Annotated in this window: 55 protein-coding genes and 3 pseudogenes (1 of these 58 only partly in view); 24 read left to right on the forward strand and 34 right to left on the reverse strand. The window is 66.4% G+C overall.

Annotation, left to right across the window (positions count from 1 at the left end):
* Positions 1 to 857: pseudogene (locus CWS39_RS28885) on the forward strand (peptidase); the annotation flags it as partial.
* A gap of 7 nt (positions 858 to 864) precedes the next feature.
* On the opposite strand, the gene CWS39_RS28890 reads toward CWS39_RS28885, so the two are convergent.
* On the reverse strand, positions 865 to 1,569 hold the full coding sequence (locus CWS39_RS28890; protein WP_158240354.1) for a sensor domain-containing protein: 705 nt from the start codon (positions 1,567 to 1,569) through the stop codon (positions 865 to 867).
* Positions 1,570 to 1,782: 213 nt separating this feature from the next.
* Between CWS39_RS28890 and CWS39_RS28895 the strand changes: the two genes are divergently transcribed.
* The 4 genes from CWS39_RS28895 to CWS39_RS18090 are packed head-to-tail and all read left to right on the forward strand — an operon-like array spanning position 1,783 to position 3,500.
* Entirely contained in the window at positions 1,783 to 2,109 is a 327-nt protein-coding gene (locus CWS39_RS28895) for a DUF4352 domain-containing protein (RefSeq protein WP_158240355.1), read from the forward strand.
* Between the two features lies 1 nt (position 2,110).
* A complete protein-coding gene (locus tag CWS39_RS18080; RefSeq protein ID WP_158240356.1) occupies positions 2,111 to 2,398 on the forward strand; it encodes a hypothetical protein in 288 nt (95 codons plus the stop codon).
* Entirely contained in the window at positions 2,395 to 2,988 is a 594-nt protein-coding gene (locus CWS39_RS18085; protein ID WP_233213561.1) for a hypothetical protein, read from the forward strand. Before CWS39_RS18080 ends, CWS39_RS18085 begins: the two co-directional genes overlap by 4 nt.
* Positions 2,985 to 3,500, forward strand: coding sequence for a hypothetical protein (locus CWS39_RS18090; protein ID WP_102144316.1), 516 nt, complete (start codon positions 2,985 to 2,987; stop codon positions 3,498 to 3,500). The genes CWS39_RS18085 and CWS39_RS18090 overlap by 4 nt, the downstream gene beginning before the upstream one ends.
* On the opposite strand, the gene CWS39_RS18095 is transcribed toward CWS39_RS18090, so the two are convergent.
* On the reverse strand, positions 3,457 to 4,773 hold the full coding sequence (locus CWS39_RS18095; protein ID WP_233213562.1) for a hypothetical protein: 1,317 nt from the start codon (positions 4,771 to 4,773) through the stop codon (positions 3,457 to 3,459). The two genes, CWS39_RS18090 and CWS39_RS18095, sit on opposite strands and share 44 nt — an antisense overlap.
* Before the next feature lie 212 nt (positions 4,774 to 4,985).
* On the opposite strand from CWS39_RS18095, the gene CWS39_RS18100 reads away from it, so the two are divergent.
* Positions 4,986 to 5,651 (forward strand): hypothetical protein, encoded by a 666-nt coding sequence (locus CWS39_RS18100; protein WP_102144317.1) that lies wholly within the window; start codon positions 4,986 to 4,988, stop codon positions 5,649 to 5,651.
* Positions 5,652 to 5,708: 57 nt separating this feature from the next.
* Here CWS39_RS18100 and CWS39_RS18105 read toward each other — a convergent pair whose 3' ends face one another.
* The 8 genes and pseudogenes from CWS39_RS18105 to CWS39_RS18140 all read right to left on the reverse strand — a co-directional run bounded on the left by CWS39_RS18105 (position 5,709) and on the right by CWS39_RS18140 (position 11,812).
* Positions 5,709 to 6,098 carry a hypothetical protein gene (locus tag CWS39_RS18105; protein ID WP_142386869.1) on the reverse strand — a complete coding sequence of 130 codons (390 nt, stop codon included), beginning with the start codon at positions 6,096 to 6,098 and terminating at the stop codon, positions 5,709 to 5,711.
* 563 nt (positions 6,099 to 6,661) lie between these two features.
* Positions 6,662 to 6,928: an XRE family transcriptional regulator gene (locus tag CWS39_RS18110; RefSeq protein ID WP_102144319.1), complete on the reverse strand. Its 267-nt coding sequence runs from the start codon at positions 6,926 to 6,928 to the stop codon at positions 6,662 to 6,664.
* Between the two features lie 4 nt (positions 6,929 to 6,932).
* Positions 6,933 to 7,250, reverse strand: coding sequence for a type II toxin-antitoxin system RelE/ParE family toxin (locus CWS39_RS18115; RefSeq protein WP_158240357.1), 318 nt, complete (start codon positions 7,248 to 7,250; stop codon positions 6,933 to 6,935).
* A 115-nt stretch (positions 7,251 to 7,365) separates the two neighbouring features.
* On the reverse strand, positions 7,366 to 8,784 hold the full coding sequence (locus CWS39_RS18120) for a type II toxin-antitoxin system HipA family toxin (protein ID WP_102144321.1): 1,419 nt from the start codon (positions 8,782 to 8,784) through the stop codon (positions 7,366 to 7,368).
* A 97-nt stretch (positions 8,785 to 8,881) separates the two neighbouring features.
* Positions 8,882 to 9,073: pseudogene (locus tag CWS39_RS30335) on the reverse strand (helix-turn-helix domain-containing protein); the annotation flags it as partial.
* A gap of 54 nt (positions 9,074 to 9,127) precedes the next feature.
* Positions 9,128 to 9,574, reverse strand: coding sequence for a hypothetical protein (locus CWS39_RS18130; RefSeq protein ID WP_102144322.1), 447 nt, complete (start codon positions 9,572 to 9,574; stop codon positions 9,128 to 9,130).
* A complete protein-coding gene (locus tag CWS39_RS18135) occupies positions 9,571 to 10,692 on the reverse strand; it encodes a hypothetical protein (RefSeq protein ID WP_102144323.1) in 1,122 nt (373 codons plus the stop codon). The genes CWS39_RS18130 and CWS39_RS18135 overlap by 4 nt, the downstream gene beginning before the upstream one ends.
* A gap of 64 nt (positions 10,693 to 10,756) precedes the next feature.
* Complete coding sequence (locus tag CWS39_RS18140; RefSeq protein WP_142386871.1) at positions 10,757 to 11,812, reverse strand: hypothetical protein; 1,056 nt, start codon at positions 11,810 to 11,812, stop codon at positions 10,757 to 10,759.
* A 554-nt stretch (positions 11,813 to 12,366) separates the two neighbouring features.
* On the opposite strand from CWS39_RS18140, the gene CWS39_RS18145 reads away from it, so the two are divergent.
* The 7 genes from CWS39_RS18145 to CWS39_RS18170 all read left to right on the forward strand — a co-directional run bounded on the left by CWS39_RS18145 (position 12,367) and on the right by CWS39_RS18170 (position 20,250).
* Positions 12,367 to 12,636 (forward strand): hypothetical protein, encoded by a 270-nt coding sequence (locus CWS39_RS18145; protein ID WP_142386872.1) that lies wholly within the window; start codon positions 12,367 to 12,369, stop codon positions 12,634 to 12,636.
* Between the two features lie 130 nt (positions 12,637 to 12,766).
* Positions 12,767 to 14,275 (forward strand): DUF3375 family protein, encoded by a 1,509-nt coding sequence (locus CWS39_RS18150; RefSeq protein WP_102144326.1) that lies wholly within the window; start codon positions 12,767 to 12,769, stop codon positions 14,273 to 14,275.
* Positions 14,272 to 15,003, forward strand: coding sequence for a DUF4194 domain-containing protein (locus tag CWS39_RS18155; RefSeq protein WP_158240359.1), 732 nt, complete (start codon positions 14,272 to 14,274; stop codon positions 15,001 to 15,003). The genes CWS39_RS18150 and CWS39_RS18155 overlap by 4 nt, the downstream gene beginning before the upstream one ends.
* Positions 14,993 to 18,316: an ATP-binding protein gene (locus CWS39_RS18160; RefSeq protein ID WP_102144328.1), complete on the forward strand. Its 3,324-nt coding sequence runs from the start codon at positions 14,993 to 14,995 to the stop codon at positions 18,314 to 18,316. Before CWS39_RS18155 ends, CWS39_RS18160 begins: the two co-directional genes overlap by 11 nt.
* A complete protein-coding gene (locus CWS39_RS18165; protein ID WP_102144329.1) occupies positions 18,313 to 18,780 on the forward strand; it encodes a hypothetical protein in 468 nt (155 codons plus the stop codon). Before CWS39_RS18160 ends, CWS39_RS18165 begins: the two co-directional genes overlap by 4 nt.
* Positions 18,781 to 19,210: 430 nt before the next feature.
* Positions 19,211 to 19,378 (forward strand): hypothetical protein, encoded by a 168-nt coding sequence (locus CWS39_RS28900; RefSeq protein WP_158240360.1) that lies wholly within the window; start codon positions 19,211 to 19,213, stop codon positions 19,376 to 19,378.
* Between the two features lie 56 nt (positions 19,379 to 19,434).
* Positions 19,435 to 20,250 carry a winged helix-turn-helix domain-containing protein gene (locus CWS39_RS18170; protein ID WP_158240361.1) on the forward strand — a complete coding sequence of 272 codons (816 nt, stop codon included), beginning with the start codon at positions 19,435 to 19,437 and terminating at the stop codon, positions 20,248 to 20,250.
* Here the strand turns inward: CWS39_RS18170 and CWS39_RS18175 are convergent.
* Entirely contained in the window at positions 20,216 to 21,205 is a 990-nt protein-coding gene (locus CWS39_RS18175) for a DUF3558 family protein (protein ID WP_158240362.1), read from the reverse strand. The genes CWS39_RS18170 and CWS39_RS18175 overlap by 35 nt on opposite strands.
* A 91-nt stretch (positions 21,206 to 21,296) precedes the next feature.
* Positions 21,297 to 22,481 (reverse strand): hypothetical protein, encoded by a 1,185-nt coding sequence (locus tag CWS39_RS18180; RefSeq protein WP_102144332.1) that lies wholly within the window; start codon positions 22,479 to 22,481, stop codon positions 21,297 to 21,299.
* Positions 22,482 to 22,624: 143 nt separating this feature from the next.
* On the opposite strand from CWS39_RS18180, the gene CWS39_RS18185 reads away from it, so the two are divergent.
* Entirely contained in the window at positions 22,625 to 23,008 is a 384-nt protein-coding gene (locus tag CWS39_RS18185) for a hypothetical protein (protein WP_142386874.1), read from the forward strand.
* 155 nt (positions 23,009 to 23,163) lie between these two features.
* Here CWS39_RS18185 and dnaB read toward each other — a convergent pair whose 3' ends face one another.
* Both dnaB and CWS39_RS28905 read right to left on the reverse strand, forming a co-directional pair.
* Positions 23,164 to 25,245: a replicative DNA helicase gene (dnaB, locus tag CWS39_RS18190; protein WP_102144334.1), complete on the reverse strand. Its 2,082-nt coding sequence runs from the start codon at positions 25,243 to 25,245 to the stop codon at positions 23,164 to 23,166.
* 456 nt (positions 25,246 to 25,701) lie between these two features.
* On the reverse strand, positions 25,702 to 25,998 hold the full coding sequence (locus CWS39_RS28905) for a hypothetical protein (protein ID WP_158240363.1): 297 nt from the start codon (positions 25,996 to 25,998) through the stop codon (positions 25,702 to 25,704).
* Here CWS39_RS28905 and CWS39_RS18195 point away from each other — a divergent pair.
* Positions 25,997 to 26,599, forward strand: coding sequence for a sensor domain-containing protein (locus CWS39_RS18195; RefSeq protein WP_233213564.1), 603 nt, complete (start codon positions 25,997 to 25,999; stop codon positions 26,597 to 26,599). The two genes, CWS39_RS28905 and CWS39_RS18195, sit on opposite strands and share 2 nt — an antisense overlap.
* Before the next feature lie 129 nt (positions 26,600 to 26,728).
* Here CWS39_RS18195 and CWS39_RS18200 read toward each other — a convergent pair whose 3' ends face one another.
* The 13 genes and pseudogenes from CWS39_RS18200 to CWS39_RS18255 all read right to left on the reverse strand — a co-directional run.
* On the reverse strand, positions 26,729 to 27,064 hold the full coding sequence (locus CWS39_RS18200; RefSeq protein WP_102144336.1) for a hypothetical protein: 336 nt from the start codon (positions 27,062 to 27,064) through the stop codon (positions 26,729 to 26,731).
* Positions 27,061 to 28,629 carry an AfsR/SARP family transcriptional regulator gene (locus CWS39_RS18205; protein ID WP_142386875.1) on the reverse strand — a complete coding sequence of 523 codons (1,569 nt, stop codon included), beginning with the start codon at positions 28,627 to 28,629 and terminating at the stop codon, positions 27,061 to 27,063. Before CWS39_RS18205 ends, CWS39_RS18200 begins: the two co-directional genes overlap by 4 nt.
* Before the next feature lie 18 nt (positions 28,630 to 28,647).
* A complete protein-coding gene (locus tag CWS39_RS18210; protein ID WP_102144338.1) occupies positions 28,648 to 29,967 on the reverse strand; it encodes a hypothetical protein in 1,320 nt (439 codons plus the stop codon).
* Positions 29,968 to 29,987: 20 nt separating this feature from the next.
* The gene (locus tag CWS39_RS29215; protein WP_199178183.1) at positions 29,988 to 30,521 is read right to left on the reverse strand and encodes a hypothetical protein; all 534 of its coding nucleotides are present in this window, start codon (positions 30,519 to 30,521) and stop codon (positions 29,988 to 29,990) included.
* Between the two features lie 9 nt (positions 30,522 to 30,530).
* Positions 30,531 to 30,929 carry a hypothetical protein gene (locus CWS39_RS18220; protein WP_102144339.1) on the reverse strand — a complete coding sequence of 133 codons (399 nt, stop codon included), beginning with the start codon at positions 30,927 to 30,929 and terminating at the stop codon, positions 30,531 to 30,533.
* 148 nt (positions 30,930 to 31,077) lie between these two features.
* The gene (locus CWS39_RS18225; RefSeq protein WP_102144340.1) at positions 31,078 to 31,383 is read right to left on the reverse strand and encodes a hypothetical protein; all 306 of its coding nucleotides are present in this window, start codon (positions 31,381 to 31,383) and stop codon (positions 31,078 to 31,080) included.
* Positions 31,384 to 31,404: 21 nt separating this feature from the next.
* Entirely contained in the window at positions 31,405 to 33,603 is a 2,199-nt protein-coding gene (locus CWS39_RS18230; protein ID WP_142386876.1) for an FtsK/SpoIIIE domain-containing protein, read from the reverse strand.
* A 100-nt stretch (positions 33,604 to 33,703) separates the two neighbouring features.
* The gene (locus tag CWS39_RS18235) at positions 33,704 to 34,501 is read right to left on the reverse strand and encodes a hypothetical protein (protein ID WP_102144342.1); all 798 of its coding nucleotides are present in this window, start codon (positions 34,499 to 34,501) and stop codon (positions 33,704 to 33,706) included.
* Positions 34,502 to 34,593: 92 nt separating this feature from the next.
* Positions 34,594 to 34,776, reverse strand: a complete 183-nt coding sequence (locus CWS39_RS28665; RefSeq protein WP_142386877.1) for a hypothetical protein — start codon at positions 34,774 to 34,776, stop codon at positions 34,594 to 34,596.
* A gap of 88 nt (positions 34,777 to 34,864) precedes the next feature.
* Positions 34,865 to 36,073, reverse strand: a complete 1,209-nt coding sequence (locus CWS39_RS18240; protein WP_102144343.1) for a C40 family peptidase — start codon at positions 36,071 to 36,073, stop codon at positions 34,865 to 34,867.
* Between the two features lie 416 nt (positions 36,074 to 36,489).
* Positions 36,490 to 38,190, reverse strand: coding sequence for a hypothetical protein (locus tag CWS39_RS18245; RefSeq protein ID WP_102144344.1), 1,701 nt, complete (start codon positions 38,188 to 38,190; stop codon positions 36,490 to 36,492).
* Positions 38,187 to 40,760, reverse strand: coding sequence for an ATP-binding protein (locus CWS39_RS18250; protein ID WP_102144345.1), 2,574 nt, complete (start codon positions 40,758 to 40,760; stop codon positions 38,187 to 38,189). Before CWS39_RS18250 ends, CWS39_RS18245 begins: the two co-directional genes overlap by 4 nt.
* A gap of 546 nt (positions 40,761 to 41,306) precedes the next feature.
* Positions 41,307 to 42,287 (reverse strand): annotated as a pseudogene (locus CWS39_RS18255) (IS481 family transposase); the annotation flags it as partial.
* Between the two features lie 341 nt (positions 42,288 to 42,628).
* Here CWS39_RS18255 and CWS39_RS18260 point away from each other — a divergent pair.
* Genes CWS39_RS18260 through CWS39_RS18270 form a run of 3 tightly spaced genes read left to right on the forward strand, consistent with a single transcriptional unit; the run spans position 42,629 to position 43,508 of the window.
* Complete coding sequence (locus CWS39_RS18260) at positions 42,629 to 42,976, forward strand: hypothetical protein (RefSeq protein WP_102144346.1); 348 nt, start codon at positions 42,629 to 42,631, stop codon at positions 42,974 to 42,976.
* Entirely contained in the window at positions 42,973 to 43,284 is a 312-nt protein-coding gene (locus tag CWS39_RS18265) for a hypothetical protein (protein WP_102144347.1), read from the forward strand. Before CWS39_RS18260 ends, CWS39_RS18265 begins: the two co-directional genes overlap by 4 nt.
* Positions 43,285 to 43,319: 35 nt before the next feature.
* A complete protein-coding gene (locus tag CWS39_RS18270) occupies positions 43,320 to 43,508 on the forward strand; it encodes a hypothetical protein (protein ID WP_102144348.1) in 189 nt (62 codons plus the stop codon).
* A gap of 22 nt (positions 43,509 to 43,530) precedes the next feature.
* Here the strand turns inward: CWS39_RS18270 and CWS39_RS18275 are convergent, their stop codons facing one another.
* The 4 genes from CWS39_RS18275 to CWS39_RS18290 all read right to left on the reverse strand — a co-directional run bounded on the left by CWS39_RS18275 (position 43,531) and on the right by CWS39_RS18290 (position 45,815).
* Positions 43,531 to 44,139, reverse strand: a complete 609-nt coding sequence (locus CWS39_RS18275; RefSeq protein WP_102144349.1) for a hypothetical protein — start codon at positions 44,137 to 44,139, stop codon at positions 43,531 to 43,533.
* 117 nt (positions 44,140 to 44,256) lie between these two features.
* Positions 44,257 to 44,535 (reverse strand): hypothetical protein, encoded by a 279-nt coding sequence (locus CWS39_RS18280; protein ID WP_102144350.1) that lies wholly within the window; start codon positions 44,533 to 44,535, stop codon positions 44,257 to 44,259.
* A gap of 29 nt (positions 44,536 to 44,564) precedes the next feature.
* Positions 44,565 to 45,569 carry a conjugal transfer protein gene (locus CWS39_RS18285; RefSeq protein ID WP_102144351.1) on the reverse strand — a complete coding sequence of 335 codons (1,005 nt, stop codon included), beginning with the start codon at positions 45,567 to 45,569 and terminating at the stop codon, positions 44,565 to 44,567.
* 18 nt (positions 45,570 to 45,587) lie between these two features.
* Complete coding sequence (locus CWS39_RS18290) at positions 45,588 to 45,815, reverse strand: hypothetical protein (RefSeq protein ID WP_102144352.1); 228 nt, start codon at positions 45,813 to 45,815, stop codon at positions 45,588 to 45,590.
* 1,149 nt (positions 45,816 to 46,964) lie between these two features.
* Here CWS39_RS18290 and CWS39_RS18295 point away from each other — a divergent pair.
* Entirely contained in the window at positions 46,965 to 47,906 is a 942-nt protein-coding gene (locus tag CWS39_RS18295) for a hypothetical protein (RefSeq protein ID WP_102144353.1), read from the forward strand.
* A 65-nt stretch (positions 47,907 to 47,971) separates the two neighbouring features.
* Positions 47,972 to 49,345 carry a cutinase family protein gene (locus CWS39_RS18300; protein WP_158240365.1) on the forward strand — a complete coding sequence of 458 codons (1,374 nt, stop codon included), beginning with the start codon at positions 47,972 to 47,974 and terminating at the stop codon, positions 49,343 to 49,345.
* A 19-nt stretch (positions 49,346 to 49,364) separates the two neighbouring features.
* Here the strand turns inward: CWS39_RS18300 and CWS39_RS18305 are convergent, their stop codons facing one another.
* Entirely contained in the window at positions 49,365 to 50,390 is a 1,026-nt protein-coding gene (locus CWS39_RS18305; RefSeq protein ID WP_158240366.1) for a discoidin domain-containing protein, read from the reverse strand.
* 25 nt (positions 50,391 to 50,415) lie between these two features.
* Positions 50,416 to 50,763, reverse strand: coding sequence for a hypothetical protein (locus CWS39_RS18310; RefSeq protein ID WP_102144356.1), 348 nt, complete (start codon positions 50,761 to 50,763; stop codon positions 50,416 to 50,418).
* A gap of 429 nt (positions 50,764 to 51,192) precedes the next feature.
* Here CWS39_RS18310 and CWS39_RS18315 point away from each other — a divergent pair, with 429 nt between their 5' ends.
* The 4 genes from CWS39_RS18315 to CWS39_RS18330 all read left to right on the forward strand — a co-directional run bounded on the left by CWS39_RS18315 (position 51,193) and on the right by CWS39_RS18330 (position 55,507).
* Positions 51,193 to 51,510 (forward strand): type VII secretion target, encoded by a 318-nt coding sequence (locus CWS39_RS18315; protein ID WP_102144357.1) that lies wholly within the window; start codon positions 51,193 to 51,195, stop codon positions 51,508 to 51,510.
* 2 nt (positions 51,511 to 51,512) lie between these two features.
* Complete coding sequence (locus CWS39_RS18320) at positions 51,513 to 53,165, forward strand: PPE domain-containing protein (RefSeq protein ID WP_142386879.1); 1,653 nt, start codon at positions 51,513 to 51,515, stop codon at positions 53,163 to 53,165.
* Positions 53,166 to 53,249: 84 nt separating this feature from the next.
* Positions 53,250 to 54,386, forward strand: coding sequence for a ParB/RepB/Spo0J family partition protein (locus tag CWS39_RS18325; protein ID WP_199178184.1), 1,137 nt, complete (start codon positions 53,250 to 53,252; stop codon positions 54,384 to 54,386).
* Positions 54,383 to 55,507: a DUF4417 domain-containing protein gene (locus CWS39_RS18330; RefSeq protein WP_199178185.1), complete on the forward strand. Its 1,125-nt coding sequence runs from the start codon at positions 54,383 to 54,385 to the stop codon at positions 55,505 to 55,507. The genes CWS39_RS18325 and CWS39_RS18330 overlap by 4 nt, the downstream gene beginning before the upstream one ends.
* 557 nt (positions 55,508 to 56,064) lie before the next feature.
* Here the strand turns inward: CWS39_RS18330 and CWS39_RS18335 are convergent.
* On the reverse strand, positions 56,065 to 56,424 hold the 3' portion of the coding sequence (locus CWS39_RS18335) for a hypothetical protein (protein ID WP_102144359.1). 24 nt of this gene lie beyond the right edge of the window; only the last 360 of its 384 coding nucleotides appear in the window; its start codon lies beyond the right edge, outside the window; its stop codon occupies positions 56,065 to 56,067.

The raw sequence follows: 56,424 nt of genomic DNA on the forward strand, positions 1-56,424 counted from the left end.
GGTGGGTGGTCGAGGGGAACTCGCCGCGATTCACCCTCGACACCGGTGACGGGCTCAACCATGTCCTGGCCGGAGCCATCGCCATCCGCGACCCAGTCTGGAACGAGGGCTACACCAAGATGCTCGACATGGGCCACGGCACGGCGGTCGACCGAGTCGCGGCATTCCAGATGGGTTTCGTGACCGGGGGGCCGGCCTGTTCGGCGATCACCATCGACGATGTGGACCGGCGGCGCGGTGAACTGCCGATGTTGCTCACCGACGACAACGGTCAACGCCAGACCGGTGAAGCGCCGATCAGCGAACAAACCCTGGCGACAGTGATGGAGGCGATGGGCATGCTGTTCAACCCCGAGCACCCGCCCACCTTGAGTCTCAACCCGCCCGAATGCCCGGATGCGGCGGCGCATCCGCCGGCGTTCTACTGCCCCGCCACCAACACCATCGGCGTGAATCTGCCCGTGCTGAAGAAGATGGGGGCGGCGGCCAACGAAGTCGACGACCAAGTGCTGGTGCAAGGAGACAACACCGCGCTGTCGATCGTGATGTCGCGCTACGTCCAGGCCGTCCAACACCAACGCGGGCTGGCCCTCGACACCGCCGCCGCCGCGCTGCGCACCGCATGCTTGACCGGCTCTGCACAACGCGACATGGTTCACCCGCTGCAACTGAAGTCGGGCAACAACCTTCTGCTGACTGCCGGCGATCTCGACGAGGCCGTGGCCGGGTTGCTCACCAACGGCCTTGTGGCCAGCGATGTCAACGGTGACACCGTGCCCGCCGGATTCAGCCGGATCCTGTCATTCCGGTCAGGCCTGGCCGCCAGCGCTGAACGCTGCTACGACCGTTTCCCGTGACCGGCGATCAGCCGGGCAGTCGGCGAACGATGCGGGTGACGACCTCATCGGCCTGGGCGGTGCTGTCGCCGTCCCCACACACAATCGCCTCCACAGCGACGTTGGACTGGGCTGCGACGACATGCCCGCACGATCGCGGCGGCTGCTCCTGACGTGTGATGGTGGTCGTGGCCCGGCCGTCGACCACGGTGGTCGTCTCGCGCACCCAGTGTTGAGTGGTGCTGCCGCTGGTCGTCGAAAACGGCTGGCCCGCTGGGCATTTGTCCCAGAGGCGCGCAGCGTCGGCGACAACCCGCGCAGACAGTTCCGGGTCGGCGAACACGGAGATCAGCTGCGACACCGACTGGCCGCGCGCACCGCGATTGGCGTCACCCACGGTGGCCTGTGAAGCCCCATAGGGAATCGTGCCCTGAAACAGAATCGTGTAGGCGCACGCTCGTGGCTCGATGCCCTCACCGGATTCGTCAGGCGAGGTATAGGACTTCACCTGGCGCATATCGGTGTCGGAGACGATCGCGCCGAGCTCGGAGCGCTTGAGCCGCCAATCACCGAGTGCGTCGGCGGTCACCAGTGTCGTCGCCGGCGCGGGCATCGGAGGTTCGGAGTGCTGGGGCTGATGGATAGAGACCGCCTGGCCACCGGTCACCGAGGTGCACCCCGCGAGCACCAGCGCAGCGCTCAGCGCGGCGCCGAGCGGAGATAACCGCCGCATCCAGGCCTCCCTCCACGCGGTGCTCCTCGTCAAGTGTCCCCGCCGGCGCGCGCGACCGCCGCACACCCCCGCGTCCGGCGCGCGCAGACCGGCCCGAACGCCCAGGCCCGTGTGGCCGGCGGGGACGGTTCTCGAGGATGGTCGCACCGGGGCGGTTGGGGATGCAGGTGCTGGCGCGTGGAGCTCGGCACAGACCCATGACGATCCTCCGCTATGGCGGGAGCCCCCGGAATTGCCGTCCGGATCAAGCAGCGGATATGGCAATGGTTCACCGGTCTCGGCATCACTCAACTCCGACAAGGCCTGATCCTGGCCATCCTCGCCGTCACCGCACTGTTCGGCGGCCTGGACACCGTCAATACCAAGGTCACCGAGGTCAAACCGGGCAAGGAGTTCAACGACGGAGCCCTCACAGTCACCGTCCATAGAGCCACCCTGGTGACCCAACTGACCGCCGGCGATCGCGTCCTGCTCAAGGCCGATCCCGGCGCGCAGTTCCTGGCGGTGGTGGCCACGGTGAAAAACCCCGGGAACCGTTGATGTGCCGCTCACCGAGGAGCTCGACCTTCGCGGCGAGCCCGACGCCAAATGGATCGGCGCCATGCGCCTGGCCGACGGCACCCGCACCGCACGGCTGGGCCCGGGACTGACCGACGAGCTCGCGTTCGTGTGGCAGCTGCCCGCCGACGCGCTGCGCGCCGGGGATTCGGTCACGCTGCGGGTCTGGAAGCAGCAATACCGCGAACTGATCGTCCCCTACGGCAAGGGCTGGATCGACAGCCTCACCGATTACGGACAAGTCGTCATACCAGTCGGGAGCCGGCAGTGAAACCGTTGCGGCCCATGCTGCGCCGCGCAGTGCGCCCCGCCACCGCCGTCGGCGCCATCGTCGCCGCGGCCGCGGTGTGGCACCATCTGCCCGCCAGCACCGACATCTACGCCCCGTTCGAGGTGCGCGGCGTCATCGGAGTGCCCACCACGGGACGCGGGATATCGGCCACCGTCACCGGGGTGCGGATCTCCAAAACGATCACCGTCGATTCCGTGCTGGCCCGCGTGCCGATACCGGCGGCGGGAATCTGGGTCCTCATCGACACCACCCTCGCCTCGGGCCCTCACGCCGAAATCCCTGACGCCCAGCTCATCGTCGGCCCCAACACCTACAGGCCGACCGACCGGCTGCCGATTGGCAACGCCCTGGGCGATCAGCTTCAGCCCGGGTTCACCAGCCGCGGCGCCTGGGTGTTCGACGTCGACCCGAAGCTTCTCGACGCCGCCGGCACCACCCTGCACCTCCAGATCTGGGTGGGCGACGGGCGACTCGACTCGAGGCTCGACATCAGCATCGATCGCACCGACTCGCGGGTCAGCACGCTCGACACCACGGCGCTGCAACGACCGATCCGGGCGGCGTCATGACCGCGCCGCGTCGCGGGCCGGTGCTGTGGCAGCGCAACATCGTCGGCGCAGTCGCGACATGCGCGGCGCTGGCAGTCCTGGCCGTCGTCGACTTCTGGCCGCACTGGTCGACCTACCGCAGCACCCAAGTGCCGCAGCGGATTGCCGCCCCGCGCGCCGCGATCACCCTCGACGGCCAGACCTGGCAGCTGCAGACGGTGCGCCACCTCAGCGACACCCCTGGCCGTCTCGGGCCGCCGATGGCGGCCGGTGCGGTGTTCACCGTCGTCACGATTGAGCGGTCCGGCACCGACGAGGGACAGCCGTGCGAGGCGGTGCTCACCGATGGGACCCGCCGCTGGACGTCTGTTTCACTGGTGCTCGGCCCAGCCGAGCACAGCGCCGGCATCACCACCCACTGCAGTTTGCCGGGCGCGTTGCGGGTGGCGTTCGAGATTCCCAGCGACGCGGTACCGACCGCGCTCGACATCACCGACTCTGGTGGGGGAATCCTTGTGCGGCTGCAGCTGTAGGTGGCGTGGTGGCCGCACGCACGTGCCACACGCAGTAGGCCAACGTGGTGGCGATCAGACAGATCCGCAGCGGCTCGATCAGCAGATGTGACCCCATGATCAACGGGTCGCGCACACCCAACCAAAACGTCCACGGATGCGGGCCTAGCAGCCACGCGACGCCGCGGAACAAGTACCCGGGGCCGGTCTGGTTGCCGTAGAAACTGCCGGACATGTCCAGCCACGCCAGGACCAGGTAGGCCAACACATACAGCGACAGTCCCAGTAGGCCGCCGTGGGCGATCAGCCGGCCCGAGTCGACGACCGGGCGGAACTTGCCCAGCTGCTCGGTGGCGTGCGCGCGAGTCTTGGTGCGCACCGCAGACGGCACCATCTCCCAGTGGGTTTCGAAACGCTCCCGGGGCTGGGTGGCGCGTTCGATGACCATGTCGGCCCGCCGCCCGACGACCCGACGTGCGGCCGCGCGCCAGTCGGCGGTTTCCATCGACACCCGGTAAACGATTCCGGCCACCGCCAGCCACAGCAGCGGGATCGCGGCGCCGCCGAATGCGGTACTCAGCGCCCACATCACGCCGTCCCACATCTTCTCCAAGAAGTTCACGTGGGAAAACACGTCGGAGCGGACCTGGTTGAACCACACCACGATCCGACGCTCGGAAATCCATGCGGCCGGGTTGATCAGCAGCGTCAAACCTTGGTTGACACTGAAGGTCAACGCCAGAAACACCCACAGTGCATCGACGTAGACCCGCACGCCTTGCATCCACACCGGCAGACGCGCGCTGACCCGGCTCAACACCAGCCGCACCACCAGCGCGGTGGCGATCAGCACCCAGGTGGTGGTGCCCACCGGCAGCGTCTCTGGGTGCAGCTCCAGGTTTTGTCCGGGTGTGAACGACTCTTCGAGGCGGTAGTCCAGCGAGCGTGACTCGAAGGCCAGCCAGTCCTCTTTGAACATCTGCCATGCCAGGTAGATGGCGAAGAACGGCACGATCACCGTGGTGAACAAATCCACCCGGCGTGACGGCCGCGACGGGTCGGGGGCGAGTTCGGGAAACGCTGGCCGCAGCACCAGAAAAATCGCCACGAACGACCCCAGCCGCGCCATGCCAGCCAACGGCATGATCAGTGACGCCCACAAGTCGTTGTCGTGGCCGGCCCAGGCTGCCAGCTCGATCACGCCGCGCCGGGCCAGCAGCCCCAGCAAGTACAGCGCCGCCAGCTGCGGCCAATACTGCAAACACACGGTCATCCGCCGCAGCACGTAGCGCACCGCCACATCGTAGAGGGGCCATCACGGGCCGATCGCCCGAGCCGACGGCGACCCGATCGGGCGGTAGCCAGGCGTGCAGCGGGTGCAGGGTGGGTTGGCACGCGTCGCCGCCGCGGCGCTGAGGAACCCAGAAAATGCTGCTGCGCAAAAGACACGGGCGTGCGGTGTCGACGTCAACAGAAATGTTCGCCCAGTGCCCCACACTGATAGGCATGACCGAGGACTTCCACACCGACGTCGAGTCGCGTGACTGGTATATCGCATCGCTCAACGGCCGCGACGTCGTCAACGTGTCACTGCGCAAGGTTCGCCGGCCCGGACAGGTGATGCGGGCATGGGGGTGGCGCGGGTTTCGCGTGTTCGAGCGCCCGGCGACGATTCGCAACTACAAGTACGGCCTCGACTGCTTGCCGTGGCACGTGTGGCGAGTTAAACCACTGAACCCGATAGCTTTTGAAGTGGCACCCGATAGTCACGGGCGGTCGGTGCTGTGGACCCGCGGATTGTGCGTCGACGCGCTGATGCATGAAGGATACGAGTTCGGCGCCAACGGTCGTGAAGTCAAACGCTTCCTCGATCACCTGGCCGGTCTGGACGCACCGCCCACCGACACCGCCCCTGAGCAGATGACCGAATACCGCGCAGCGGTACGGGATTTGGCCAAGACAGCGCTGACCCCGCAGCTGCACGACTTCCGGTGGATGGCCAACGATTACTTGGAACACCGTGCACGGTGGTGGGATTTGCCGCTGCAGCACACGGAGCGTGGACGAGAAGTGTCCAACATCGTCAACGCCCTCGTCGCCGGCCGCGACCTTCCGGCCGCGGTGGCCGAATGGTGGGCACTGCCGCCACGCCACGTGCTCGGCACGCTGTAGCCGAACGCGCAAGGACAGGCCCGGCCCCGCCAAGTGCCAGGGCTGGATCAGCTTGCTTTAGATGGTGTAGATCTGGCCGGCCGGTATCTGGCTGCCGACTTCAGCGATGTCACCGGCGTGATCGGTGTCGGTGGTCGTCACGCTGGTGACCGCGGCCTCGGATCCGCCGGCATGGGTCGTCGAGCTGGCTGAGGTGGCGGTGGTGGCAGCGGTGTCGTACTGGGGCAGAGCGATCTCGGCAGCCTGCACCGCGGCGTCGAAGGGGCTGGAGGGAAGCGAGCCGGCAGTCGTGCCCGGAAGTGAGGACGCGGCGTTGGTCGGCGCATCGGCGCCGGCCTTGGCGGCCACCTGGGCGCCCTCTGCGATGAGCGTGTGTGCTTGCACGGGCTCGGCGTAGAGCGGTCGGCCGGACGGGCTGGGGCTGGCGGTGTCGGTAACGGCGGGCATCAGAACTTCCTGTCCAGGGTTGAGCGTGCGCACACGGTCACGGGTGTGGCGACGGTCATGGCAACCATGATCGCAGCCGCCATGGGGTGATGGCCAGCCAAGTGGCAAAGATAGCTGGACATGGTGTCGCGTAATACACGCAAGCGGGCCTGTCGGGCGCGGCTAGTTCGGATCATATTGATATTGGTCGTTCGAGGAAGCCCGGCTAAACCGTTGTGGCGAAAGAATAGGGAAATAGTCGGCTCAGTGTGCGCACTATGCGGTGAATTACTGCTGTGCTGCGAATCCGGGGTAAATGCAGTATTCGCGTAACAGGCAACAATGTGAACGATTATCCGAAACCGGCAGTGGTCCAGTGTCGGCGGCTGGGCCGTCAAACCGTTTCCTGCGCAGGCGGGTGGTGGAGTGCGGGTTCACGGGTGGTGGCGTCGGATCAGGACACACAACCGGGCCGAACTTGCCCCAGAAAACAGCTAGACCCCCTGCTCCACGGGAGTGGGGGGTCTGCGCATACAACACGACACCGACGCGCGGGTGGCGGAATCGCCGCGCGGGGCAAGCCCTTAGATGTGGCGCGTGGGTGGCGGAGTGGCTTGCGTGGCGGCGGCCAGGGCGCGCAACTCATCGGCGGTGAACTCGTTGATATCGCCGGCGATCAGCCGGCCGGCGCGCACCGGGTCGAGCTGCAGGTGGTGGGCGGTTTCCTCGGTGCTCCAGCGGCGCCGGGAGATCAGTTGCTGCAGCGCATAGAGCAGTTCCGCGCTGGCCTGGAGCTCGTCGGCCTCGGCGGGGGTGGTGAGCGCGTCCCAGACGCGGCTGTAGGTCACCATGCTTCTAGCCTATCTGGCGGTACCGCTGTTGACCCAGCCGAATGTCGCTGGCCGGGGTGGTGTTCGACTTCTTCTGAAAGCAGTGAAGGACCCAGATGGTGTCGGGGTCGACCGTGGGAGCGACAAGAATGCGAAACCACACGCCGTCGCCGTTGATGACAAGCTCGATGCAGCCCTTGCCGACGCGCGGCATCGGTTTGGAGCCCGCCGGTGTTTCGCCGTTCTGCATAAGAAAAAGCTGGTATCCGGCCAGCTTCATAATCGCTTTGGGAAATGACTTGAGGTCGTCGCGGGAGCGGCCGATAAACCCGATGCGCTTCATGAGGATGAGTTTATGGAGGGGTACCGACAAAAATTCGTCACCAAAGATCGCCATGGGATGTAAGCGGGTAAATGAAATCGCCGTTAGTGAATTGCAGAAGTCTGCGCGGAGTGCTTTAGCTGCTCAGGCTCGGCCGGCGGCGCCGGTGCGGTGAGATCGGGTGGCCGCCGCGGGAGTGGCCAACGACGGGGATGGTGTCGTCGCCGGGTTCGGCATCGGGTTGCCAGTCGGGTTCAGGTTCGGGCTCGGGCAGTGGTGTGCGGCGTCGGCGGACGTTGGCGGGAGGCCGATCCAGGGTGGTGCAGTGTTCGGCGATGCCATCGCGCAGTTGTTCGGCCACGGTGCCCAAGGTGGCGTCGGGGATGTCGGCAGCGGCCGTGCTGATGGCGGCGGGGAGGTCGGCGGCCATCTGGCGGGTCCGCTCGACGAGCCGGTCGGGATCGGTACCGGCGTTGACCGCGAACTTCTCGATGTGGCGCAGATTGACGTCGCGGAACATGCTGTGTCCGGCGATCGGCATGGCGACGCGGGCCAGTCCCGACCTCGGGTCAGGGTTGTAGGGCAAGACGCTGGCCACGTCATAGACGGGGGCCAGGGCCACGTGGTCGCCGGCCAGGATCACGCTGTAGTTCTTGGCGTGGGCGTCGGGTGCTCCGCACAAATACTGCGCCACAACGGCATCGGTGAACCGGTCGACGTCGGTTTGGGTGGCGCGCCGGCCCAGCATCTGGGCGATGGCCACCGCTGACGGGCCCCCGTCGGAGGCGTACTTCTTGTGTGGCCACACGCCCAGCGCCTGGCACATGTCTTCCTGGTGGATGCGCACGACCGTGCCGTCGGGGTTGATGATGCGGTCGTAGCGTTGCACGACGATCGCCGGGGTGCCGTCGAACTCGTGGTAGGCCGTCTTGGCGGCGTGAATGCCGATGAGCCCGAATGCTTTCTGGCACAGGTGCTCGTTGAGGGCCTGCGCTGGAAAGCGGGTGATTCCCGGTTTGACGATGTGGGTGCTGGGGGCGTTGCCGTGGGTGTATGCCCAGCCGTCGTTGGTGGCGGCGAGGGTGAATTTGGACTGTGCACCGGCCAGGCTCCAGCGGTCCTGGTCGCGGGTCCAGTGATCGGACTCGGTGTGCAGCTGGCGCAGACGTGCGCCGATGTCGGCGTCGGTGACAGGTTCGAGGTGCCCGGTTTGGGTGAGCAGCTCCTTGATCGCAGCTGCCGGTGCCAGCTGCACCGCTCCGGCGCAGTCACGGCCGAGGTGTTCGAGCAGCGCTGAGGAGTTCTGCGGTGAGACGTCGAACTCGCGTGCCCACCGTTCGCGCACGCGTGCGTCGTCGGGCAGCAGACCGGCCAGCCATGGGGCGGTGATGCGGTGGCCGTAGACGTGGCCGGCGCGCACGGGTAGCGACAAGGACAGCGGCGTGCGCGATCCGGTGGCGTAGTCGTCGGTGTAGGCGAACTGGGGGCGGCCGAAGTCGTGGGTGACCACACCGGCGACTTCGCCGTTGAGAACGACGGCGAGAGCAGAAGTCATCGGCGGCGGCGGGGTGTGCGCGTAGTCGTCTGATCAGATCCAGTGCGGCTTTCTCGCCGGTGTTGGGCGGCTTCTTCGGGATGACCGACAGTCGGTAGTCCAGGGCGTCGGCGACGGCGACGACGGCGGCGATTTCACCGTGCGGGTGGCCGGATTCGATGCGGCTGAGAAGTTGGCGCGATACGCCGGCCCGGCGGCCGACTTCGTCTTGGGCGAGGCCGGCCTTGAGTCGGGCGTTTCTGAGCTGCGCCCCGATTTGGGCGAGCTGTTCGTGCACGTCAAAAGCCATGACGGAATGGTACCATAACAAGCTCAATGATGGTAGCGAACCGTAACATCACCCTCATCGGCTGCCCCGCCGCTTGCTGCGTCTGCGCTCGGTGAGGCTGGCTGTTTCGGCCAGACCCGTGATGTAGCCGTCGAACTCGTCTCGGTGCGCTTCGATCAGTGCCGCGATGGCGTGCAACTCGGCGGTGAACCGCTGGGCCTCGGGCTTGTGGCTGCGGTCGACGACAAAGTTGCACCCGCAGCGCTGGGCTTCGCGCCCAATCACCCCGATGGGATTGACCTCCCACTGCGCGGCGTGGGCAGCGGTGGTCCAACAGGTGATGCACACGGTGAACGCGGTCCGCCGCTTGCCATGCTGCTCGATGCGGGCCTTCAACTCGTCGAGTGTGATGGTCGAGGCGACGTCGTTGGCGGATCTGCCGCACTCGGTGAGCCGCTCTGCGCGCCACGGCAACCCGGATCGGACGATGTGATCGAGGGGACCGGTTTCGGGCATCGTCATCGCACCAGGGCCAGCACCGACGACGGTTGATGCAGCGCGCCGCGCAGCACCTCCAGCCGTCCGTTGAGGTTGGCGGTCAGCTCGGCCAGCTCGGCTGCGCTGTTGGCGATCGTGTCCCGCTTCAGGTCGCTGCCGACGGCGTCGATGTGCAGTTGGCGCAGCGCGTCATCGGAGACACGTTCGGCGCTGAGCTGCAGTGCGTTGATCTCGGTGACGAGCGCGTCGATGGGAGCCAGTTGTGTGCAGTACTGGTCGAGTTCGACGACCAGGCCGACGAGCCGGTCCCACGCCTCATCGATCGCCGTGGTGATCTCACGGTGCCGGTCGGCTGCGGGCCCGGTGGTGTCGGTGGGAACGGCGGTGTCTGCGCTGATGCGCCAGATGCGGTGGGCGCGCGACCGGATGTCGCGCAGTGTGGCATCCAGGTCGATGCGGACCCGGTGGGTATCGAACAGTTCACTGTTCCATGCGGTGCTGGCGCGAATATCGGCGGCGATCAGGGTGGCGATGCCGCCCAGGTGGGGTTCGCGCCACACCGCCGCGGCAGCACCAGGTTGGCTGGCCCACTTCCAACGCTGATCCCACTGTCCTTGAAGGGTGTCGGCGTTGACGTAGGTCGAGAGCCGGGCCCGGCCCGGCCAGTCGGCGACGGCGCGCGACAGCTCGGCGTGCTCGGCGGCGGTGTAGCCGTCGAGAGCGCGGCGGTGTGAGGGCCGCAGCTGCGGATACCGGCCAAGGATGAGTGCGACGGCCGTGAGGGCGACCGTGAGCGCGATGACGGCGATGACTGCGGGAGTGGGCAGGACGTCGGTGACTACAGCCACCGTCGACAGTCCCCAGGTCACCGGCAGTGAGGCCAGCAGCGCGAGTTCACTTCCCGACATGGGGGGCTTGCGGGCCGGCGGCGCATAGGGAGCGCCAGACTCGCCGCGCGCGCTGCGCTTGGCTGCCAGGGACGTCGACAGCGCGGACTCGTCGATGATGCGTGACGGTGTGGTGGCCGCGAGCGCGTCGACGATCTGGCGGACGGTGTAGCTGTGCTTGATCCCGGTCTGCACTTGCGGCGCCAGCGGGATGTCGCGGTCGGGGTTGGCGTACTCCTCCAGATGCTGCGTCATGACCAGAGGTATATGCCGGCGATCGAGGCGTTCCGGTCATCGACGAGTACGGCCGCCGGCACGGTCACACCGCCGCCGAAGCCTGCACCGACGCAGCCGCGCCGGCGGCGAGTGCGGGTTTGTGCAACGCCTCGATGCTCTGGATCGCCTTGGCGGTCAAGCGTTCAGGGACGACCAGCCCGATCTGATCGAGGAACTCGCGAGCCTTGGCCTGGGCCTGTCTGGCGTTGTCTGACGGGGTCGCCGGGTCCATGGCCTGAGCCATGAGTTTGCGTGCCTGGTCGAGCTTGCGTTTCTCGTCGCCGTTGAGCTGCCGGTTGCCGTGGATCACGCCGATACGGCCTTTGCGGCGCGCGTTCTCGTCGGCGAGCCCGAACGCGTAGGCCGCGGCCGCCGCAGCGCGCGCGAACGCGGTGATCAGCTCGTCGTCGGTGGGTGCGGAGTCTGAGCGCAGCGCCAGGGCGTCGGCATAGGCGGCGTGGAACTTCGCGGTGGCCGGCTCGTTGACGTCGGCCAGCAGCGGGCGGGTGAAGTACACCGATTCGATGTCGCACTCGAACTCCCCCAGGAGGGTGGAGGTGCTGTCGAGGATGGCCAGGCTGTCGGCCCATCGCTGCCGCTGCGCGCGGCGCGCTGCTGTGGCCGCGCGCAGCCGCGACAGGCCCATCCATAGGAGGTAGGCGAGCCCGAGTGCTACTGCGACGATGGCGATCACGGCCGCGGCCTGGATCAGCCAGGTCCAATCGGTGGGCGGCGCCGGTTCGGTGGCGACCGGCGCCGTTGTCGGTGGGGCCACCGTCGACGTCGGCGCGGGCGGCGGTGGTGGTGGTGTCGTGGTGGTCGGATCGTGGGCGTCGCCTGCGTTGACGTGGCCGGTGATGATCCACTGGATAAGGGTCGGCATCAGCCAGAGCCCGAACGCCATCACACCGGCGCTGGCCAGCATGGCGAGCGCAGAGGCTGCCGATATGGAACCGGCGATGAGTCGGATGATGATGGTGGCGCTGTAGAGCATGACGATCCCGGGCAAGGCCAGCTTCATCACGAGAAGAATTGTCTCGATGGCCATGGATTGGATCGTGGTCAAGGATTCGGTGGCGGCCCACACGGTGGTGATCACAGTGGCGTTCCTTTCGAACTCGGCCGGATGCCGCTGACGGCGACGGTGAAGCCGGAGCGCAACCCGCACGGATTCTCGAGTCGACCGTGACAGGCCACACAATACACCGGATTAGGTGTATATGGTAGGTGGTGCGGGTGCGCGTCCGATCGGGGTTGGTGGCGGATCGCGGTGGACGGAAATCCCATGACCACAGGTATATGCCGCGGTTGCGGCGGATCTGGTCACCGCGGCTCGACCTCAATAGGTCAAGACTCGGTGCGATCGCGCAACATAGCCGGCCCCCGCGGCTGGCATGGTTCTGTAACAAGCTCGCGGGGTGTTGTGGTGCCATAACAAGGCGCGGCGCGGCGCGGCTGCTGCTCTCTCATTAATGTCCGCGAGGCAGCCGAGTTGCTCGGCATCCACGCTCGTCAAGTTCGCCTACTGGGTGCCCAACGTCAGCGGCGGCTGGTCGCCGGCGACATCGCCCACCTCACCGACCTGACTCGAGGATGTCGGTGGCCAGGCATACGGTCCAATCATGGAGTCTGGTTTGGATCGCAGCAGCCCTGGTGTTGTACGTCGCTGGCACCGGCCTCATCCGACGTGCAGACCGTCACCGCGACGATCCGCGGTCGGACGGTCGTCTGACCACCGGGATTGCGTTGACGCTGGCCGCCACCCTGTGCAGCGCCATCTGGATGTACATCGCCGGCAATCCCCCCGGGCTTCGCGTCATCTGCCTGGTGGTCCTGGCGGGGGCGATCGCGGTCAACGCCGGGATTCTGTGGATCCGCTTGCTGCCGACGTCCGGCAACCCCACCAATGGGACGGAGCTGTAACAAGCTCAGCGGGTGTTGTGGTGCCGTAACACCCATCGTGCTCTGCCTGGTAACACCGGCCCCGAATCGCCTCGACCTTCCTCCACACCGCACATAGGCTTCCGAGCCATGCGAGCAAACACCGCGCGCCATGAGTGACATCGCCGCAGCCCTCGCACGCGCCCAACGGGCGTTCGCCAAGCCGACACTGAGCCTGTTGGCCCGCAAGAACGCCCCCGTGGTGGTGGCGATCTTCAGCCTGGCATTCAACCAGGAACGCAGCGTCGTGACCGCCGAACGGTTCCACACCCTCATCGACGCCCTCATCAGCGAACTACGCGCCGCCGGCGCCGATTCTTTCGACGAGCCAGCCCGAGTGCTATGCCGACGCTGGGTCAACGAGCAGTGGCTGGTCCTGGCCACCAGCGACACCGGCGAGGAGGAGTACTCGCTGACCTCTCATGCCCGCGAGGCCATCGACTACGTGCACCGGCTCGGCGGGGACCGCTCAGTGTTCGGCGAGTCGCGCATCCGCACCATCGTCGAAGCCGCCCGGCGCTGCGCCATGGATGCCGACCCCGACACCGACGCCCGGGTCGCTCGGCTCGACGAGCAGATCATCGCGCTGCGCGCCGAACGCGATCGCCTGGCCGCCGGCAGCACAGCCGACCCGGTGCCGCAGGCGCGGGTGGTCGAGCAATACCTCAACGTCCGCGACATGACCGCACAGCTGCCGGCGGACTTCCTCCGTCTGTCCGAACACGTCAAGGACATCCACCGCACCCTGGTCGCCGACTTCCAACAAGAAGGCCGCCGCACCGGCGATGTCCTCGACACCTACCTGGCACGCTCATCGGCGCTGATGTCGGAATCGCTGGAGGGCAAGGCCTTCATGGGCGCCGTCGAGCTGCTGCGCGACGAAAAGCTCATGGGCCAGCTGCGCCGCGACCTCGACACCATCGCCGCCCACCCCTTCGCCGCATCGCAGCCAGCCGGTGAGATCGCCGACTTCCGCACCACCGTGGCATCGATCAGACGCGGCGTCACCGCCGTTCTGGAGGCCCGCCGCAAACTGTCCTCGACGCTGCGCGCCTACATCACCAGCCACGATGCGCTACGTGACCGCGACCTCGACGACGCGTTGCGGGAAGCCAAAAAGCAACTGGCCGGATGGATGCGGGTGAGCGGCCCACGGGCCCGGGTGCCACTGCCACTCGGGTTGGCGCCGCTGCAGATTGGCAACACTCGCCAGCGGTTCTTCGACCCCGCCGAACACGCGGCGCCGCCGCCGCTGGCCGACCCCGCCGCCGATGCGCAGCCGGCCCCTTCGCTGCAGGCGCTGCGCCGGCGCGGTGGACCGAGCGTGGCCGCGCTGCGCGCCGCTGTGGCCGCGGCCCTGGACGGAGACGAAACCTCGGCCGCCGAGGTGTTCAACGCGTTGCCCGAAGAACTTCGCCGCCCGGTGGAAGTGCTGGGGCTGATGCAACTGGCGGCCCACATCGGCGCGTTGGATGACGCCGACAGCCTCGGCACTGAGGTCGTCGACACCGTCCGGGTAGACGGCAGCCGGCGCCAATTGCGGCTCCCCACGATCAGTTTGGGGCAGCGGCATCGCGCCGGTCTGGCGCCGGTCGACAGTGGGGAAGGAGCGAGCTCGTGACCGAACTCGACGACGCTGAGGATGTGGTCGGCCCGCAGTGGGCCGCCCCTGACGTCGCGGAGGATTTCGACGGTACGGGCCCACGGTTCGACGGCGACCAGGGACAGCTGGCCGGCGAGGTGCGGCGCACGTTGGTGTCGCTGCTCAAAAAGCGCTACATCTCTGCCGAACGCAACCCCGTGGACTGGCGCGTGGTGATGCAGAACCGGCGGTTGCTGGAGTCGCGGCTCAACGAACTGTTCATCCAACTTGTCATCGACACCGATCGCGGGGTGGCCTACAAGCGCCACGCCCAGCCCGATCACGGCACGCAGCCTTTCCCCACCGTGCTGCACGACCAGAGCTACTCGCGCGAGGAAACCATCCTGCTCGTCCACCTGCGGATGCTGCTGCGGGGCCGCCAACCCGACGACCCCGCGGTCTTCGTCGACCGCGCAGAACTGATGGACGAAGTCGCCAACTACCGGCCAGCCGACGCCACCAACCAGGTGCGCGACGAGAAGGCCGCCCGCGCGGCGATCGAGTCGCTGACGCGGCTGGATCTGCTGATCGACAGCGGCGACGGTGAACGGTTCCGGGTGGCACCGATCGTTGAAGTGCTGATGTCGCTGCAACGGCTCAACGAGCTCGTGACATGGCTGAGGACCCAACAGGACTCCGCCGCCGCGACCGTCGACGGAAACGACGCCATGACCGAGGTGGGGGAGGACCGGGGCGATGGGAGCTGACACGTCGCAGTGGCGACTGCACAGCATGCAGCTGGTCAACTGGGGCGGATTCGAAGGCCACCATCGGGTGGACCTGTCCGCGCCGGCCACCCTGATCAGCGGTGCGACCGGCACAGGAAAGTCCACGCTGCTCGACGCCTACATCGCGCTTCTGATGCCCAGCCGGGTGCCGTTCAACGGAGCCTCCAACGACAACACCACAGGCCGGGCCCGCGGCGGCGATCAACGCAACGTGCTGCGCTACATGCGCGGCAAGATCGACGATGACCGCCAGGCCGGCTCGGACAAACTCACCGACCAGGTGCTGCGCGGCCGCAACGCCCCCACATGGTCGGCGATCGCAGCGACCTGGCACACCGAGGACGGTCAGCAGTTCAGCGCCATCCGGCTCTATTACGCGGCGCCGTCTGCGACCAGATTCGACGACATCACCAAACGGATGGCCACCATCGACGCCCCTTTCGACCTGGCCGCAGTCGCCGATTTCGCCGCCACCCAGTTCGACCCGCCGCAACTTCGAAACCAGTTCGGCGGGCTGGAATTCCACGGCTCCTACCGCAGCTTTTCCACGACGCTGTGCATCCGGCTGGGCATCGGGCTTCCCGGCGAAGGTGAGCGGGCGCTGGGACTGCTGGCGCGCATCCAGGCCGGCCGGGCGGTCACCACCGTCGACGGACTGTTCAAGACGATGGTGCTCGAACGACCCAAGACGCTGGCCGTCGCCGACGAGGCCGTCACCCACTTCGACGATCTCCAAGCCTCCTATGAGGCGATGAAAACCGCTGAGCAGCAAGTCGAAACATTGTCGCCGATCATCGACTGGCACCGCGACTGGTGTGCTGCCCAAACCGACGTGGAAACCCTCGACATGCTCGGCCTCCACGCCGACGGACCAACTGCGCTGCGCGTATGGGCGCTGCGCACCGAGCAGCGACTGGTCGCAGACGCGCTGCACAGCACCGCGTCCGCCAAGGCCGATGCCCACACGCGCGCCCGCGCGGCCCGCCGCGACGAAGACGACGCCGAGGCCGAACTGGCCGCGCTGCACACCGCCCAGTCCGGCGACCTCACCGCACACCTCGACGACCTCGACCGCAGACTCGAGCATCTGTCCTCGGCCCACCGCGACACCGAACAACAGCTCAAGATCTACCGGGAACGCACCACAGCGCTCGCCGAGCCCCCCGCGACAGCCGAAGAGTTCGCCGCTGCCCAAGCCGCGGCCGCGCAGTTCCTTGCCGAATATCCCCGCACCGCAGCCGAGTTGCGCGCCCGGCGAGACACCGCCGTCGGACACCACCACCGCCTGCACGACCACCGCGCCGGCCTGGCCGGCGAACTCGAGTCGCTGTCCGGGCGCTCCGGAGCGATCCCGGCAGAACTGCACGCCGCGCGCTGCGCGGTCGCCGCGGCGATCGGACGCCATCCCGACCACGTGCCGTTCGTCGGGGAACTGATCGACATGCGACCCGGATACGAGGCGTGGCGGCTGGCCGCCGACCGGGCGATGGGCGGGTTTGCCACCACGCTGCTCATCGCTGCAGAGGACCTCGACCACGCCCGCGTGCAGATCAACGAACTCTCACTGGCGCGGCGGCTGACTTTCGAGGGCGCCCAACCCGGCCAACCCATCGCGCCTGTCGGCGACGAACACCGGCTCAGCGGACGGATCATCGTCGACGAATCGTCGCCGTTCGCCGGGTGGGTGCTGGCCCGCATCGCCTCAGGGTTCGACTACGTGTGTGTCGACGACCCCGCCGCGCTGGCGACCGTGCAGCGCGGCCTGACCATCACCGGCCAAACCAAAACCGGCAGCCGCGGTGCGCACGGAGGCAGCCGCGCGCCGGTGATCGGGTTCTCCAACACCCACCGAGGGGAGCAGCTGCGCGCCGACCTCGACGGCGTAGACGCCGAGCTGGTGTCAGCGGCCGCGGCGATCGCCGCCGCCGACCGTGACATCGAAACGCTGCAGACCCGCCGCGACGCCTACCGCTACGTCGCCGACACCACATGGTCGGGCATCGACGTCGCCACAGCACGCGAACGTGTCGAGGCCGCGGCCGCGCGGCGCGACCAGGCCGCCACCGGTGCTGGCGCGCGCGCCGGCGAGACTGCCTCGCGCCGAGACCAACTGCGTACCGCTCGTGAAAACGCCGCTCGGGCACGCCATCTCGCCGAGGCCGACGTCGAGCGGCTCACCGCCCAATATGCGGGGCTGCAGGTGCGGGGGGAGGAGCTCGCCGGCCAGATTCAGCAGCTGCCCGCCGGCGCGGGCGAGGTCCTCACCGAGCAGCTGGCCGTCCGGCTCGACACCGAGCTTGGCGCGGCCGCCGGCGAGCACGTCACCGCCACCACGTTCGGCCAGGCCCTTGCCCGGCTCCATGCCGCGCTGAGCACCCAAGCCGAGACGGCGCGGGCCGCGGCCGCCCGAGCCGCCAAGATGCTCACCGCCACCTTCGAAGCGTTTCAACGGCAATGGCCGCGACCGGATTTGGGCACCGACGTGTCGTCGTATGTCGGCTACCGCGACATCCTCGACGATCTCAACGCCGAGGGACTGCATCAGCGACGCGCCACGTTCGTGCGCGACGTCAACGACTGGACCGGCATCGATCTGCTGCGGCTGCACGGTGCCTATGAAGAAGCCGTTGAAGAGATCGCAGCCCGCCTGGATCCGATCAACAACATCCTGGCCGAGCTGCCGTTCGGCGCCGGAGCCGACCGGCTACACATCACGTTGCGCCGCACCGCCACCGCCGACATCACCGCATTCCGCAAGGAACTCAAGACCCTGGCCGGCTTCGAGGCTGCCCCCGGCGATGACGAGGACCTCGTCCAGAAACGGTTCTTGACGCTGGCCCGCTTCATCAACCGAATCCGCAAGTCCGACAGCACCTCTGAGCGCGACTATTACCTCGATGTGCGCCGCCACATCTACATCGAAGCCGAACGTCGAGACACCCACGGTGCGACCCTCAACGTCTACGCCAGCCTGGCCGGCAAATCCGGCGGCGAATCCCAAGAGCTCATCGCCTTCATCGTCGGCGCGGCGTTGCGCTATCAACTCGGCGACGCCCAGTGGCCCCGCTACGCCCCGGTCATCCTCGACGAAGGGTTCATCAAGTCCGACGCCGCGTTCGCCGGCCGCGCCGTGGCGGCCTGGAAAGGGCTCGGCTTCCAACTCGTCATCGGCGCGCCCGACGACAAAGTCAACAGCATCGAACCCCACGTGGACCGCATCCTGTGCATCACCAAGAACAGCCAGCACCGATCCCACATCACGGCCCTGACCGACACCACGAGGCCATCGTGAACGCAGACGAAACATGGCTTGAGACGGTGGCCGAGAAGACCACCGATCACATCGCGCGCGCTGACGCGCTCATCGAACAAACGGCGACGGCGGCCAACTCGATGCGATCGCACTGCCGCGACCAGGCCGCGCGTCTGCGCGAACTAGCGGCCCGCGAGCCCACCCTGGCGGCCCTCGTCGAGCTGGCCGAGTCGATGGACCGGTTCGCCGACTCGGTGGCCTCAACCCCCTACATCATCGAAGGCCTGCGCGACTGGTTGGTGCAGAGATCCGAAGCGATCGAGGTGACCGGCGCCGCGGTCGCGGCCGCCGAGGCCGCTGCCCACCGGCGCATCGCCGACATCTGCGCCACCGGCGGGGAGGATCACGATGCCGCGGTCGCAGAAATCGTCAGCGAGACCCGGACCGCCAACTCCGCGCGCATCGCTGGGCTGCGGGACTGGATCTGGGTGACCGGGCGGTGAAAGGGCACCGCGAAGCGCTGTGACGCTCCGGCTCACCACCCAACCCGATCGACCGTGAGCGGATTCGAACACTTGTACGATTGATGGTGTGGAGTTGCGTCGCACGCCCCGAGGCTGGGAGGAGCCGAGCCCCGACGTGTGCCCGCACTGCGATAGCGTGCTGGGCGGCGGATCGGTGTTGGTGGGAATTTCCCAATGTGATTGCGGCACAATGCATCGCACGCACTTCTGCCGATCGTGTCAGGCGACGATGTTCACTCCGCCGTTAGGGCCTCGGTGTGCGCGTCGGGCCGTGGATGGCCGATCGGCCGGCCCGTCGAACCCGCGGTGATGTCGGCTGCTTGCCTTCCGATGGCGACGTCGCCCGGGCGCACTCGAAGGCCTCAGGATTCGAGGCGATGCCTTGACGGGTCTGAGATAGTTTCGCTGCATGAGCGTGGGCTTCTGGGTGATCAGTGTCGACCGGGAATCGGGTCGAGCCACCACATCCCCGTTGATCGCTGACCGTGACGAGGCCTGGCAGTACAGCCTCGACATCCAGGACGAAGACACCTACACCACTGTCGTTCCTCGACGATTCAAACGGCCGAAATCCTGACCCGGCTGTCCGTCACCTCCACGACACTACGCACTCTTCGCTGTAGAGTTGTGTGGGTGGAGATCGAGAACCCCACCGATGACGATGGTCTGCCGGTATTCACTCTCGTGGGCCAGATCGAACGCTGGTTACGCGACCAAATCGCCAGCGGCGCATTCAAACCCGGCGATCGCTTACCGTCGATGACGGACATCCAGAGCCGGTTCGGCGCGAAATCCCTCAGCACCGTCAGGGCCGCGCAACTGCGCCTGGCTCGCGACGGTCTCGTCACGGCCCACCACGGCCGCGGCGTATTCGTGCGCGGGCTCACCAGCGCCGACCCTCCGAGCCGCGACGCCATCGTCACTCGTAACGAGCCACCCACATTGATATCTGCCGACCCCGCCACGCGCACCATCACCATCGAGCTGCGCACCAGCGCCCAACCGGAACAATGGGCCACCAGCACATTCATCGATCGCCTCCGCGAGCGCTGGCCTACCCACGGCCGCACCATGGTGCCGGGCGGCCGCTCCGGCTACACCATCACCATCGCCGACCGTGAACTCGAGGACACTGTCGCCGAATTCGACACCCTCCTCGCGGAGGCAAACGCCTATCACTTGACGGTGACACGTCCCAAGCTGCGAGCAGCCCAGCGGATATGGCAAAACACACACGACGAACTCACCGTATGCCCGGGCGGCGGCCTCGATCTCGACCACCTCCAAGCCCGCCTCGATCGGCTCCACCCAGACGACCCTGAGGGCGCCCAACGGCTCACCCGCGCCGTTGACGCCGTCACCAAAGCGCACGTCATGCGCACCATGCTGGAAAACAGCCGGCACGATCCACACGTCACGCCGGTAGCAGATCCAGCGCCGACGTCATGACCGCAGACACCAGGGTTGCGTCGTCGCCGGTCACCTCGACCACAGGGACGAGCTGGCTTGCGCGGCCGCTCCAAACGCCCCCGAACTCCCCTCCGACAATGGCTTGAGCGAAAGCCGTTCCCTGGTGGATGTGGCTGTAGCCATCATGATCACCGAACTTCGTCGGCTCTGAGTTGATCGTGACGATTCCGCGTTCGCGGTAGTCGAAGCTCACGAGCAGTTCGATCCCGTCGACGGTGAAGAAACAGCTCGTGAGGCTTTGGTCGGCCCAGTCGAAAGCTACCGAACGCGAGGCGCGCAACCGCGCGACGACCGCACAGGGCGCCTCGTTGGTGAGCACGGTGACGGTCGTCGCCGGAGAGGTCCCTTGCCGGGGTTGGTCTGGCCAGTTCGCCAGCACGTTGCGAACCAACGGCTCGCCGACCGCACACGCATTGCGGTCTCGCTCCATTGACACCGACATCCGCACCGCAATCGAATTCTCAAACGGCACAGTGAATTCGCAGCCGCTCTCCACGAGCTGGTCACGTGTTCCAGGCGGCAGCGCGTCGGCGACATCGGTCGTGTACACCGCGACGCCGTCGATCTGTATGCGCTTGGTCGCGTCGAGGAACGTGGTGGGGGTGAAGGCAATTGACCATCCGACCGAGATGGGACGCTGAGCGCGCTCGTCGACCACCGCTTCGCACGACGTGGAATTGCTTGATGTGCCGAGTGCTGTGACAGCGCCCAGGGACTCGAACTCGCTGCGATCGATCAACGCGCATGGATCCAGGTCACGCGCCCACGTGATGGTCTGCTCTCGGGGCAGATCCGTCGGCACCGGCCGGAGCTCGGTGGTCGACGTGGCGGCGGGGGGAAGGTCTGTGGGCGTGGACGGCTGTTCGGAGGTTGTGGTCGAGCAGCCGATGGTCAGCAGCACCGCTGCTGATGCAGCGTGGATGGTTCGGAGCAATTTGGTCCACTTCGTTTGACGACTTGGAATCCTGAGCAGCCGACGGCAGCGGTATGCGCTCACATTCGTAGTTGATGGCGTCCAACTGGCGTTACTGCCCCACGTGAATCGGGCCGTTCCATCGGAGGGTGTTGTCCCGCCAGAAGTGGTGGAAGCCGGGTTGACCGCGCCATCGAGCGACGACTTCTAACACACCGCTGTCGCCAATTTTGAAGGTGCTCTGGATAATTGACACGATGTCATAGGCGTCCTCGCCTACCCCGAATGTGATGGGCCCATGCCAATGAGTGTTCCACCGATTGGCGTCAAGCAGTTCACCACAGTCATGCCAGAAGTGGTCGATTCCGCCGAAACGACCCGCGGCCACCAACTCGATGTTGCCGTAGTGAGCATCCCGGGACCATGGCCACGGGTCGCGCTCGGTATAGCCGTAGGCGCCCTGGATCATGCCGGGAATTCCGCGCCAGCGTCGAGTGGTCTTCAGGATTGCATCGTCGCGTGATGAGAAGTGCCCGTAATAGGTGAGTTCACGTCGGTACATGGCCGAATCGGCCCATTCTCTCACCACGATGTGGATGTGGGAGTTCTCGCCGTTGGCGATCCCTGCGAACACCGTATCGCCGTCACCGGCCCACTTGTATCCGGTGTTGTTGATGCGAGAGTTCACCGTTGTGATGCCCTGGGCGATGCCGGCGAAGGTGGGTAGCGGCTGCTTCATCGTGTCGAGCTGGCGCCAGTGGATGGGATCTGAGGTGTTGACCCGTTCATTGAGCCATAAGCCGGGTTGGTCGATCGGGTGGATCGGCGTCGCCATTTGAAAATTGCCGACGCGGCCCCGTCGCTGCCAGAACAGGAAGGTCTCGATGGAGCTGCCGAAGTAGGCCATCGTGGGTGGCCCTCCGGTCTGGACGTGCTGCGGTCCATGCCAGGTGAACGGGGCGGCGTTCTCGCGCCAGAAATGGTCGATTATTCCGTCGAGGCCAGGCCGTGACGCCAGGACTTCCAAGTTGCCAAGGCTCTGATCACCATGGGTGCGGAAGTCTGACTCGACGATCGTGGCGTGGTTGTAGAGCGTCGAGCCGCCGAAGTGGATGGGCCCGAACCACTTGAACCGGTTTGGACCGTCATTGTTGTCGCGCCAGAAGTGAGCCAACCCCCCGCCGGGCCACGGTATGACGACTTCGAAATTGCCGGGTGTGCCAGCTCGGCTTTGGACCAGCCAGCCCGAGGGCGGCGACACCATCGGATCCTCGCGCCAATCGCGTTCCCACCCCATGGATCGCCCCCTACCAAATGTGTCTGCTCATCAGTCAAACGCTCAGTCAACGCGTAAACAAGACCCGAACCGAACCGGTCAAATGCGGACGTGGCGCGGTCGCAGCCGACTGATCTACGCAGTTGGGGATGGCTGTTACCAAAATGGCTGCGGGAGTCCACGCCCTCGGCCCACTGTTCGATCGCGGGGAGACCATCACAGCCGGCGGGGCTGACGCCCACAGGGTGAAGGGGGAAAGAGATGTCGATGGGAGACTGGCAATCGCCGCCGCGATGGCAGCGGTGGTGGTTGTGATCATTGTGCAGCTCGTCCGGCTCCGCGGCGGTGACGATAACCGACAACGTCACGCCCACAGAGTCATCACTGCCGCCGGTATGTCCGCACTCGTCGTCATCTTCACCGTCTCCGCCGCCGACTACCACGGCCTCTGGCGGCTCGTCTACGTGGTGTTGGCAGCCCTGTCGGCGTACTCCGCGGTCATCATCTTTCGCCGCAACCGCGCCGACAACCGTCGGGGACAGCGATGAAACATTGGGTGCGCGCGGTTTTCGTGGGCGCTGGTGGCGGCGGCGTGCTGTGGGCTGGCATCGTTGCCGGCCTGGCCACTGCCGACCAGCCCGGCGCCCGGTTTGTCTACGCCGAAACTTGAGAAACTACAACTCACTACTAATAATTAGTCTATCTAATAATCGAGGCGCGCCATGTTAGCGAAGCGGCTTATATGAAGCTGGTGGGCCACTGAAATCGTCCGAGTCGGTCCATTTCTATGCTTGCCGATAATAATGTCGGCTTCGCCCATCCGGGGATCGTCAGGTTCGGATGCGTCCGGCCGGTGTAGAAGTAAAACTATATCGCAGTCCTGTTCCAAACTCCCGCTCTCGCGAAGATCGGAAACTGCCGGCCTTTTGTCTTGACGCTGTTCAGGGCCGCGATTGAGCTGGCTGATCGCGACAACCGGAATGTCGAGTTCTTTGGCCATGAGTTTGATGCTGCGAGAGAAATCGGAGACCTCTTGCTGGCGCGACTCATACTTTTTTCCTGACGACATCAGCTGCAAATAGTCGATGACGGCGAGGCGCAGATCATGCTTTTGTGCTAGACGGCGAGCTTTGGCGCGGATCTCCATCATTGTCAGATTCGGAGAGTCGTCGATAAACAGTGGGGCGTCGCTGAGATCGCCCATGCGGCGGGCCAGTTGTGTCCAATCGGTATCGCTCATCCGGCCGGCGCGCATATCGCTGAGCTTGATGCCGGTCTCTGCGGACAGAAGACGCATCACGATTTCGGACTTGCTCATCTCCAAGGAGAAGATGACGCTGGCGAGGCCTTGTTTGACCGAGCACGACCGCATGAAGTCCAGACCGAGCGTGGAGGTGTGGGTGGGCACCATGGAGTGTCCGGCGAGGTAGGTGTGGTCGGGGTTGTCGACTTCGACGCAGCGCACTGCCACGCTGTCGATCGGCCGGACAGTGCTCACGGTGCGAACGGGCGGCTGGTCGCTGCGGCGGGGGTCTGTGAACCGGGCCGTATAGCTGCTCGAGTCGGGTTCGAGGAGATATCCCAGCGAGGCCAGCAGCTCCTGGACGAAGGCCTTATAGAGCGGGCGGTTGGGGCGCAGCCGGATCGTCACGGTGTCGTCGTCACGTTGGCCGGCTCCATAGAGGAGTCCACGCAGCAGCGATCGGCGCTGGCTTTCGCTGCCGCGGAGGTAGGGGCGTAGGTCGCGTAGGGCGATCGCCGGCGCGCGGCGGGTCGACTGTTCGCCGAGGAGACGGCCGGCGGCATAGGGCGTCATCGCCAGCATGGACGGCTTGATGGGCGGCAACGTCAGGGCAGCGGGCGCGGCGATGGTGTCGTGGCCGGGACGCAGCTGTGTGGTGGTGTGTGTTCCCCGTTGGGTCGGCCACTGGTGTTCGGCGTCTGCGATCAGTGATGTGCCGTCGTCGAATTCGACTGTGTAACAGGGGCGATCGTGCATGACCGGGGTGGCTGCCACGACTGTGGTGGGATTGCCGTCGGCTCCGATGAGTGTATCGCCCACGGCTACCTCACCCATGGTTGTCCATCCCGTGGGGGTGGGCAGCGGGGTGTCGAGGGCCAGTGCCTTTCCGACGCCGGGGCGGGCAGCGATGATGATCATCTGGCCGGGGTGCAGCCCGTTGGTGACTGCGTCCAGGTCGGTGAAACCGGTGAGCACACCGCGCGCCGAGCCGCCGTTGTTCTGGATGGCATCGAGTTCATCCATGGTGGGCTGCAGCAGTGCTTCGAGCTGCACGTAGTCTTCGGTGCGCCGGCGCTCGGTGACGGCGTAGATCTCAGCCTGCGCCCGGTCCACCACCTCGGTGACGTCGGCGCCGTCGGCACCGGCGTAGCCGTACTGGACGACGCGGGGTCCGGCCTCGACGAGCCGGCGTAGCAGTGACTTCTCGGCGATGATACCGGCGTAGAAGCCGGCGTTGGCGGCGGTGGGCGCGGTGGAGATCAGGGTGTGTAGATAGGGCGCGCCGCCGATGCGGCGCAGCTGGCCGCGGCGGTCGAGCTCCGCGGCCACGGTGACGGCATCCGCGGGCTCACCGTTGGCGTACATGTCGAGGATTGCGGCGTAGATGTTCTGGTGCGCGGGGCGGTAGAAGTCGTTGACGCGCAGCCGTTCTACAACGTCGGCGATGGCGTCCTTGCTCAGCATCATGCCGCCCAGCACAGCTTGCTCGGCGGCCTCGTCTTGCGGAGGCTGACGTTTGTCGACACCGGCGGGGTCGGCCATGGGCCGGACAATACGCCCGCGCCGATGTATTACCCAGGCGATTTGGGGCTGCAACGGGCCGCGGGCGACTCGGATTCGCCTTGCCAACCGGTGGCCGAGTGCCGTAGGAGGATCGCATGCCTGAGTTTGCGTTGCGTAGCCTTCGCCGCGACACGAGTGTCTGCGGCGACAAGAGGGAGGCGGCAGTGCCAAGTTCGTTCAACGACGGGATCGCCGCGGGTATCGGGGTTGGGCAGTGACCGGCCCGGGCTTGGGTGAGGGCTGGGCCGCTAATACACCTGATGATGATCAGCGGACCGTGCAGCTCGGGCGAACGCCCCACCGCGGCCAAGGAGTGCCGCCGGCGCCCGGGCACGTTGGTCCGCCGGCGCCGCCAGGGCACGGTGGGCCGTCGGCCGGCGGCCCAGGCTGGCCGCCTTCGCAGGTCCAGATTCCGGGCCACGGCTGGGTTCCGCCTCAACCGCCCCAGCGGGGCCGTGTCGGTACCTGGGTGATGGCCGGCATCGCGGTGACCGCGGCACTGGCAGCCGTCGTGGTGGTGGCTCTGCGCTTCACCGGGAACGACTCCGGTTCAAGTGAGGCCGCCTCCCCGGCCGAACCCGCCACGTCGGCAACAGCGTCGAGCACGACACCTTCATCTGTGCCGCGACGGTCACCGCAGAGATCGGCACCGCCACCGGCGCCGGCGGAGAAAACGGTCGGCGGTGAAGCCGCACGCGCGATGCTGCTCAGTGTCGGGGACGTGAATTCCATGCTGGGTGTCGGAGATTTGCAGAGCACGTGGGACTACCCCGCGCTCGGCGACGCGTCGAGTGAACCACGCAACTGCGGGGGGATCGCCGCACCGGCGCTGCGCCAGGCCTACATCGGATCGGGGTACTTGAGTACCCGCATCCAATATTTCCAGAATGACCTGAACCAAGAGGTTTCCTACACCGTGGCCCAACAGGTGTCGAATTTCCAAAGCTCTCCCGCGGCATCAGGATTCGTCGTCGCGCAGAACAACCTGTGGCGCAGCTGCGCGAACCAGAAGGTGACGTTGCATACGGTGAGTGAGACCACCTACTGGCGGGCTGGCATGCCTTTTATGGCCGGTGGAGAGCTCACCGGTGGAGTGCTCACGGTCACGATGGTTCAGGAAGCTGATTTCGCGTGGAGTTGCCAGCGTGCTCTGTCGGCACGCCGCAATGTGGTTATCGACGTCGTGATCTGCGGCCGCCACGGCAGCACGAAGGCACCCGAGCTGGTCCAAAAGATCGCTGACCGCATGCCGCCAGCGTGCACCGCACGGGCGGAACCGAACGATTCTCGCTGCACCCCAGCGGTTTTCGCGTGGCGCTGGGCGAAACGGTGAGAACGTGTGAGCGCCCAGATATGCGCGAAGCCCGAGCGCCGCGGTCGTCCGGCCGGGTCTCGGGCTCACTTTCTGAAGCTAGTGCTTGCAGACACCGAAAGCGTACAGCGTGACTCGCAGTACCGGAACTCAGATGTCGGGGTCTTCGTCGATCCGCTGCTGCAACGCGTCGACCTGTTCGGCGGTGGGCAGGTCGCGGCGGTCGAGGATCCGCCGTGACGTGCCCAAGCTGAGCTGCACTTCGCGCAGATGGGCCATGGCGCGCTGGTGGGCGAGCTTGGCGACTTCGACGATTGCGCGGCCGAGCGCGGTTTCGGTGAGCCGGTATGCGCGGTCGGTGAGCTCCAGGCCGACGAAGCCGTAGTGGCTGTAGGTGACGATGATGGATCGGTCACGGTTGTAGCCGACGAAGAGTTCAGTGCGGTCCTGTTCATCGGTATCGGTGTGAAAAGCGTTGGGGCTCATGGCAGTAGCTTTCGTGTGGGCGGTTCGATCTCGTCACTGGGGATCGATCGGCGCAGCTGGTCGGCAAGTGCGGCCAGCTCAACCTTGTCGGTGGTGGCTTTCAACGCCAGCCGCCACAGGTCCTGGCGTTGCGGGTTGGCTTTGACGCCGGCGAGCGCGGCGGTCACCGTGCCCGGCTGGTCACCTTGTTTGGCGCGGCGGGTGGCCAGTTCGAGCGCGGCATCGGGCACCGCGTCGGTGATGTCGTCTTTGAGGAACTTCGCCCACTCGTAGCGGGCGGCAACGGTCGGCGGGACGTCGAAGGCAGGACCACGAACCAGGGCCAACGCCTCGGCCAACGCGTCGTCGCTGGCGGTGGTCGGTGAGTCGCCGACGAGCTGCTGCCAACGTTCCCAATCGCTGAGCACCATCGGGTCCAGCCGGTGTGCTTGCGGTGGTTCGAAATCCCCGCGCCGGCCACCGCGGCCCAACTCGGGCAGCAACGACCGGCCATCCGGGCCCTCACCGAGAAACCCGCGGATACGGGAGACCGTCTGACGGATGCTCTGGTCGCCAACGGAATTGTGCCCCCAGCACTCACGGAGGTCTTCTCGGGTGGCGCCGCCGCGGCCGACGGTGGCCAGATAGGCGATCACCGACGTCCAGACCCGGCTACGGCCCGGGTCGTCGATCGTGCGGCCGTCAGGCGGGGTGACGGCCGGCGCGCCCAGTAGCCGCACCCAGATGTCCGGGGAGATCTGGGCGTCGGCGTCGGCGACAGTGTCATCACGTTCCGGTGCCGGCGGCGGGGCGACTGGCGGTGCGGCAGCGGCGGCGTGCGCCTCAGAATGCAGCGCGGCCAACAAATCGCCCCAGCCGGCGCCGTCGATAGCGGTGATGGAGTCCAGTGACAGGGCGAGATTGCGGTGATCGTTGGCCAGGGTTGCGCGCCGTCCGTTGACCCGCAACTGCCAGGCGCCGTCGGTCACCGCGGTAGTGACGACGCAGGCGGTGGGGAACATGGTGGCGCGCCCCGGGTCGGCGTCGTCGAGAACAACGACGTCGGGCTGGACTGCCAGTGAATCGAGTCGTTGGCGCAGCGCGTCGGCATCGTCGGCGGCGATGAAGCGCCCGCTGCCCACCGTGGCGAGCTGCGCGGTCGCTGCGGCGGTAGCGGCCACGATCCGGTGCGGGACGAGCAGCAGATTCATCACCCACGCCCTCAGCACCGCTGCGACCTCGTCGGGGTCGCCGGTGACCGTCAGCGGGCTGACCGCCTCCAGGTTCACCAGCAGCACACCCCCGCGCGCCACACCCAGCGGCAGCAGCACGGGCCGGCGGGCCGGCTGAACCGATGCGCGCAGATCACGAGGATCACAGGTCCACGAGTCGATGTCGGGGACGTGCGACCACGGCGGTGGCGGCGGCGGGAACTCCCGATCGAGGTGCGGCAGAACCGAGATGGCCTCGGGCTCAGCCAGAACCGCCATCAGTGGAGGCGTGGGCCGGCCCAGCGCGGCGACCGCCGAACCGACCAACATGTCACCGTCGTCCTGGAAGTACCAATCGGCGGCCGAGCGCGTCATCAACATCGACACCGTCGCTTACTGCTGCTGGCTCTGGCTGGCCGTCACGGTGGCGTCGGGCTGAGATTCTGCACCGCCGCCGCCCTCGCCCTCGGGGTGATACCAGCCCTCGAAGCCGGCTCCCTCGCCGGTCACCGTGGTGACGTCGACGACTTGGCCGTTGTTGACTACCCGGCCCGGGCCGGCGGCCGGCGAGATCCTGCCGTCCTCCCATCGGGCGTAGTCGCCGGCCTGCACCTCGTTGGGGTCGACCGGGGTGGCGTTGTTGATGTCGATGCCGGCTTGCTCGTAGGCGGCGACGGCGTTGTCGTTTTCGATGGATGCGCGCAGCGCCTGGGCCGCCTCGACGGTGGGGGCTTCGGTGGTGCTGCCGTCGGGCCACGTCACGGTCTTGCTGTTCGGGTCGTCTCCTGTCTCGCCGCCGCCTTCACCCTCAGCTTGCTTTTCGGCTTCGGTCTTCAACGCGTCGAACGGTGAGCCCGGTGTGGCGGGGATGGAGGACCCGCCGCCGCCAGCCGGGGAGCCACCGCCGGAGGAGCTGGCCCCGGGAACAGAACTGAACGGGTTGGCCGCCGGGGTGACGCCGCTCGATCCGGTGCTGTTGGGCCCGAACGGCGAGTTCTGGCCGAAGGGGCTCTGCTGCTGGCCGAATGGGCTCTGCTGGCCGAACGGGCTCTGCTGGCCGAACGGGCTCTGTTGGCCGAACGGGTTGAGACTTTGCAGTGCCGGGCCCAACGACGACAGCAGTTCCTTGAGATCGCCGGGCTCGAACGACTCCTTGCTACTGCTGCTGCCCTCTTCTTCGTCGTCGTCCTTGCTGTCGCTGCTGTCCTTGGAGCTCGACTTCTTGCTGTCCCCGGAGAGCTGATCGAGCAGTCCTTGGAGGTCGCCGGCCTGTTGTTGGGCCGCCCCATCGGTCGCCTGCAGCTGCCCGCCGCCGGCGTTGAGGTAGCGCTGCAACGCATCCATGAGCTGCTGCTGTCCCTCGGGGGTGTCGAGGATCGGTCCGAGACGCTCGATTTCCGAGCGCAGCTGATCGAGATTGGCTTGGGAGTTGGCGAAGCCGGCCTGAGAGTTCGCCGCGGAGGCGTCGACCGCCGCGCCGGCGTTCTGATCGCTCTGGGCCGCGGTACTGGCACCACTGCCGGAGCCTCCGCTTCCACCGGAGCCGCCGCCATTGCCGCCGCCGGCCGGAGGTGCCGGTGGTGCTGGCGGGGGAGCAGCCGGCGGCTTGGGCAGACTGTTCAGGAAGTCGTCGAAGACGGGGTTGCTTGCGGGCGGTGCGGGTGCGCCGCCCGGGGGCAGTATCAGGTCAGAAAGATCCTGGCCATCGCTCATGGTGAGACTCCCGTTCGGGCTCAGGCGAGCCGCTGGTTGATGGTGCGGTACATATCGCCCGACTCGCCGATCCAATGGCTGTCGGCGGCACGGCCGACGCTTTGGATGTCGCACTGAATGTTGCGGGCCTTTGTGGCGGCGTCGGTGTAGAAGGGGCCGCTGGCCGGTGTTTGGCCGGTGCCGAGGGCATCGCGGATCTCGACGAGGTTGGTAAAGGTCTGTCGGATCGCCTCGTCGACGGCCGGATCCCCGGTCGTGGGGTAGGTATCGGTGCTCGCGGGCAGGACCGACCCCGGGGGATGGGGTCGTTTATCGGGAACCCACACGCCAGATCCGGGCGGGGATTCCACGTAATTGCCGTAGGTGGGCGGTGGGCCGAGTTCGCCGGGTTTCTTGATGATGACGCCGCCGTCGTCGTGAATGCCGTCGAGAGTTGAGCGCGGCATACCCGAATCCAGGTCCATCTGGGACTCCGGAATGTAGGGCGGGTACTGCGGCAGCGGAGTAGGCGGCGGTGTCGGGTACGGGTAGGGGGGCAGCGGTTCGTCGGTCATCGGAACTCCTTACTGGTTGGCCGGTTCGGGGCTTCGCTCGGGTGGCGGGGAGGGCTCGTGAGCGTCGCTGTTGGTAGCGGTGCTGGCCGCATCCGAGTTGAGAGTCGACGATTTCGGTGTCGAATTCTTCGACGACTTCGACGGTTTCGCGTCGGGGCGAGTGATGCCGAGCTCTTTGAGTTCGGTAGCCGTCCAGCCGCCCTCAAGGGCGTTGTTGTAGGCGTCGGCGACCTCGGCGGCCCGCTCTTCAAGGATCCGCTGCTCCTCGGCAACTTTGTCGCGCTGCTGCTCGTATTTCTCCTCGGCAGCCCCGATCGCCCCCACCAGGGCCGTACGGTTGGCCAGGGCTTCGTCTGCGCGAGCCTGATATTCAGCGGCTTTCTTGCTGATGCGTTTCGCTCTGGCCATGCAGCGCGACCCCTTCGTAGTGAGGGGACGGGAGGGAAGGCTGGCGTCTGCCTCTGACCATCCAGCTGACCGCTTCGCCCCTCCCGGCCCGGCTTTGTATGGAGACTTATCGTACCGAGACGTAGACATCTATTCCCAGGCGAATTGATTAGTTGCGGCGGCGCGGTGCGGTGGCGTTGCGCCAGATCGCGACCCCGATGATGACCGAGCAGACCAGCGCTGCCACGGCGGGAAGCAGCAGAAACACGATGCGTTGAAGGTCGATTCCGTAGCCGGCGTAGAACGCGATGAGAGGCTGCTGCTCGGGGCCGATCACGATGTTGTGGGTGACCAACCAGCCGATAATGGCGGCCCGTTTGGTGTAGACCGCGGCGCCGATGAGGGCGATGACGATCAGCGGTAGCAGCGTTTCGACCCAGTCCGGTTCGCCGGAATGGGTGGACGGTTGGGTCATGGTCAGGCACCTCCGGTGTGCTCATGCAGCTTCCTGTTGGTCATCGTCGAGCAGTGCCCGCGACACGATCGGGTCGTCGGCCGGCACGGTCAACAGGTCGTATTCGTCGTCGGCGCCGCGCCAGCTCAACAGCATCGCGGTGGGGTCGACCACGTCGGGCTCGGGCGGTTTCTCGAGAATGCCCCACACGCCCAGGCCGGCATCGACACAGATGAGGTCGCCGACCTGCAGATCATCGACGGCGCGCGGCGCGGGAGCCCCGTAGCCCGGCCAGCGGTCAGATGAGGTGTCGCGCTGCCGGCGAGACGATGCGGTGATCGGCGGCGCCACCGTCGCGGTCGAGCCGGAGCGGTCTGGTCCCAGCGCCGCGGCCGCCGCGAATGCCTCCCCTTGGCCCACGTGCGGTTTGAAGCGGTATTGGTCGCTGAGCGGATCCAGATCCGGGCGTTCCTCGGCCAAGAAAACCGGCGCTTCGAGGTAGTCGGTGTAGTGAAACTCTTCGTCCTGGTGGGGATCGAACGGCGTGGCGAAGACGATGCGGGGGTGGCTGAACGATGCCGGTCGCAACGCTTTGAGGACGCGTTTTGCGGTCGGATCGGTGAGGTCGTCGGGCTTGTAGGGGTCAGGGGTGAAGAAGTTTTGCACCTCGACGGGGTCGCCATGGTCGTTGTAGGCCACGCCGCGGCCCAGCAGGCCGGGCGGGATGGTGGTGCCGGTGTAGTAGTCGCCCCACAGCATGTCGGCGCCGTTGCGGCCGAGCCGCCCCACCGATTGGCGGCCGGTGAGGTTGTCGCGGTTCTCACCCTCGACGTACTTCACGTCGGGACGCTGCATGCCGATGATGACGTGGATACGGGCGGTGCGGCCAAGACGAAGGATCGACCCGACCATCTCTTCGATAGGCAGTTCCCGCGGCCACTTCTTGGTGTCCAACCCGGGTGTTGCGCGCAGTTTGACGTACCAGGCGGCGATGTCTTTGACCAGTTCGGTGAACTCGTCGAGCACCAGCAGCACCGGCGCGAAGTCTTCGGTGCGCGCCGCCCCGGATTCGCCGGCCTCATAACGCTGCTTCATCAACATCCACATGCGGTAGATGAGTGCGATCTGGTCCTCGATGCGGGTCGCGACGCATTGCACGTTGGGCCAGTCGCGAAATCCGCGGTACTCGATGTTTTTTCGGTCGACGATGTTGACCGCCCAGTGGGCGCGGGCCGCTTGGGTGACGAACGTGTGGATCGTCGAGGTCTTCCCCGAGCCGGTCGGCCCGATGATCAACCGGTGCGGCACGGTCTTGGGGTGCCATGAGATCGGGTTGCGGTCCTCGTCGAAGGCGTAGATGAAGCGGGTGTGCTTGTAATTGGCGATCGCGGCGGCTACGCCGTCGTTCTCGGGATAGATGCGTGGCCACACCAGCCGCGGCAGGCTGGGCCGCAGCTCGAACTCGGCGATGTCGTCGACGAGGTTGAACTCGGCGCGCCACCGGCCGGCCAGGATCTTGGACATGATGCGTTCGATCTGGTGGGTGCGCGCCGATGACCGGGCGAGTTTTTCTGAAATGTTGTGCGTGACAGTGAACTTGGTGATGCGGCCTTTTTCCGACATCGTGTAGTCGGTCACGACAGCGCCGGCTTCAAACATCGCCGGGCTGGCCACCTTGGCGCGCAGCCGCTTGATCGCGGCCGGTTCGTCGTCCTCCCCGGCCTGCGGATCCGGGGTGGCGGTGAGGCGGCGTGCGCGGCGGTCGACGCTGAGTTTGTAGGCCACGCCAAGGTTTTCAGTCAGCAGCGAGTTGATGAGGCGCAGCCACTCCGGGTTCGCCTCGGCGGTCGGGGCCGATTCGTCCTCGGTGCTACTGCGATACATCCGCGCGAGTGAGGACTGCTGCTTGACCGCTGCGGCGGGGATGTAGTGCATGCGGATCTTGTTGGGGTAGATGCGATGGGCTCGGCGGACTGCGCGGGGGGCGGGTTTCCACCGGCTCGCGGTGATCAGGCCGTGCGTGGGTTCGGGCCAGCCCAGCGGACTGTGAAGGGCTTCAACGAGTTCGGCGAGGACGGCGGCCCGTTCGGCGGCGTGGCGGGCGACGATCGCGACGATGGCCGCGGCGGCCAGGGCGGAGAGGATGAGAAACGCTGTGACCCAGGTGGGGAACCGCTGCGGATCGCTCAGGTGCAGCCACTCGGCGGCGGCGGTGCCGACCGATGCGACCCAGATCGTCATGGTGATCCACGGGACTTGGGTACCGTGCCAGTTGAGGGTGAGTTGACGTTGCGCCAACGGGAATCTGCCTTTCGATCCGGTGCCGGGTCCTGTGCCGGGGTCAGGGTTGGGTTGTGGCGATATCGGGCGGGAGATAGGGCGTCGTCACGGGGGCCGAGCTGCCTGGTGGGGAAAGGTCAGTGAGCGGCTCGGTGTCGAGGGCGGCGATCACTTGCCAGCGGTCGCCGATGAAGGCGACGCGGATTTCCAGGGTCATCGTGTCGTAGAAGGCGTTGTAGACGATGGTGGCCGAGTCGTTGTTCAACGGTGCCGACAGACGCTGAAACTGTGCGGAGGGCAACCGGTTGGGGTCGGTGAGCCGATAGCCGTCTGCCAGTAGCGGCGCGGTCCACCGGCTGACTCGGTTGAGCCAGTCGTCTTTGCCGGTGCCGGGATTGCCGTAGTCGGCGGCGAAGCCGGCAGCGACGTCGGCGGCCGGCCCGGTGGCCGGCTGGCCGGTGGGCACCGGTGCGTCGATGGTCGGGACGGGCACCTCAGAGGTCAGTTCCGGGCCGGGCTGCGGCTGCGTCGGCGCCGGATCGCTTGGTGTCGCCGGCGTGATCGTCACCGTCGGACCTGCAGCTGTCCGCCCGCCGAGAAGCCACCACAGTGCCGCGGCGATCGCGGCGCCGGCCAGCGCTCCAACGACGATCACCCACCGTCGGCGCCGAGAGGTCGGTGAGGGGCCAGGCTCCTCGTCTGAATTGGGCCACCGCGAGGGAATCACCTCTACCTCTCGACGGGGCCGGGCCGGGGTCGGGGCAGTGTGCCAGTCGTCGGCGTCCCAGTCGGCATCGGTGTCATCGCGTGGCCAGTCAGCGATCGCATCGCCGCCAGGGTCGGGCCCGAAGGTGCTCATGACCCGAGGTATATGCCGAGGCGTCGACGAATCCGGTCACCCCATCCGATCGAATGGGTGGTGGTTGTAGGTCGTTTCTGGCTGCTGGCCGGTCACGCGGAGATCGCCCACTGGGTGTGACGCCCGCGGGTGGGGACGCGGAGGACCTGGCCGCGATCGGCCAGGAGCGACAGGCCTCGATACACCGTCTCGATGACCACCGGACGGGCGAGGTCGGCACTGAGCTGCTCACGCAACGCGGCGGTCGTCATCGGGCCGGGCGCTGAGGTCAGCACCGCCAACAACCGGGCGCGTAACTCGTCGGCGTGATGGCGTCGCGTCGTCCGTGAAGCGCTCGTGCGGCAGTGAACGTGATCGTCACAGTCACAGGACACGGCGGCCAACGACCTTTCCCTGAGGGAACTGGCTCAGTTTCACCGGGACGCCGAAGGTGCTGGCCTCCACCGTTTGCCCGCCGCCGGCGTAGAGCTGTACGTGTTCGGGGCCGCGCTCGCTGAAGTTGGTGAACACCAGATCGCCGGGCAGCATCTGGCTGAGATCCGGGACGGGCACGCCGGTGTTGATCTGGTCATAGGTGGTGCGCGGCAACGTTTTTCCGGTGGCTTGATAGATGGCGTAGCGGGTGAGTCCCGAGCAGTCGAACCGGCCTCCGGTGGGCCCGTCCAGACCGCCGCCGCCCCACACGTCGGGCAGACCGATCTGGGACTGGGCGGCGCGCACCGCCCGGACGCCGGCCTCGCTGGACTGAATGACCGGATTACGTTCGGCGACCTTCTGCTGCTGGACGCCGACACGCAAGATGTTGCACAGGTCGGTGGAGTTGGACGACGAGTCGGTGTCGGCAGACGGGGGTGCCCGAGGGTCGGCCGGCGCGCTCCCCGCCAGTCCGACGAGGGCTGCTTCGTCGTCGTCGGTGGCGCCGCCGGCGCCGCGGTATGCGGCGTAGAGAGCGCGAGCTCGTGGTTCGTGGGCGGCATAGGCGTCGGGTTTCGCACTGCCCTGCACCGCCTGGGCGGCCACGGTGACCGGGAGGTTTTGCCAGTTGTTGACCTTGAGCAGTGCTTCATAGAACGTGCGCGCGGCGATCGCCGGCGTCATCAGCTCTTGCATGGTGCCCCACCACGGCCACTGCTGCTGCATGATGCCCAGCGAGCCGTGGTCGGTGCCGACCGCGTCGTGCGGCAGCCGCAGTGAGGCTTCGATACCGACCTGGTCGGGTTTGAGATCGCCGCCCTGGCCGTCGTTGGCGTAGTTCTTGAGGCCGGATTCGGTCAGTCCGGTGGCCAGCGCGATGACGATGCCCTGGGGCGGGATGCGCATCTTTTCGCCGACGGCCACGATGACGTGGGCGTTGTTGCCGGCGTTGGGGGTGGTGACCTGGGTGGTGGAGGCGTTGCGCGCCAGAATTCCCACCGCCCGCATCTGGGCGTCGCACTCGTTGAGCTGAGCTTCCGGGTTGTTGGCTTCGCTCGTGGGCGTGACGATCAGCCCGATGATCAGGATCGGGATCGTCAGAACCGCAGTGATCATCCCGATCACCGCAGCCAGCAGCGGCTTGATACTGAGCGTCATCGCGGTGGCTGGCTGGGACGGTTGTTGAGCACATCAGCGACCTGGGACCGGCGGGGAGCTCGCGGCGCGGGAGCCGGCGCTGGGGCGGCCGGTTGCGGTGACGACGGCGGGGCCGAGGACGCTGGTGCTGGTCGGGGTTGCCGCGGCCGTTGCACCGGGGCGGGGCGGGCGGCGCGCGAACTCAGGTTGACCGGGGGCAGCGAGGCGGCCGGCTGGATCTGTTGCGGCATCGCGGAGCCGGCGACGGCGACGTAGGGGGGCAGCGGCGGGGTTTCGCGCAGGCATTCGGTGACCCGGGGCGCCGACGGGGTCGGTTCAGCCTCTGGCGCCGGCGGCGCGGGCGGCGCTGCAGTCGGAATCTCCTCGCCGGGATCGCCGCTCGGCGCCAACTGCTGATAGCCGCCACCTCGGTGGTACTACTGCTCAACCCACTGTGTGGCGGAGTGGTACCACCACTGGTTGGCGTCCTGTTGATACTGCGCGTTCTGCCGGTCTTGCTGTTGTTTGTGGCTGCGCTCGGCGGCCAGGTGAGCGCCGCGGCCGCCGCCGCTGAGGCTTCGTCGCGCGGCCCGCCCGGCCCCGACAGCCAGCCCGGTCACGGTGGGCGGGACACCGAGTGCAGCTCCACCAGCCTGCAACGCCAAGGAGGTACCGCGGCCGGCCAGTTTGGCCAGCGTCGAGGGAGGGGGTTTGGGGAGTTCGGAGGAGCCGCCGCGGTTGAGGAAGCTGAGCACGTTGCCGTGCTTGTTGTTCAGGCCGGCCTCGATGCGGCGGAACGCGAAGATCGACACGATCAGCAGCACCGTCGACAGCAGTAAGACCTGGATGGGATTGCCGTCGACGTCGAGCATGCTGCCCAACAGCGCGGCGTAGGCGCCGGCGTAGATCACGGTGGGCGGGATCTTGATCAACGCGAGGGCGATATTGCACAGGCATTTGAACGCCATACCTTGAAGGCCGCCCGCGACGACGCCGAGGGTGCCCACGATCGGCAGCATGATGGCGTTGGACAGCGCGATGACGACGGCCAAGAGGATCTTGCCGATCAGGTAGCAGCCGAACGTCAGCAGGATCGTCGACAGCAGCAGCATGAACGCGGCACTGGCCAGGCGGTCGCCGGTGAGGTGGTCGGCGGCGTACTTCATCTTCTTGCCGGCCGTGCCACACTTGGCGATCGTGTCCTTGAGCTTGTTGCGGTCACCGGAGCGGATCCCGGCGTCCCACACACCTTTACAACCGTTGCTGTCGGCGAGCGCGTTGAAGTTGAGGATCTGGGTGGGGCGCCGGACAAACCCGTCGGCGAGCGCGGTCTGCAGCTCGTTGATGCTGGGCTTGTCGCCGGCCGGTGAGGTCGCGGTGCCCCGCGTGATCCCGGAGGAGATGCTGATCCCGACGTCGCGAGCTTTGGCCAAGTAGCCGTCGGAGCCGACCAGCGCGGCCACCGGCTGGGCGAAGATGCTGGCCATCAGCGCGGTGATCACGATGGCCGAGCCGACCTGATAAGCGGCTTTGGACATTCGACCGCGTACGAGAGCGAACGCGGCCACACCGCCAGCCAGTGCCAGGGCCAGCGCCAGGACACCGATGTTGTGCGTGAGGTTTTCGGTGGCCTCGCCGAGCAGAGCGAACGGTCTGGCGATGAAGTCCATCCAGCCGAACGACAAGCCGTAGCCGATGACCCACAGCGCCAACTGGCACGTGATCTTGAACAGGCCATATTCGAGCTCGAGGATCGGTGCGAGCGCGATGTTGGCTTTCTTGTCGCTGTTGACACCGGGGATGACCGAGAACGCGTTGCCCTGGTCGACGGCGATGAAGTAGTCGCTGACCCGGATCCCGCTCGAGTCCTTGACGTCGATCCAGCCGAACATCGAGGTATCTGCGGGGCTGGGCTTGGGAGCATCGGTGTCGGCGTTGGGGTCGGCGAACGCCGGGCCGGCAACGACCAGGAAGAAGAACCCGACCAGGTGCCAGATCAGCAGCGCATAGAAGATGCGCGCCCGCCAGCGGCTGCCGGAATGCACCCAGCGCAGCGCCATCCCGGTCAACGCCAGGTGCGGTGGGCAGTGGGTGTCCCACAGCAGTGGCCGCGGCCGCAGCCGCGTCGTGATCGTCATCGCCGCGCCGCCTCGGGGGCGTTGGTGTTCATCCGGTCCGCGCGCCGTGCCAGCGCCGGACCGAGCGTCTTCATCCGGGCGATGTTGAGCGCAGAGTCGCGGATGTAGCACTCACCGCGGCGGTGCTCGGGTGGGCGCTGCCCGTCCTTGCCGGCCGGGGAGGTGTTGTAGCGCAGATCTTTGACCAGCTGCGAGTTGGCGTCTGGGTTGGGCCCCAGCCAGGCCACCGACTTGCGGGCCTGGTTTTCCTTGGTCTGCTTGAACACCACCAGCGTGGTGAAGAAGTCGGTGAGTGCGCCGTAGTCGTCGGGGTCCTGAGAACCCATGAAGATCGCGGCGTTGTGCTTGCGGCCGTCGCGGGCGAACTCCTTGACCACCTGCGGCCCCCCGTGGGTGGTGGTCAGATGGTGTGCCTCGTCGAGGACGTAGGCGCCGAAGCGTGAGTTGTCGGCGAAGAAGGCGCGCCGGGCGATGGTGGCGGTCAGCCCGTACAGCGCGCGGCCCATGTGTTTGGTGGGGGTGAGCTGCTTGAACAGGTGCGGAGAGTGGATGTCTTCGGGTGTGGGCAGCTCAAGGCGATGGGTCCGGATGATCGTCGCCGACGAGGTCAGTTGCAGTGGCGGCAGATTCGGGTTGAACAGCACCCCAGCGTTTTGGTTGTTCATCCAAAACGACAGCAGCGTGGCCAGTTTGTCGATCTCGCTGCGCTGAAACTCTTCGGGAAGCTCGGGGCTGGTCATGAACCGGGCGAGGTCGGCGAGGCTGTGAATGTCGTTGTCGTCGCGGACGTCGGGATGCAGCATGTTCTGCAGCACGCCGGCGGCGGGGGACGTGGCTTCGAGGTTGATCAGCGGCAGCAGCAGGTCAAGGACGCGGTCGGCGGCCTCTTCTCGGGTGAACACCCGCAAGGGGTCCATGCTGAAGCGCGGAGCGGTGAGGTCGAGGACGGTCGGGTCGGTCAAGCCGCGTGCCCATTCGGCGTACTCCCCTCGTTCGGTGCGGTCGACGGCCAGAATCTGGCCACCTCGGTCAACGCAGTGGCCGCTGATGGTCTGGAGGAAATAGGTCTTTCCGCCGCCGGGCTGACCAACGGTGGCGACGCTGGCGGCTTCTTGGCGGGCGGTCTTGCCCATGATGTCGAGATGGACCGGTTCGAAGCACCCGCTGGACAGGTTGACCCCGATGATGGGGCCCTCGGCATCGCCAACCTTGGCTGACACGCACGGCACGAACGCGGCCACTTCTTCGCTTGTGGTGATGTGCACACACGCGTCGACTGCCTTGATGTGGTGGGCACCCGGCACCATCGACATCCACAGCTCGCGCTGAGCTCCCAGGGGCGCCTCAAGAGTGATGCGCTTGGATTTGCAGGCGCGGGTGAGCTCGGTGACCGCGGCGGTGGCGTCGGCCTGGGTGGCCGCGCCGACGGCGAAGATCGGGGTGAAGCGGATCTCGACCTCGTCGTCGGCGCCTTCGATACGGCGGTTGTAATCGGCGAGGATGAAGGCCTTTTCGGTGAGCATGGAGTGGCCGAAGCTGGTCTCGCCGTCGCGCTGATCCATCTGCTCGTCGATCTGTCGCAGCGTCTTGACGTTGCGGGCCAGCACCTCGTTGCGGGGCACCTTGCGGATCCGGACGACCCAGTCGATGACGGCTTTATCGCCGCGGCTGGTGAGGGTGTCAGCGAGCTGGAAGAACTCGGTGCCGCCGGGGAAGATCATTTCGTCGGCGGGGAACGACTTGACCGTGAGCATGCACTGGTAGGTGGTGCGGGGATCGTCGTCGTCGGGCCGGCTGATCTTGACGATGCGTCCGAACGATGGGGCGTTGCGGCGCCACCATCCGGTGTGTTCGCTGCGGTCAGCGTTGGCGCCTTCGTCGAAGAGGGCTTCGGTGAACGTGCGCACTCCGGCGCGGATGCGTCCCTCACTGGCCGGCGGGCATGGACCGGCGTCGAGACCACGGCTGATGTGGTGGTCCCACAGCCAGCGCATTTGGCGACCGGTCACCGGGGTCAGCGTGACGATGTCGGCCAGGCGCTCGGCGAGCTTGTCGGCTTTGGCGGCGGCGGCGTCGACATCCTCGGCGGTGGGTTGGTTGTCGCCGCCGAGGAAGTCCATGTTCAGCAGCCGTGACCCGGCCGGGCCGTGTCGGAAGCGCTGGTCGAGCGGCATGCTCAGCCAGTAGAGGCGGGTGCGGGGCCGCAGCGATTGCAGTCGCGCTGCTTGGGCGTTGCACTCGTCGATGTAGTCGGGCCGGTCGAGGTCTTCGTGGCGGACCATGCGCCGCATCGCGGTGGGGAGATCCATCGGGGCGGAGAAACCGCCGAGCAATGTGTAGTCGGGGACTTCCTGAAACAGCAGCTGGTGCAGCTGGCGGACTTGGTCCTTGTCATCGATGTCGCGCAGGCCGTAGTCCATGCCCTCGACGAGATAATCGGCCCACCACGTTCCCGAGCGGGTGAGGCGGAGGTTGCCGGCGATGGCAACGGTGGGCTGCAGCGTGTTGGTGCGCAGATGCTGGCGCAGCGATCGCGACGGTGCGGCGGGGGCAGGGGCACTGGGGCTCATGTCCCGAGGTATATGCCGCGGAAAAACGGGTTCCGGTCACCCGTGACGCCTGAAAATCGGTGCTTGACCGCCGGGTGCCTAGCGATTCGTTCGGTGCTTGGTTGTAGTCAGATCTCGTGGGGGTGTACGGGTTCGAGTTGGTCGATCTCATCTGACGTGGCACCGCTGAGTTCGACACAACGTGCGCACATGGGGGCTCCGATCTCCATGGGATCGGGACGGTCAGGGTCTCCCTCGAGACTTTCTCCGCACAGGGCCCGTGGCACCTTCAGTCGTAGAACCCTGTCGAGAAAAGACTGCCACCGGCCGACGATGTGGACGACTTCTCCGCTGCGGTGTTCGCGACAGGGGGCTGGCTCACTAATGGGCGTGGTCGTCACGGGCGTGTTCATGAACGAGACCACTCTTAGGGGACAGTGGGCGTCTAGGTGTGCTATTCCATGACATTGGTTACGCGGTGAGGTCATCGAACGACAGCTGCAACGGGCGCTCTGGGATGTCCGGCACGATGATCCCTTCGGCGGTCAGTCGGTAGGTGCTGAGCGGCACACGGCTGGCCGGCGGCCGGTGTCCCAGTGCACTGTGGGGCCGTTCGTAGTTGTAGAAGTTCAGGAAGCCCGGCAATGCCGCCCGACGTTCAGCTTCTGAGTCGTACTCGCGGACGTAGGCCCACTCCCTGGCCAGCGTGCCCTGATATCGCTCCACCTTGCCGTTGGTCCGAGGCGTGTAAGGCTTCGTTCTCTTGTGCACGGTTCCGGTGTCCTGTAACGCCTTGGCCCACGCCTTCGAGCGGTAGCACGAGCCGTTGTCGGTGAGCGCCCGTCGAATCGAGGTGATGCCGTGTTCGGCGAAGAACACAACCGACCGCAGCCAGAAATCCGCTGCGGTGACACCCTTCTCGTTCTCCAAAGGCTCGGTGTAGGCCAGCCGCGAATGGTCATCGAGGGCGCTGTGCAGATAGGTGTAGCCGATCCGGCCGGTGCCTTCGCCCTGGCGCTTGGAGGCCCGGTGCCCGTCTGAGCCGCGGCCGTGCGCCCACCAGCCGCCACCTGTGGGGATGCGGCCGATTTTCTTGACGTCGACGTGGATCATCGACCCGGCTTCGTCATGCTCGAACCGCAGCACTGTGCGCAGCTGCTCACCGGTCGGCGGGTCCAGATCGCTGACCCGGCTGATGCCCTTGCGGACCAAGATGCGGTGCACGGTCACCGGCGCGATCACTATCCGGTGTTCGTCACGCAGGACCGCTGAGAGCCGCGCGGCCCCGTACTTGGTCTGCCGGCGCAACGACTCCACGAGCTGCTCGATCTCCGGGTCCGTCTGTCCGGGCGACGAGTTCGGCGCGGACGAATGGTCAAGCAAGCCAGCAGGACCGGCCTCAACCCAGCGGGCATGCCACTTGGCCAAGCAGCGCCGCGAGATGCCGGCCTCTGATGCCACGTGCGCGATCGGCCGCCTCTGGTCGACCCGCTCACACAGCCGCCGACGCCCAGCAGCCGTCAACGGTGCGTTCGGGTGACTCGGCATGGGCGTTTCTCCTGGGCGAATGCATCGCCCAGGAGTTTGTCCTGGCGGTCTGACAAGCCGGGTCGACCAGGCAAACTCCCCCTGGCATTAGTGCCATGGCAGTAGTAGACTATTGCCATGGCAACAAGTGTGACGTCGAACGCGACCGTGAGCGTGACCGCAACAGCAGTGCGTAGCTGTGGACGGAGCAAGCGTGTTCACTTGTCCGTGGAGAAGCTTCAGAGGCCCAGCCAGTTCCTTCCTCTATGCGGCGGGGTGTCCTCGCACCTCCTCTTGGTTGAGGAGGAGGGGACGATTAACTGCCCCTCGTGCCTCCGACTAATGAAGGAAAGAGGACTCTGATGACTCGCCGGACGCGATGCAAAACCGATCCTGAACTGGTTCTCCTCGACTACGGCAACGGTTTCGTTGAGGCCGCGCTTGAGGTTCCCGGCGACATTCCGATCACCATCGCCAAGGCGTCAATCCCGGAAGGCCGGCGCCGCGGCTATTGGATCGTGGTGGTTGACAAGGACTATTCCGACCCGATCGGAACGAAGGCTGCCGCGATGGAGCTGTTGGACGTTCTCGCGGCTGAAGCCCGTCCACGCATGGAGCAATCCGAAAGGGACTTCCGAGAGCGTTGGCCGGTGGCACACGAGGGATTCGCGGTCTTCAAGCGTGAGGCGATGGGGCTCAAAGCCTCGTGACGGCAGAACCTGAGGGTGACACTCCCAACCGAACTGTTCGTATCCCCACCATCGAGTGGAACGCCGGATTACGCGCTGCAGCCAAGAATGGCGAGAAGCTACCCGCGGTCATCCGGCGCGGAATCGCGTCGTACGTGGCCCAGACCGACGACGACTACCGCACCGAATACCGGGCCACATCGGTAGCCGACTCCCAGCTCGTTGTCATGGGCATCTCCGGCGAACTGGCCGAGGTTCGGCGCCAGTTCCCCGCCAAACACTGGCATCTGGAGTCATGCCGCCGATCGACCTACCAGCCCGTCAAATAACCCCAATCCGACACGCACAACGGCAGGAGTTCCCAATGAGCGCGACACCGATCACCATCACCGCCGAGATCCTCCCGGGGAAGCAGGATCCATCTGCAGAGGCCCATTTCGCCAACGGTCAGCGGGCGGGCCAGTACGCCCGGCTTCTGGTCGATAGCGGCGACTACACAGGGGTCTATCTCGATGACGGCGAAACCAAGTGGCCCGTCAAGCCTTCCGTGTAACCAACGTGGTGGAACACCACATCTAGGAGGCCATGGAGTCTGCGCCGGTTGCTCCGGTCAATGCGCCGAACACGGCGGCAGCCGCAGCCGGGCGCGGCGGGACCGGTGACGGTGCGCTGGCCGAACCGCGTTCAGATGGGGTGGGTGGCGGCGCACTGACCGGCTCGACGCCCCTGGGCTGAGCGGGTCGGCGGCGGGTCGGCGGCGTGTGCCGGCGCGGAAAGTCGACGACGATGACATCGCCGCCGACGACTGCCACCGGGCTTGCTGCCGGCATCAGTTCTGAGGTGGATGGGGCGGTCGACACCAGCAGCCCGAGCATCCAGCCGAGACGCGTGGTGATCTTGATGCCGTCAAGGGGGATGTTGGCCAGCGCCCCTCCGATGACGATCGTCAGGCCCGCGCCGATGAGGAGATTGACCAACGGGTTGATGATCGGCAGAAAGTACGCGGAGATGCCCGACAACCCGAAGGTCATGCCGCCGCCGACGAACTGCGGAACCGTGTACGGGCCGCCGGGTAGCCGCTCGCCGTTGAATCCTTTACCGACCATGCGGGGGAACCGCATCGCCAGGGTGTAGACCCGCACGGACCGGTAGCCCATATCGATCAGTTCAGCACCCAGCGCCATCACTGCCCCTTGCCGTCGTCGTGGTTGGTCCGGGCGAGCCATTCCGCGTCGGCGCCGGGTCGCCGGCGAGGACGCGGACCGTCGGATCGAGGTGCGCGTCGGGTGCGCGCGAGCGCATCAGCGCACACCCGAGCTGCCGCCGGTAACGCTTTCGGTGACGCCGGTGAACGATTCGGCCAGCGTCGGCAGCAGAAGAAACAGGGCGACTGCCAGGCAGCAGATGACGGTGGTGCGGGTGAGCGCGCCGATGGTGAACTGCCGGCTCATCACCGTCTTGGCGATCAGGTGTCCCGAGCCCATCAGGATGATGAGGCTGACACCGACGTTGCGTACCAACGTCAGGGCGTTGTTGATCATCTGGCCGGGGTCAGTGGCGGCCAGGACTGTGGTGATCATCGGTGTGTTCCTTTCGAGAGGGCGGGTTGTTACGGCTTGCCGAACACGCTGTCGGTGGGTGTTGCGGCCGAGGTGGGAGCGGAGCTGTTGCCGGCGGCGTCGTTGGTGGGTGCCGGCGGGTCGGTGGCCTTGGTTCCGAGTGCGGGGAACAGTTCGATGCCGGCGACTTCCCAGCGGCCATCGGTCACGACCAGGCGCAGTGGGTACTGCATCGGCACGGTGGAAAAAGCGCGCGTGCCTTGGATGGCGGCCAGCATCCGCACCTGCGTGCTGCCGGCTGCCGGGGCGGGCGCCTGGGAGTGCACGCTGGTGACGGTGATGGACTGAAACGGCGGTGGGGTCAGTGGCTGAGCTTTGTAGCTTTGGGTGATGTAGCGGCTCATGTCGGGCCCGCCGGCGAGCAGTGCACGAAGGAATCCGGTGATGGCCACCACCGCGGGGTCGTCTTTGGCGACTACGGTCTGGTAGTCGAGGCTGACGTCGACGCCTGTTTCCCAGACCGGAGGGACCACGGCGGGCAGCGTGGTGGCGCGCAGTCGGGTGCCGTCGACGACGACGATCGTGACTTGGTAATAGACGCGTCGTCGTTGAAGGCTGTCGGCCGAGTCGCGTTGCGCGACGCTGACGACCACCGACCACTGTTGAAGACCGCCCACCGGTCCGGGGTGCGGGTCGGGCAGGGAGGCCAGCTGCGCGTCGGTTGCCTCGATCGGGGTGTCGGAGAGACTGCCCTCGCCGGTGTAGAAGGCGGCGATCTTGTTGGCGGAGTCCTTGGTGGCGCTGAGGTATGTCTTGACCCAGTCGATGGCGAAGTCACCGACGCGGGCGGTGTCATCAGCTGAGGCGGCGCTGACGTTGTGTTCCGACTGGCGGCCAACCATGCCGACGGCTGCAGAGGCCAACGACCACAGCTGGCCGACGCCACCGATCGCGGCCAGCGCGACGGTCGCGACGATGGCGTACTTCATGGCGTGCTGGCGTCGCGTGGCGGCACGTAACAGTCGACGGTCGGTGGTGTCGGTGACGGTGGGCATCGGTTTGGTCCTCCCCACTCAGTGGTTGACGGCGGCGTTGTGTAGTCGGATGACGGCTTGGTCGGCGGCGGGCGCGTCGTTGAGCAGAAGTTCGATCACGCGTTTTTGCGCCGAGATGTCGAGGGGTAGGTCGACGAGATCGATGCACGCCGCGGTGATGTCGTCGGTGAACTTTCGGACGATCTCGGCGTCGTGCTTGGGGGCACGCCGACCGGTACTGCCGGAGCGGCGGCGGGATGGCTGCATCGGTCGAGTTCCTTCGCGGCGGGAGTCGGGACAGGGCGCCAGAAGGTATATGCCGGGCCGAACACAGTTCCGGTCGCCGGCGGGGACAGGAATTTTTCGGCGCGCCCGCAGCGCCCCGGAAGGCAGCCGCTTGACGGGTGTTCGACCGGCCTGCTCCGGCCGTGGACGCTTCCGGGGCCGCGGCGAGGGGCTGCGATCAAGGGGTCCGCGGCCGAGGCGCGCGGCTGTTATGCAGCCATGACATCGATTGACACGGGGTAGTACGCTCGATCCGCGCAGCGCTCGTCAGAGCTAGCGGAGCGGATCGCGTCCCTCCCCCGGTAGATAGCCCACCCGCCCGTCAACGTAGCTGAACAGCTCAAAAAAGTCCTCTGACCAGGTTAAATGGCGACTAACTCGCATAGCGGCGGTCTGTTGAGTGGTCACACGTGTGACGAGGACTGTTACCAACGCCGTGAACTCACCCGACCACGGCGCTTTGGGCGCATCCGGTAGCACGCCCGTGAGCACGACCGACCATCGCTGAGTCGTCACGACCGACCACCGCTGAGTCGTCACGACCGACCACCGCTGAGTCGTCGGGTGATCTCACGAGCGTGGTAGCGCGCACGAGCACTACCGCGCGCACTACCGAAACTGTTAGCAGCCCCGTGGTCAGGAGAGGTCACGCGCACGGTGGCGCATCCGATCACACACGCGCCGGCTCGCCTGGTAACCGGCATGTGGGCGGGCGCGATCACTGGCGCGTGCTCGGACCCGCTCACGGTTCCGTCGAACAGCGGGGTGTCTGGCTCGGTGGCGCACACCCGTGCCGTCCCGTTGTCGCCTCCACGCACACCCACGCCCACCTTCAGGCTGGCGGCGCATCAGCCCGTCTGTTTCGCGGGTGGTAACACGCGCCGGCGCATGGACACGAAGCCTGGTGAGAACGCGATCCAGCAATTCTTTGGAGCATCAATCCGGCCCGATGCAACATCGCTGGTCGACCTCATGCACATACCGTCAAGTGTGACACAGATCACAGGCGTGGGGAGGCGGTTTTAGGTGCCGTAACGCGTTACGGGCAACCGTAAAAGCCCTGGTCACGAAACTATTGAACCGGTTAATGGAACGCGGAATCACACAACACCGCTTCCAGGGAGTTCCCCAATGACCACCATCTACGCCGAGGCGGACCAGGGCGCCGGCCACCCATACGCCAACACTGATTTCGGCTCTCTTCCGCAAACCCCGGTAGGCGCCCCTGGCCAGTCCGTGTGGACCCAACTCGCCAGAGAGTTCACCCGCCAGTGCCGGGCTGACAGTGCCCGCGCCGAATACGCCGAGTGGCGCGAACGCCACGGGTGGCGCGCCGACACGCCAACCGCATTGGTGGATGTACTGCGCGATGATCCGCATGGCTTGGGGGCGATCGTTTCCTACTACCAAGCCGGCTCCAAGCTCGCCGCCGCCATCCTCGTAGAGGCCTTCCGGCCGGCGCTGATCACCTTCACCCGCTACGCCAGACTCGACCACACCGAGCAGATTGACCGACCGGAGGTGCGCGCCCAAGTCGTCCTCGTCACCTTCTACGAGGTCGCCTCCACCACCGATCCGCAGAGCCTGTCCATCGCCGGACGGCTCTACGGCGAGACACTTAAACGAGTTACACGGGAACGTCCCCACGCCCCGGAGTATGCCGCCACGGGACTGTTCCTCTACGAACACTCCACCCAGACCGACAAGCGGGTAGCGGGCTCTAGCACCTATCGCGAGGACTACCGCGGTCGCCAGAGCGCGGGATCTCGGCCCGCGTCGGTCGATGTGGCCCCGGTGGCGACTCGCGCCCAGACCGACTGGGCAGCGATCGAACGCAAGGGCCTTGTTCGTGACGTGGTACTCCTCGCGCGCGACGAGGGCGTCATCAGCCAGCTTGAGTGCGATCTCGTATGCGGCCGTTTTCTCGGTGACTCGCTTGTGCCGGTACCCACGCTGGCGCGCTCGCTGGGCCAATCTGTGAGCTATTGCGAAAGCAAGCTGCGGCGTGCGCTCGCGAAACTGAGCGATCGCTACACCCGTGACTCCCGCGCCGCTGCGGTGTCAGTCGCCTGACTTTGCGTCTCGATTCACCCCATCGTTCGGAGCCAACTATGCGTCGTATTGCACCTGTTGTGTTGGTGACCATCACCACCGTTATCGCGTTCCTAATCGGACCGAATGGGTTATCGATTGCAGCGGCGGCCGCAGCGTCGTGCCCCGACGCGACGGTGGTGGCCGTCCCCGGAACGACTGAAACCAACCCCGCGGCCAACCCTCGTGTGCCCGCAGGTCTTCTCAAGAAGGTCGTCGAGCCAGTCAAGAAGGCGACCCGACCGGTGCGCGTCACGGGCATGTACGTGCCCTACCCCGCCGACATTATCGGCAGCACCGCCAACGCATTGGGCTACAGCTTTAGCCGCCGACAAGGCGTCGACAACGCCACCAAGATGATCGAGGAGCAGTCCGCGAAGTGTCCCGACACGCGCTACCTTCTCACCGGCTATTCGCAAGGAGCACACGTCGCCGGCGACCTCGCCGCTCGCATCGGTGCGCAACAAAGCCCGATTTCGGCTGACAAAATCCTCGGAGTCGCACTGCTCGCGGACCCAGCCCAAGCGCCTCAGGGAGTACCGACGCTCGGCGTGACCGGTCCCGTCGTCGGATTCGCCGGTGCGCGCCAGGGGGGATTCGGTGCACTCACCGATCGTGTGATCTCCATCTGCGCGCCGGGCGACTTCTACTGCAACGCGCCCGCCTCGCCCACCATCCGGCTGATCGGTCTCCTCGGCTCGCAGATCGATTCAGCCGATCCGACCAATAGCGCTCGGCAAGTCCTGGCCATCGCGGGCGGTACCTTCCTCGCGCCGGTGACCGCGGCAATCGCGGGCGTGACGACACTGCTCACCCAACCGAACTTCGGCGCCAACCTGATCTCGGGAGGGCAACGATTCGTGGCAGCGCTGGTCCAGCAAGCCGGCGTCGCCGGTCCAATACTGCAAGGCGTGGGGACGGTGATCAACGCGGTGCAAGGCATCATCACCGCAGTCACCTCGGGCGCATTCGGCCAGATTCCCGGGCTCGTGGCCACCGCAGTGAAGACGTGTGCCGATATGACGGCCCGCATCACAGCGACCACACCCGCCATCGCCGACCACGCGTCGGGGCGGAACTGGGCTGCCGTCGGGAACGCGATCGGCTCGCTGCAGCAAGCCGGCGTCGAGCATCCGAACGCGATCGCCGACCGAACGAAGAATGTGTTCGACGTCGTGAGCGTCGGCTTGAACGCATTGATGGCTGCAGTGCCGGTGCAACAGTTTCCCGCTCTGGGCCCGTTCTACGCCCAGTTCACCCCTCAACAGGTGATCAACGAACTGATGGCATTCGCCCGGTTCTTGCAGGGCGGTGCGCACACCTCTTATGACAGCGCCCCGCTCGACGAGGCCGGCCACACCGGGGTGCAACTGATGTCGCGGTGGATGATGAATCAGATCGGCCAGCTGTCGAAGAGGTAAGCCGAAGCGACCAAGCGTGTCACTCGGCGGGATGGCCCCAGATCTGAATCTCGGAGGTGGCGAAGCTGTCGGCGCCGCCATTGGGGTCGGGCAGGAGGCCGCTCTGCGACGGTGGTGGCGTGGTCTGCAGCACGACCAGTTTGACGGTCGAGGACTTCTTGTTCGGTATCACCGCGGTCGGGACGACCTCACGGGTGTTGTTGGTGTTCTGCTCTAGGCAGTTGTTGTCGAGGGTGCACGGTTTGGCCGGGCTGTAATCACCGAACAACCAGCGCACCCGCGTGATGGTCTGGTACTTATCCCACTCATCGCCCGACGAGCTGACCTTGTGGAAGCCAGGAATGATCGTCACCTTGGAAATGACGTACACATCGCCGAGGTCGATCGTCAGGATCTGTCCCGGCCCGTAGGTCATCTTGCATGTCCAGGCGGTTGCGTTTTGACCGTCGAACGCATTGGTCTCCTCCGCGCTGCCGGCCGGGCACTTGGAGGTGGCCGACTCGATCTTGATCGGCTGATCCACCGGTACCGGCGGTGGCGGCGCTGACGTCGGTGGGGGAGCTGAGTTGATGGTCAACGTGGGCGGGGCCGGCTCCGGCTTCAACACGATGACCAAGACGGCGAAGAGTACGACAGCAGACAGTGCGCCGATGATGACCTTGGGTGAGCGCCATTCGATGTCGCGCGCCCGCTGTTTGAGTGAGCGGTCCCGCGTCGGCAGGGGTGCGGGTTGGAGCTCATCGTCGTCCTCGTCGTCGTCGAGCGGATCGTCGTTGAGGTCGTCGGCGGACGGGAATTGAAGGAAGCCGGCCGGATTGGCTGCATAGTCGTCGTCGAAGTCGTCGACCTCAGCGGAGTCGGGCGCGGCGTCTTCAAAGGCGGTGTCCGGTTCGACCGGGGCGTGCGGAGGCTCGGGCGGGCCGTCGGCCGCCGCGGCCGGGCCAGGCGCGACGGCCGCCAAGATGCGCCTGCGGCACGCGAGGAAGACGTCGGTGTCGGGCAGCTCCCCGGCGGCGGTCACGGGATCACTCACCTCGGTACTCATCACCATTCAATGTCCCCACGTGGCGCTAGTCGGCTTTCGGGATCTGATAGATGGAGTCGGGAAGGATCACTTGCCCGACCCGCTCGGAGTGCACTCGCATCGGCTGCTGGGGGTAACCGTCGGGGCGGTACATGCCCGTGTAGACCGGTTGCGTGGTGTAGATGTGTTGGATGATCGTCGGCCCCGGCGCGGCAGCGCCCGCCGCAGCGGAAGTCGAGGAGTTCGCGCGTTTGCGCCGACGTCGCGTCACCACGTGGATGACCGCCGCGGCAGCGGCTGCGGCCACGGTCAGATAGGTAGCCAGTCCCGCCGGCAATCCCGGCGCACTGTTGATCGCCATGATCGCCAAGAAGGCGCCTACCAGAGCTTTCATGTTCGTGAGATTACCGCGTGCAGCCGAGGCAACCCAGCCAAGTTGATAGGGGGCAAGCAGCCGAGAATTCGGCACCACAATCACGCCACAGCACATACGGCTGTCGTTTTCCCGACCACAGGTCGCGGGCTGAACGGCGACGTCATGAGATCACCGGAACGCGACCCTACGTGCTGATCACAACGGTTTCCGCGGCAGCGAGCACACAAATACCGAGCCCCGAAAAAGGGGCGGCGCGGAAAAGGCCGCGAATGTCAAAGCAGTGAAATTCATATTGCCCGGCCCCAGCCGATTTAGGACTGGTCAAACAAATTCTCGGACCACGATCTGGCGTGTCGAGGCGACGTCAAACATGGCTCGCTCTGGTGTTGCTGGATCGGTAGGATTTTCGGCACAGATCGACACGACCAGTTCGGGAGGATCACCGAGATGTCCGATCAGCTAGACGTCGACCTGGGGCGGCTTCCCCAGCACGCCACCGACCATCAGGCCATCGCCGCGAAGTGGCTTGAATGGCCGGCAGGAGGAGAGAGCTTCCTCGCTGCGTTTCGACGCACCCACGGTGTGGTTGCCGAGCCGGTCGCCCGAGTTCTCGAGCAGTACCAGCAGCGCCGTGTGCAGTTCGGCGGGGCCCAGGCCGACATGAACAAGACGGTGAGTGATGCGATCACCACCAGCCTGGGCACCTTCCGCACGATGGAGGCCGACAGCAGCCGCCGCCTCACGGCTCCGGTCCAGGATCTCTAAACGTGGCGAGCACTGCCGGGTCGAGCGGGCCCAGCGCTGGCGGTGGATCACGCGTTGAAGCGCACATCCCCGTACTGCTGACTGCCGCGAAGTCGATGCAGGCGGCCGCGGCGCAGATGCTTTCGGCAGCCATACCTACGGTCGTGCCGCCCGCGGGCTTGGACGAAGTGTCACTGAAGGCTGCGGCACGCCTCAACACCCGCGCAATCAACCTCGTCAAATCGATCGACTCTGGCAGTTGGGCGCTTGCCGGGGGCGCTACAGAGGTCGAGAACGCCGCCTACTCCTTTATGGCCAAGGAAGCCGAGAACGCCGGCAGCTTCTCGGGTACCGGTGTCGCCGGCGGAGTGCCCACCGCACAAATGCCAGCGTTTCCGCCCCCGCCGAGCGTTCCCGACGTCGTGCTCCCTGACATTCCCGCTCCGCCCGGCGTGGTCGATGCCGAGTACACCTCCATGCTGGTCAACGGCGGTAGCGGTGAAGCCCCGCACGTGGCTGCCGCCGAATTCTGGAACACCACAGGACAGAGTTTGACCCAAATCTCCGATGTACTGGGAGTGGCCAGGGAAGCGTTGCGCACCGGCTGGCAATCGCCCGACGCGGAGAACGTCCACGCGGCATTGCAGAAGTTCAACGCCTGGGTCGACGACACCGGCAAGTCCTCCACCCAGCTCGGGCAGGACTGGGACAGCCACATCAACGGGTGGCGTCGCGTGCGCAACAACATTGCCAGCCCCGAAGAGGCCTCGACGACCAAAAACAACCTCGTCCAGGCGATGAACGACAACGCCGCCAACGGCGGGATGAGCACGGGCGAAGTCGTGCGGTGGACCAACGAATACTCCACGCAGAACACCACCGCCCAGACCGAGATGGCCTCATACAACGCCGACGAGACCTCGGCGCCACCGTTCGCCGAACCCGGGGCTCCGCCGCCGATCTCGTCGTCCGGTCCGCCGCGCGTGGAAGGAACACCCCGTCCGGCGCCCGGCACGCTGAAGGATCGATTGACCGACGACCCGGCGCTCAAGGGTCTTCAAGACCCCAAAGCGATCATGGCCGCCATGATGGCCGCGGCCGCGGGCGCGGCCGGGGGACTCGGCGCGATCAGCCAGGCCGGCAAAGGCCTCTTCCAGCCGATCCAACAGATCCCCCAGCAGCTGGCCCAGCTCAGCCAAATGGCTCAAACCGCCGGCGCCGCGAACGCGGCGAAAAGCGCAGCGAGCGTTCCCCGCAAGGCCAGCCCTTCAGCAGCGAAGAACGCTGGAGGGGGCGCGGGAGGCGGAAAAGGCGGTGGAGGCACCAAGCCCGCCGGTCTCGGCGGCGGCGCCAAGCTCAGCACACCTCCGCCGGCAGCGGTACCGGCCACGCCGGCCGCGCCGGCCGTCCGCGGCGTCGCGCCGGCTGCGGGGGTGGGTGGGCCCAGTCCAGCTGGGATGGGCATGATGCGCCCGATGGGAGCCATGGCCGGTGCCGCCGGCCGCGGGGACCAAAAGGACAAGACGCGCAACAAAGAGCTGTTCCCCGACGAACCGTTCGATGAAGACAACCAGGAATACGCACCCGCGGTCCTGGGCGCCAAACCCGACCCTACTGCCCCGAAACCCACCTACGACCGCAAACTCGGCTCAGCGCCCCTCAAGAAAGCCGGGTAACGCCCAAGAGCCCGGCCTCGGCGATCCAGAACCCTCCAAGGGCTCTGACCGGATCCACCTGCGGCCGGGCATATACCTCTGGGCATGACCGCCACACTCGACCAGCCGCCCACCGAAGAGGCAACCGGCAGCCTCGCCGCCGCACTCGAACGGATGGCATCCTCCGAACGCCTCCGTAAGCGCCACTTCACCATGGTGGCCGTCGAAGGACCGTCGGCCTCGGTCTCCCGGGTCCAGGGACCTGCCCCTGGCGACTCCACCACACCGGCCGACCTTGAAGGACTGATCTCCTCGATCGCCGTCGTCGGCCTGTTGCAGCCGCTGCTGGTCGAACAGATCGACTCCCGCCACATCCTGGTCGCCGGTGAACGTCGACTGCGCGCATTGCGATGGGGACATGTCAACCAGCCGGACAACCCGCACTTCCAACAAGCACCCGCCGTCGTGTGCCCCGGCCCGCTGACCGAAGACGAACGACGCTGCTGGCAGCTCGTGGAAAACCTCGCCCGCGAAGACCTCGGTTTCGGCGAATTGGGCGCAGCACTGCTATTTGAGCGTGCCGCGGTCTTGGCCAGTGCGCTGCAGGCTCGGGGGGTGGAAGTGCCGGCCGAGCTGATGGACATCGAAGACCCCGTCACGCGCTGGCCCCTCCTCGACAAGCACCGAGTTGCTTGCGGGGCGCACACGGGCGGCGCGCCCTGGGACGAAGTCCTCAAACGAATCGGGGGGCAACTCAACGCCGAGAAGGCCAAACAGATTGTGCGGGCGTTCAAATCGCTTCCCGCCGAGGTCAGTTCCGATATGGACGCCGAAGGCGTAGCACTGGCCACCCGACTGGACTACTTGAAGCTGGAGAAGGGCCGCAAGAACGCCGCCGCCGACATCTGGGCAGCAGTGCGCGACCGGGGCACACCCAAGCTGCTCGGCGGTGCAGTGCGCGCCGCGATGTCCGACCCGTCACTGCGCCCAGACGACGCGATCGAGGTCGCCCAGAAGCTGCATGACTCCGCCAACGCATCCCGCTCGGCCGCACTGCGCGGCGAAACCGATGACACCCCAGTCGAAGACGCCGACCCCGAGATCGTGGGAGCCGCCGTCACTGCCGTCACCCGGCTGCTCGCCGAGCTGCGCGCCGGCAAAAAGCTCGGCGGATATGCCGGCGGGACACTGCTGCTGCACACCCGCGAACTGCTCACCCTGGCAGGAGGACAGCAGTCGTGACCATCCAGCTGCCCTTGACCGTGCTCACCCCAGCCCGGGCATGCGACTGCCGGGTGTGCCCATTCTTCATCGACAACCCCGATGCGGCAGAACCGATCTGCAGCGGATCGAACTCGGACTGCTCGTATTGCGGCTCCGCGCGCACCGCCGACCAACTCACCCCCTCATGCGGCCAGTGCTCAATCCGCTGCGGATCGCGCACCGACATCAGGGCCTGGATGCGTGACGCCGGCGGCACCCTCGATTTCGACGACATCACCCTCCAAGACATGCACTGGCCCGACGGGATGCCGCGGTTCGTGCCCCAGATCGACACCACCAACCCCGCCGAGCTCGACGGTGATCTGCAGTGGCCGGCCTACGCGGTAGGGCTGCGTCGTGTGTTCTCCCCGAAGGTGTGGGATGTGTTGCCGGGGTTTCGCGACATCACCGCGCGCGAGGCCTTGGGGCTGGGTGATGGGCAGCTGTCAGTGCTCGTGGGTTATGGCGAAGACCCGCTGGTGGAAGCCTTTTGGACGCGGCGTCGTCGGATCTATCCGCTGATGGCCCAACATCAGTGGGATCTGGTGCTGTCTCCGAATTTCAGTATGTATGGAAATCAGCCCCGCACAGAACACCTCATCAACTTCCGCCGCAACCTCGTCATCGCCGAAGAGCTCCTGGCCGCCGGCGTCAACGCAGTCCCCAACATCTACTGGTACCGCCTCGAAGACCTGCAGCGCTATTCCCGCTGGCTCCACGACATCACGCCGCCGGCGATCGCGATCAATCTGCAGACATTCCGCACTGACGCCGACTGGGAAGAGATGGCGCTGCCCGGCCTGTCATGGCTGGGCGGGGAACTGCCCACCGCGACCCGACTCGTGGTGGTCGGATCCTCACGCAAGTCACGCATAGACGAGCTGCTGGCACTCTACGGAGACCGGTTGACCGTTATCTCCCAGAACCCCATTCAGTACGCCCGACACGGCGCGATCATGGGCCCCACCGGCCGCGAAGACGTCCACGCCGACGTCGCGGTGGCGTTCGCGGCCACGGTCCGCTACTACTCCTCGCTGCTGACGCAGTGGACACCTGAGGATCAAACAGCGACTCGAACGTGTGGGGGAAGCAATGGGTGAGATTGACCGCGTCCAGCGCGCAACCGCATCGAAGCGTGTCCCCGACGTCCACCGAGACGTCTTCGGATCATTGCGCGCAACCCCGCCGGCCCCACCGGACAACAGCGACTCAAATCGCTCAGTCTCCGAGGCCGCCGCGCTGGAGACGCGGAGGAACGACCTACGGCGAATGCTGAGGATATGGGACCACGAGCCCTCGCCAGATCAGCGCTACTGGGACAAGCGTGAGGCGGGACTGGACGCAGATTCGAAGATTGGCACCACTGATCCGAATTCGCCGTTCTGGAAGGCCGCGCACGATGCCGAAATGCGCAAGGCTGCGTCGGCACTGTCGGGACCCGATCATCCTCCGAGGGCTACTCGAATTGCCTGGTACCGACGGCTTTTCACCACCGCGCGCCGACAGGCCGACTCGCCACAACCTTCCACAACCCCGGGGCGGCAAGTTCGCCGATACGGCGGGCTTTGCGGTGCCCCGACAAGTCGCGGCGACTTGTGCCGCAACCCAGCCGGCTCATGTCCGCACCACTGATTTTGACGCCAATCTGGGCGAGTTGTCACGACGACCAGCGGCCGGCCTCCTCTGCGCGGTCAGCGCAGTTGCCGCACAAGCCGTCGAAGCCGTCGGCGGCATCGGTATCGACCGGCTCGTCGTTGCGGTGGGTCACCCGCCCGCAGTCGCCGCACCGCTCGATGTCCTCGTATTCGTCGCGGACCGCCCGCAGTGCGGCGCGCTGCGTGGGACCCGTGCCCGCCGCAGCGAACAAGCCTTCCTCCCAGTAGCCGGTGTCCTCACGCTGGTCTTGGACATCTCCGGGCAACACGTACTCGACGACGATGCGGCCGTTCTCCCAGTGCCCGACGAAGGTCCACGTGCCGTCACCGGCTGCCGGGTCGTGTTGATCCGGCCGCTGGGT

This window comes from Mycobacterium hubeiense, assembly GCF_002838065.1.
Lineage (GTDB): Bacteria > Actinomycetota > Actinomycetes > Mycobacteriales > Mycobacteriaceae > Mycobacterium > Mycobacterium hubeiense.

Bases quoted from the DNA above. Each gene is read 5' to 3' on its own strand.
- CWS39_RS28890 (WP_158240354.1), bottom strand. From the start codon at position 1,569: ATGCGGCGGTTATCTCCGCTCGGCGCCGCGCTGAGCGCTGCGCTGGTG.
- CWS39_RS28895 (WP_158240355.1), top strand. From the start codon at position 1,783: ATGGCGGGAGCCCCCGGAATTGCCGTCCGGATCAAGCAGCGGATATGG.
- CWS39_RS18090 (WP_102144316.1), top strand. From the start codon at position 2,985: ATGACCGCGCCGCGTCGCGGGCCGGTGCTGTGGCAGCGCAACATCGTC.
- CWS39_RS18100 (WP_102144317.1), top strand. From the start codon at position 4,986: ATGACCGAGGACTTCCACACCGACGTCGAGTCGCGTGACTGGTATATC.
- CWS39_RS18105 (WP_142386869.1), bottom strand. From the start codon at position 6,098: ATGCCCGCCGTTACCGACACCGCCAGCCCCAGCCCGTCCGGCCGACCG.
- CWS39_RS18110 (WP_102144319.1), bottom strand. From the start codon at position 6,928: ATGGTGACCTACAGCCGCGTCTGGGACGCGCTCACCACCCCCGCCGAG.
- CWS39_RS18115 (WP_158240357.1), bottom strand. From the start codon at position 7,250: ATGAAGCGCATCGGGTTTATCGGCCGCTCCCGCGACGACCTCAAGTCA.
- CWS39_RS18120 (WP_102144321.1), bottom strand. From the start codon at position 8,784: ATGACTTCTGCTCTCGCCGTCGTTCTCAACGGCGAAGTCGCCGGTGTG.
- CWS39_RS18130 (WP_102144322.1), bottom strand. From the start codon at position 9,574: ATGACGATGCCCGAAACCGGTCCCCTCGATCACATCGTCCGATCCGGG.
- CWS39_RS18135 (WP_102144323.1), bottom strand. From the start codon at position 10,692: ATGACGCAGCATCTGGAGGAGTACGCCAACCCCGACCGCGACATCCCG.
- CWS39_RS18150 (WP_102144326.1), top strand. From the start codon at position 12,767: ATGAGTGACATCGCCGCAGCCCTCGCACGCGCCCAACGGGCGTTCGCC.
- CWS39_RS18160 (WP_102144328.1), top strand. From the start codon at position 14,993: ATGGGAGCTGACACGTCGCAGTGGCGACTGCACAGCATGCAGCTGGTC.
- CWS39_RS28900 (WP_158240360.1), top strand. From the start codon at position 19,211: ATGAGCGTGGGCTTCTGGGTGATCAGTGTCGACCGGGAATCGGGTCGA.
- CWS39_RS18180 (WP_102144332.1), bottom strand. From the start codon at position 22,481: ATGGGGTGGGAACGCGATTGGCGCGAGGATCCGATGGTGTCGCCGCCC.
- CWS39_RS18185 (WP_142386874.1), top strand. From the start codon at position 22,625: ATGGCTGCGGGAGTCCACGCCCTCGGCCCACTGTTCGATCGCGGGGAG.
- dnaB (WP_102144334.1), bottom strand. From the start codon at position 25,245: ATGGCCGACCCCGCCGGTGTCGACAAACGTCAGCCTCCGCAAGACGAG.
- CWS39_RS18195 (WP_233213564.1), top strand. From the start codon at position 25,997: ATGCTGGGTGTCGGAGATTTGCAGAGCACGTGGGACTACCCCGCGCTC.
- CWS39_RS28905 (WP_158240363.1), bottom strand. From the start codon at position 25,998: ATGGAATTCACGTCCCCGACACTGAGCAGCATCGCGCGTGCGGCTTCA.
- CWS39_RS18200 (WP_102144336.1), bottom strand. From the start codon at position 27,064: ATGAGCCCCAACGCTTTTCACACCGATACCGATGAACAGGACCGCACT.
- CWS39_RS18205 (WP_142386875.1), bottom strand. From the start codon at position 28,629: ATGACGCGCTCGGCCGCCGATTGGTACTTCCAGGACGACGGTGACATG.
- CWS39_RS18210 (WP_102144338.1), bottom strand. From the start codon at position 29,967: ATGAGCGATGGCCAGGATCTTTCTGACCTGATACTGCCCCCGGGCGGC.
- CWS39_RS29215 (WP_199178183.1), bottom strand. From the start codon at position 30,521: ATGACCGACGAACCGCTGCCCCCCTACCCGTACCCGACACCGCCGCCT.
- CWS39_RS18220 (WP_102144339.1), bottom strand. From the start codon at position 30,929: ATGGCCAGAGCGAAACGCATCAGCAAGAAAGCCGCTGAATATCAGGCT.
- CWS39_RS18225 (WP_102144340.1), bottom strand. From the start codon at position 31,383: ATGACCCAACCGTCCACCCATTCCGGCGAACCGGACTGGGTCGAAACG.
- CWS39_RS18230 (WP_142386876.1), bottom strand. From the start codon at position 33,603: ATGACGATCTGGGTCGCATCGGTCGGCACCGCCGCCGCCGAGTGGCTG.
- CWS39_RS18235 (WP_102144342.1), bottom strand. From the start codon at position 34,501: ATGAGCACCTTCGGGCCCGACCCTGGCGGCGATGCGATCGCTGACTGG.
- CWS39_RS18240 (WP_102144343.1), bottom strand. From the start codon at position 36,073: ATGACGCTCAGTATCAAGCCGCTGCTGGCTGCGGTGATCGGGATGATC.
- CWS39_RS18245 (WP_102144344.1), bottom strand. From the start codon at position 38,190: ATGACGATCACGACGCGGCTGCGGCCGCGGCCACTGCTGTGGGACACC.
- CWS39_RS18250 (WP_102144345.1), bottom strand. From the start codon at position 40,760: ATGAGCCCCAGTGCCCCTGCCCCCGCCGCACCGTCGCGATCGCTGCGC.
- CWS39_RS18260 (WP_102144346.1), top strand. From the start codon at position 42,629: ATGACTCGCCGGACGCGATGCAAAACCGATCCTGAACTGGTTCTCCTC.
- CWS39_RS18270 (WP_102144348.1), top strand. From the start codon at position 43,320: ATGAGCGCGACACCGATCACCATCACCGCCGAGATCCTCCCGGGGAAG.
- CWS39_RS18275 (WP_102144349.1), bottom strand. From the start codon at position 44,139: ATGGCGCTGGGTGCTGAACTGATCGATATGGGCTACCGGTCCGTGCGG.
- CWS39_RS18280 (WP_102144350.1), bottom strand. From the start codon at position 44,535: ATGATCACCACAGTCCTGGCCGCCACTGACCCCGGCCAGATGATCAAC.
- CWS39_RS18285 (WP_102144351.1), bottom strand. From the start codon at position 45,569: ATGCCCACCGTCACCGACACCACCGACCGTCGACTGTTACGTGCCGCC.
- CWS39_RS18290 (WP_102144352.1), bottom strand. From the start codon at position 45,815: ATGCAGCCATCCCGCCGCCGCTCCGGCAGTACCGGTCGGCGTGCCCCC.
- CWS39_RS18295 (WP_102144353.1), top strand. From the start codon at position 46,965: ATGACCACCATCTACGCCGAGGCGGACCAGGGCGCCGGCCACCCATAC.
- CWS39_RS18305 (WP_158240366.1), bottom strand. From the start codon at position 50,390: ATGAGTACCGAGGTGAGTGATCCCGTGACCGCCGCCGGGGAGCTGCCC.
- CWS39_RS18310 (WP_102144356.1), bottom strand. From the start codon at position 50,763: ATGAAAGCTCTGGTAGGCGCCTTCTTGGCGATCATGGCGATCAACAGT.
- CWS39_RS18315 (WP_102144357.1), top strand. From the start codon at position 51,193: ATGTCCGATCAGCTAGACGTCGACCTGGGGCGGCTTCCCCAGCACGCC.
- CWS39_RS18325 (WP_199178184.1), top strand. From the start codon at position 53,250: ATGACCGCCACACTCGACCAGCCGCCCACCGAAGAGGCAACCGGCAGC.